Source organism: Desertivirga arenae (assembly GCF_017355785.1).
Taxonomy (GTDB): domain Bacteria; phylum Bacteroidota; class Bacteroidia; order Sphingobacteriales; family Sphingobacteriaceae; genus Desertivirga; species Desertivirga arenae.
This window is the reverse complement of sequence record NZ_JAFEWE010000004.1, coordinates 1-57,671: the sequence shown is the minus strand read 5'-3', so window position 1 is coordinate 57,671 and position 57,671 is coordinate 1. Positions and strand designations below refer to the sequence as shown.

Sequence of the window (57,671 nt, the reverse complement as noted above, 5' to 3'; positions counted from 1 at the left end):
CTTTCTCCGCTAACCCTTGAAGCAACTGTAACTGATAACGGTTTTTGTGTCCTGAATTGGAAAGAACCGTATATGGCTCGCGATAATGAAACTGCATACGGCTATGTAATTTATCGTTTTGGCGCAGGAGAACCAATAAATATTGAAGATGCAACAAAAATTTTAAAAGTCAGTTACGATAAAAACCTCACCTCTTTTACTGACTACACTTCACAACGGGGCCAACAATATCAGTACGTAGTAACCGCTCTTGACAGAGTGAAGAACGAAAGTCTTCCTTCTAATACGGCACTAGTGGGTTATTAATTTTAACAGTAAAGAAAAAAGAGATAAATTAATATTTATTTGTGTAAATATTAAAGAAAAAAAATATAAAAGATAGGATACTTGTAGAAATTTCGCCCTGATCTGCAAACGTTTCGGTTGTCATCTTGTTAAATCCTAACTAACAGACGAAACTATGAAACGTGTACCTGAAAACTTATTAGTATTTTCACACCTCCGCTGGGATTTTGTATTCCAGCGTCCACAACATTTGCTTACTCGTTTTGCACGCGAATTTAATGTATATTTTCTTGAAGAGCCTATTTGTGATGTTGCCGAAGATGGAGAAAGCTATCTTTCGATCAGCAAGCGCGAAGACAAATTGTGGGTATTAGTGCCTCACATTCAAAGCGGACTTGCAAAGAAAGAAGGTGTAAATCTTCAGAAGCTTATGCTAAAATCCTTTTTAAAGGATAAAAGCTTGTCTGACTTTATCTTCTGGTACTATACTCCAATGGCACTTGAATTCTCAAGAGAATATTTTCCTAACTTGACCATTTATGATTGTATGGATGAATTATCCGCCTTCAAAAATGCTCCAGTTGAGTTAACCTATCTTGAAAAGGAATTACTAACGCGTGCCGATGCGGTATTTACTGGTGGTCACTCTTTATATGAGGCAAAGAAACATCAGCACCAAAACATTCATCCTTTTCCAAGCAGCATTGATAAAAACCATTTTGCTCAGGCCAGGAAGAAAATGGAGCAACCTGTTGACCAAATAGGCATTACAGGGAAGAAGCTTGGATTTTACGGAGTTATCGACGAAAGGTTTGACTATAAACTTATCGGAGAAGCAGCTACTGCTCGTCCGGATTGGAATTTTATTCTTATTGGGCCTACCGTAAAAATCAACCCAGACATCCTGCCGAAGAACCAGAACATTCATTACTTAGGCGGCAAGTCTTATAATGAGTTGCCAGCTTACCTAGCTGGTTGGGACTTAGCTTTAATTCCATTCTTACTGAATGAATCTACACGTTATATTAGTCCTACTAAAACACCAGAATATCTTTCAGCTGGTATTCCGGTAGTTTCTACACCAATTCGTGACGTAGTAAAGCCTTATGGCAAACTGAACCTGGTAAGTATTGTAAGTAATTCTGCGGAATTTGTTGCAGCTGCTGAAGCAGAACTTAATAAGCCTAAAGAGGAGTGGCTAAATAGAGTTGATGATTTCCTTTCTACCAAATCATGGGATCAAACCTGGTCAGACATGATGGACATTATTCGCAATGCAATGGGCAGAAAGATTTCTGTACCACTAAGTGCTTAACAAAAACAAACATTATGGTTAAAAGTACAAGCCCAGTGGAAATTTGGGGGGGGATAGAATGCACAATTAACCGTGTAAAAAAAACATATTTTGACCAGCTTGATTTTGCTGGTCATTACTCCCGGGAAAAGGATATTGAGCTTCTTGCCGATCTAGGGATAAAAAAATTAAGGTATCCGGTTATTTGGGAAAAGCACCAGCCTCATCGAGATACAGAAATAGATTGGACTGCTACAGAAAAAAACTTAGCGCGATGTAAAGAATTAGGCATCAAGCCTATTGCAGGTCTTGTACACCATGGAAGCGGGCCTACATACGCTTCCATTGAAACAGATCTTTTTGCAACCGGATTAGCTGAATATGCGGAAAAAGTAGCCACAAAATTCCCTTGGATCGAATATTATACTCCCGTGAACGAGCCTTTAACCACTGCTCGATTCTGTGGATTATATGGGCACTGGTATCCTCATAGCAAAAATAACGCGGCCTTTCTAAGATTGCTTATTAATGAAAGCAAGGCTACCGTACTTGCCATGGAAGCAATTAGAAGGGTTAATCCAGATGCAAAATTAGTTCAGACAGAAGATCTTAGTAAAACTTACAGTACACCACTGTTAAAATATCAGGCTGATTTTGAGAATAAGAGACGTTGGCTAAGCTTTGATCTGATCATGGGCCGGGTTAATGAAAACCACAGCCTATGGAGTTATTTGATGTGGTCTGGAATTAAGCCGGAAGAGCTCGACTTTTTTCAGAAAAAAAACTGTAGCCCTGATATTATAGGCTTTAATTACTATCCAACCTCGGAAAGGTTCCTGGACGAGAATTTAGGAAAATATCCCGTAGAAAGCCATGGTGGAAACCATCAGCATAAATATGCGGATGTAGAGGCTGTAAGGGTAGATATGGAGGACGGAGAATATGGGGCAAAACTTCTTTTATCCGAGGCTTGGGACCGCTTTAAAATTCCAATTGCCATCACAGAGGTCCATCTAGGATGTACCCGGGACGAGCAATTACGCTGGTTGAACGAAATTCATACTACTGCAAATCAGTTAAAAGCGGAAGGTGCAGATATCGTAGCTATTACAGCCTGGGCGATGTTAGGTTCTTATGGATGGAATAAGCTCTTAACGAAAAAGGAAGAAGCCATATACGAGCCTGGAATATTCGATCTCAGATCTGAAATCCCCCGGCCAACCATACTTGCTAAGATGCTTAAAACATTCGCTAACGGAAAAGAGTTTATGCATCCGGTATTAGAGGAAAAGGGATGGTGGAAGCAAGACTTGAGAGTACTCTACTTCCAAAATAACATTAGGCGTATTAGCAAAGAAAATAAAACTTCACAACCCTTGTTGATCCTCGGTAAAACAGGAACATTGGGTAATGCTTTCGCTCGTCTTTGCCGCTTAAGAGGTATTCGTTATGAGTTGCTGGGCAGAGATCAACTAAATCTGGCTAACAAAGAGCAGATTGAGAAGTTGATTGCGGAAAAGCGACCTTGGGCTGTTGTGAATGCGGCAGGTTATGTAAGAGTTGACGAAGCTGAAACATGCTCCAACGATTGTTACCTCGCCAATACAGAAGGGCCCGGAAATTTAGCGTCTCTAGCCAAGAAATACAACTTTAAGTTTCTTACCTTCTCCTCTGATCTCGTGTTTGACGGATCAAAAAAATCCTCCTACACGGAAAGCGATAAAGTATCTCCCTTAAACATTTATGGGAGAAGTAAGGCATTAGCAGAGAAACTGGTTTTAGAAAGGGACCCAAATGCTTTAATAATAAGAACTAGTGCATTCTTCGGCCCCTGGGATCAGTACAACTTTATCTTCAATGTACTTACCACATTAAAAGGCAATAGTGCTTTTACAGCTATTTCTGATAACTACATATCTCCAACTTATATCCCAGACCTGGTCCATACCAGTCTTGATCTCATGCTGGATGATGAAAAAGGGATCTGGCATCTTGCTAATCAGGGTGAGACAACCTGGGCCGCACTAGCGACACTAGTAGCGAAACAAAGTGGGCAAGATCCATCTTTAATAATACCAGTATCATGCGACTCATTAAAACTTCCAGCATTAAGACCGGTCTATAGTGTTTTGCATTCAGAAAAAGGTCTACTATTACCAAATCTGGATGATGCTCTTGTGAGGTACTTCAAAGAACAGGAGCTAATAGACCTCAGCTTTCCCGCTGCAGAGACAGCTTAATAGTTCAAGGTAAGATTAAAGGACACTTTTTACAAAGGTGTCCTTTAATCATTCATTTGTAAAACCAGATTGTATGAAAAGCTAATGATCTGGAGTTTCTTAAATTCTGAATTCGAACAGCGCTAACAAAAAAAAGACCGCCTATTAAGCCGGTCTCCCTCCTATTTAATTAAAACACTAAGTATTATTAATCTACATTTTCGCAACGTCTCTGGTATCTTTAACAAGACCAATGCCGGTAAAGAAAAAGATTACTCCTAAGATTCCGAAAACTATCAGCTCTCGTGCAGATTCAGATCTTTGTGCAAATCCCACTGCCGCATATATTAAACCAACAATACCCAGTATTGTAAGAATGGTTCCAAAAGTTCTTTTTAAGTTCATAGTGCTTATATTGATACAGAATAGATTACAAAACTTTTGCCAATCTATTATACTACTGTAAACAACTGTTAAAAAAGAAAGACTGCCCTAATTAAAGAACAGTCTTCAGCAATATCATCATATTAAAAGCGCTAAACCTACCAGATCTTCACCCGATCGCTCTCATTCCTGTACATCTTGTCTCCAGGCTTAATGTTAAAAGCTTTATAAAACTCAGGCATATTGGAGAGTGGGCCATTCACCCGGAACTCCTCAGGAGAATGGGGGTCATTACTTATTCTCATTCTCAATCGTTCATCGCGGTTCTTTATTCGCCAAACTTGAGCAAAAGAAAGGAAAAAACGTTGGTCTGGTGTAAATCCATCTATTTTCTGAGTTCCCTTACCCTGTTCAGTTTTTTTGAAGGCTTCATAAGCAATGGCCAGCCCACCTATATCTGCTATATTTTCTCCCAGTGTAAGTTCTCCATTAACTTTCAAATCATTAAGAACTGTATACTTTGAATATTGATCAACTACTACTTTTGCCTTACCATTAAACTTGTCGGCATCAGCTTTAGTCCACCAATCTTTCAAATTACCATCTTTATCATACTGCCTTCCCTGGTCGTCAAATCCATGTGTCATCTCATGACCGATTACAGCTCCAATAGCTCCGTAATTGATGGCGTCATCAGCGTTAAAATCAAAGAAAGGGAATTGAAGAATCCCCGCGGGGAATACTATTTCATTAAAGGGAGGGTTATAATAAGCGTTAACGGTTGGTGGAGTCATCAACCATTCCATTTTATCAACAGGTTTACCCAGCTTATCAATCATCTCTTTATAATTATGTATCGACGCTGATTGTAAATTTTCATAATAAGTCCCACGACTCACTTCCACATCATCATAATTCTTCCACTTATCTGGGTAACCAATTTTCTTCACAAAAGTGTTTAACTTCTCCAGAGCTCTCTGTTTAGTCTCAGCACTCATCCAGTCTAATCCTTCAATCCGATTCTGGTAAACCCGCTGAAGGTTATCCACTAACTTTAACATTCTCTCCTTTGCCTCTGCAGGAAAATAACGTTCAGTATATAACTGGCCCACTAGTTCTCCCAAATTCTGATCTGTTTTACTTACCATTTGCTTCCACCTTGGCTGCTGCTGCTTTTGTCCGCTTAATACTTTGCCATAAAAATTAAATCTGGCGTCTCTGAAAGGGCGACTTAAAGCAGAGGCAGATGAAGAAAGCGTTTCAAACACTAACTTATCTTTCCATTGAGATAGAGGTTTCGTTTTTAATAAATTTGCCAAAGCTGTATAGTACTTAGGCTGACCAACAAGCACAGTGTCTGTTTCAAGATCAAGCTTATCTAAAATATCTTTCACATTCAGTCCGGGTAGAGCCTTTTGAAACTGCGATACAGCGTATTTATTATAATTTTTAACTGGGTCGCGAAGTTCTACAGGAGTAAGGTGAGATTTAGCAATTTCAGTCTCTAAAGCCATGACTGCCTGCGCTTTTTTTGTTGCTGTTGCCACATCAGTTCCTGTTAAAGTGAACAGCCTTGTAATATATTTAAGATATTCCTTCCGAATGTTCTGAGTAGCAGCATCCTGTTTGAAGTAATAATCGCGATTAGGCAAGCCTAAACCCGTCTGTTGAAAGTTGACCGCGTTCTTTGTGCTGATCTTATCATCAGGTCCTACGTAAAACTCGAACAAATAACCATCCCCCTGCTTAAAGCTCTTCGCAGCAAAATCTACCAGGTCTTTAGTTGTCTTTATTGCGTTGATTTTTGCAAGTTGGGACTTAACAGGAGTCCAACCTCGTTTATCTATTGCAACGGTATCCATTCCGCTGGCGAAGAAATCCCCTACCTTCTGTTCCTTGCTTCCTTTAGTATTTTGCTTTGCAGAGGTTTCCTGTAAGATACTCCGGAGATTGCTCAGGTTCTCGTCATTTAAAACATAGAAGGAGCCCCAGCCTGTTTCTGATGCTGGAATCTCTGTGTTCTTAATCCAGCGACCATTAGCATAGCGAAAAAAGTTCTCACCCGGGGCCACGGTTGTATCCATTCCTGATTTGTCAAAAAAAGTAGTCCGGGGAGGGTCAACACGCTTGCTCCCTGGTGTAAATGCAGCTATTAATAGTGCTGGTGCCGCAATAAAGGGAATAAAACCAATTCTTCTCATAAACTCAAAACGATTTTTATATGTAATTATGATCTTCAATTTGTTTACGCTAACAGGTATGGGCTAGATCAGAACTCTAGTATCCTGTAATATTTCAACGCAACCGACCAGTATATTAGTCGTGAAAAAGTATTAGATGTTACGTCTGTTATAGCTATTGTTTCAGTTTCTGCAGCACAATAACTCATATTATTTATAGATAAAATACTTAACGAAGTTAAAGATTCTGGCTTGAAATAATTAAACGCAAAAGTAAACTTTGAAAAAGGCTTCCTGAAGCTACCCCAAAAAACCTTGAAAGAAATAGCTACAGAAAAAATGAAAAATTAAGGATAGAAAGGCTAGGAAATTTAAGGCAATCAAAGCCACCTAGAGGGCAAGCTTCATTTTTGCAACTCGTTCCTCCAGTGTCTCTGTTGTGAGCTTCTCCCTAAGCCTGTCTACCATAATTGGGAACGCAAAAGGAGTTGGTTTATCGCTATTCGTAATTACAACTTTTAGAGTTTGCAATCGAAGCAATGCCTCTCTCAATCGAAATTCCTCCAACTGAAACTGAAGTGCTTCATTATATGCCTGTCTCACCAAAAAATTGTCTGGCTCGTACTCTCTGAAAACGTCGAAAATCAGAGAAGTGGAGGCCTGAAGGTGTTTGTTCTTCATGGTTTTCCCAGGGAAACCTGTAAATACCAGTCCCGCAATATGAGCAATATCCCGAAAACGACGACGCGCCATCTCATTGGCATTAAGACTATGCTGGATATCATCAATAAGATTATCAGTTGAAAATAAATTCTGTTTCAAGGCCTCCTCCAACAGGATCTCCTGATCAGAAAGCAGTTCAAAACCATAGTCATTCATAGCAATGGAAAAGCTGGCATTACGAAGCTTTGCAATCCTGTAGGCAAAAAGCGAGGCCATCCCCTCATGTACTAAGCGCCCCTCAAAAGGATAAAAAAATAAATGATAGCCATCTCTTGAGATAAATTTCTCTATCAGTAGCTCTGAATTCTGTGGTAGATGAGAAAGCTCTGCCTGCAGGTTAAATAAAGGACGCAAAGTCTTCACTTCGATATCCTTCTCCACGTGATGAGCTACTTCATCCAGCTTCAGTCTAAACATGGCTGAAAGCTGAGATGAGAGAGGTACGCGGCCACCCATCCAACTCGGAATCTTCCCACTTGACTTTGACGATTTTTTCACAAAGGCTGTCATCTCCTTAACCTTTACCAGTTCCAGACTTCTTCCGGCAAACCAGAAGTTATCCCCAACCTTCAGGCGTGCGATGAAATCCTCTTCAATCGTTCCTAAGTAACCGCCTGTTAAAAACTTAACCCGCATTGACACATCGCCCACAATAGTTCCCATGGTTAATCTATGGCGCATAGCAACCCTGCGGCTATTCACTTTATAGATGCTCTCCTCTACCTCTACCTTCAGGAACTCATCATAAGCAGATAAAGTCTTTCCTCCCTTTGTAATGAAGTCAAGCACCTGCCCGAACTCATCCTCCCTTAGGTCGGCGTAGGCATAACAGGTCTTTACCTCCCGAAAAATCTGATCAGGCTTAAAACCGTTTGAGAGCGCCAGAGTAACAAGGTACTGAGTAAGAACATCCATGGCAAGAAGAACAGGATCACGGCTTTCGTAAACTTCCTGCTTCATTGCCTCTTTGATGGCAGCGCCTTCAAGCAATTCTAAAGAGTGAGTAGGGACAAACCAGGCTCTTGAAGTAGCTCCCGGATGGTGTCCACTGCGACCGGCCCTTTGCATAAACCGGGCTACTCCCTTCGGACTTCCTATTTGAACCACGGTATCCACGGGCCTGAAATCTACTCCAAGATCTAAACTGGAGGTACAGACTACCAATTTCAACATTTCGTTATGCAACGCCTGCTCTACCCAGGTTCTTAATTCGTTATCAAGAGAACCATGATGCATGGCCATTATGCCAGCATATTGAGGATACTTATCCAAAATCGCCTGGTACCAGATTTCCGATTGAGAGCGGGTATTGGTAAAGATCAGTGTTGTTTTACTCTGTGCTACAATCTCCATTACTTTAGGGAGTAGTTTAATCCCTAAATGCCCCGCCCAGGAGAATTCTTCAATATTGTCTGGCAAAACGGATTGTATCTCTATCTTTTTATTCAGGTTAGCTCTAATAAGCATGACCTTATCAGGATCAATATCATTGCCTAACAGCACACTAGCTGCCTGGTCCAGGTTTCCAATGGTTGCCGAAATTCCCCATATCTTTAATTGAGAATGAATAACTTCCAGCGCCGCCCTACCTTCTACCCTCAACAGATGCGCATCATTACCCAGATTTCTTTTGAGCCCCTTTAATCGCGAAAGGCCCAACTCAAGCTGAACACCTCTCTTGGTTCCCAGTAATTCATGCCATTCATCCGCCACCACCACCTCGAGGTTTTCAAATATCTTAGGGTAATCTTTTTGAGTAAGCATTAAATGCAGACTCTCGGGTGTAGTTAAAAGTACTTCGGGAAGACGCTTCTTAAGCTCTGCCTTTTCTGCAGATGTGGTATCCCCTGTCCTTCTCCCGACATTCCAGGGGAGGCCAAGATCCTCTACTACAGTTTGCATAGCCTTACGTATATCATTTGTTAATGCACGCAGGGGAGTAATCCAAAGCATTCGAAGACCATTATTTTTACGCGTTTGATAGTCTTTTGGATACTTATTGATGTACTCTGCAAGGAATGGAAGAAAAAGGGCAAATGTTTTACCGCTTCCGGTAGGGGCGTTCAATAAGCCTGAATATCCTTTCAGATAGGCCTCCTGCATTTCCTTTTGAAAAGAGAATTGCTCCCAACTTTTTTGAACGAACCAGTCTGAAATAACTTGTTCCCCACGTGTCGCTTGAAAATCCTCAGCATTCTCCTTTTTTATTCTCCTCATAACTAAATTAAGACAAAAAAAGCCTTTTCTATCAATCTCCCAACATTGATTTTAAAACTTCAATGCTATCCGCCTCTTCAATTTTTTTATCCTGTCGCCAACGGAGGATTCTTGGAAAACGTAAAGCAACACCCGACTTATGTCTGGAAGATTTATTAATCCCCTCGAACCCTATTTCAAAAACTAATTCTGGCTTAACCGTTCTTACCGGTCCGAACTTTTCAAGAGTATTACGTTTAATAAAATAATCCACCTGCTTAATTTCCTTATCTGTTAAGCCCGAATAGGCCTTTGCGAAAGGCACAAGCTTATCCCCATCCCAAACAGCGAAGGTATAGTCTGTGTAAAGATCAGCTCTTCGCCCATGTCCTTTTTGTGCATAGATCATCACTGCGTCGACAGAAAGAGGATCCACCTTCCATTTCCACCAATCCCCTCTCTTCCGGCCTGTCTGATAGACGGAATTTAATCTCTTTAGCATAAATCCTTCGGCATAGTTGTCCCTGGATTTCAGCCTGAGATCATAGAGGTCTTTCCAATTTGAAAAATTTACAACCGGCGAGATTCGAAAGATATCTTTATGCTCAGTTAATATATGCAGCCGTTCCAATACAGAACGCCTGTGAGCAAGGGGCATAGATCGTATATCATCTCCAGCAAATTCAAGGCAATCGTAAGCAATAAAAGCCATAGGACTTTCTGCCAATATTTTCTTAGAGAGATTTTTACGCCCGATACGAGTTTGCAAAACATTAAAGGGCATTGGATGGCCATCAACGAAACAAATAGCTTCACCATCGAGAACTGTACCTGCAGGAAGATCATAAAGGAAAGGATGTAGCTCTGGGAACTTATCAGTTGCCAATTCTTCACCCCTGGACCATATAAAGATCTTCCCTTGCCTATGGATCGCCTGAGCGCGAATTCCATCCCACTTCCACTCTGCCTGCCATTCCCCTGGATCTCCCAGGTCTGCTTCTATTTCCTCTGCTGTCTTTTGCTTATCAGAGGTCTCTTGAATAGCGTAAGCCAAACAAAATGGATAGGGTCTGGAGAGATCATCAGAGGCATCCTGTTCTTGAATTAAATCATAAAAGCTAAAGGTATCTGGATTCCAGTTACCCATAATCCTGTGAGTAATAGTGGACGCTTGCAGTCCGGAGATTTCAGAGAGGGCCTTAACAATAAGGCTTTGAGAAACTCCAATTCTGAAACTCCCTGTGAGGATCTTATTAAAAACAAATCTTTCCTGTTGAGTCATAGAAGACCAGGAATCCAGCAACCATGTCTTTCGTTCTTCTTCTGTTAATGAGCCTAAACTATTTATCTCAGCAATCCACTCCGCAAGATCCTTTTCGTGACGACCCTTACTTTCGGGTAAAAGAAGAGCAATAGTTTCGCCCAAATCGCCAACCACCTGGTAACTCTCCTCGAATAACCACTGAGGGATATTAGCCATTTCCATTGCCCACTGCTTCACAAGTGTAGAATTGATCTGTCGTTTCGGCTTTCTCCCTGTGAACAAGGCAAGGGTATGTATCTTCTCTGAATCTGAAACGTTAGTAAAGTAATCTCTTAAAATGCTAACCTTTTCATTTGTCTTATTGGTCTCATCTAATGCCGCGAACAGTAATGCAAAGTCCTTCATAGCTCTTCTTCCTCCTGTGCATCTGAAACCTGTTTATCTGTTATTACATCCCCTTCTGAGTTTACAATATCTGTGGTAAGATGATCTTCTTCAGATGCTTCATCTCCGCCGTAATAAGTATGAGCTTCGTGAGCATCAAAACCAATCTCATTGAGGTAACGGGTAAAAGAAGCCGTATAGCCATGTGTTAAGCACACACAATCGCAATCTGTAGCATCGATAGCTTGAATTAACCCATCCCAATCTGCATGGTCAGACAATACAAATCCACGATCTGCAGCCATTCTACGCTTTGCCCCTCTTAAAGACATCCAGCCCGAGCAGTAACCGAAAGAATAAGGTTGAAATTTACGCATCCAGGGGGATCCTAAAGCGGATGGTGGACAAATGATCATTGCTCCCTTTATTTCCTCTTTACTCGTTTCCGATGTTATCCTGGTGGTTTCCTGAAGAGTTATTCCGTTTCTGGCAAGAGCTTCATTGGTATTGGCTATTACTCCATGCAGAAAAATCTTCCCTATAGAAAGGTCCAGGTGTTGCAGGATACGCTGGGCTTTACCTAAGGAGTAACCAGCAATCACCGAGTTTTTACCTTCCTCCTTATTTTTCCTCCACCAATTATTGATTTCGTCGTGAATTTCCTTTGGCGACTTCCATTTGTACACTGGCATTCCGAAAGTACATTCCGAGATAAACGTATTACACTTCACCGGTTCAAAGGGAGTGCAAACCCCATCGTCTTCCAGCTTATAATCACCCGAAACTACCCACACATTCCCCTTATGCTCGACTCTCACCTGAGCCGAACCAATTACATGACCTGCAGGGTGAAAAGAAATCTTTACTCCATTTTTATATAGCGTTTCTCCATAACCCATTGTTTCGAGAGTAATATCCCCCAACCTGTACTTCAGTACTTCCCTCGACAGATCGTGGGCTAGATAGCGCTTGCTTCCCCATCTGGCATGATCAGAATGAGCATGAGTCAGAACCGCATCATCAACGGGTCGCCAGGGATCAATATAGAAGTCGCCAGCTGCACAATAAATGCCATTCTCATTAAACTGAAGTAAGGGACGTGCCATAGGTAGAAGTAACAGTTAATGCGGGAAATAGTTGCAGATGCACTTTCTAGACAGGCAGGAATGGAAAGAATAAGAATGAAAAAACACGAATTACACTAATTAAACTAATCATAGTTCAAGAAGAAATCAGAAAAAATGCAAGTGCTGATGAATTGAAGAAAGCAAGAACATGAAGGAAACATGAATTACGCGAAGTGCATTAATCAAAGATTAAGAATGACTTAGAAAATGTCAAAAGGGGTAGCGAAACAAAATCTTCAATTGCAATCAGACTAATCGCTTTTCTCAGTTTCAATCAAAGCGGCATTGTGTTATTCGTGTAAATTAGAGTAATTCGTGTTTATAACAAAGCCCGGCATCTCTGCCAGGCTTCCATTAATATTTTTGACCTTCTTAATAAACCACACTAAACTGGCCATTTTCATTAAGCTTAATGAAATCCCCCATTATTTGAAGGCTTTCATCTTCGATAAAGTCATTATCTTCTTTAGGTTTTACCTGACCTGGTTTTAAAGCCGGTAAACCTTGAAGTGCCCTTCGTGCATTACTTCTTGCTAATGTACTAGCCTCCTGCTCTTCACGCTCTTTCTTCAACTGGACTTCGTTCAAGGTTACCGAAGTTTCAGACTCACGTTTCTTGAATAAACTGATATCATCCAGCAAATATTTATATTCCTGCGAATTTTTCATTCTGCCTTCGTGCTGCTGTATCAGCAAAGGCTTGATTGTTGATAAATTAGAAACAGCAGTATAAGTACTTGGCTTGATCATATCAAATGGAAGTGCTGCGGGCTCAGAGCTTTCACCATATTTGTCGGCAGGAAAGACCATCGGGAACTGAACATCAGGTATTACACCCTTATGCTGGGTACTACTACCGTTAATTCTGTAGAATTTGGCAATTGTTAAATTGATTTGGCCAAATCTTGGAGCAGCTGCCGGAGCAGAAGACTTGTCGCCTTTTGCTTTTAGTAATAGATCATCAAGAGGATTTATAAACCTCGACATATCTATAGCTGACTGTACTGTTCCTTTTCCATAGGTTTGCGTTCCCATAATTACACCACGGCCATAATCTTGAATAGCCGCAGCAAAGATTTCCGATGCGGAAGCACTAAACCTATCTACCATTACACCTAATGGACCAGTCCATGCAATGCCAGCATCTTCATCTTTATCAATTTCCAACTTGTTAGGGTATCGTACCTGTACTACTGGGCCTGTTTTGATAAATAGGCCTGTAAGTTCAATCGCTTCAGGTAAAGATCCACCGCCGTTACTTCTAAGGTCGATCACAATGCCATCAACCTTTTGTTGTTTTAAGGTGTCTATAAGCATTCTTACGTCACGCGTAGTACTTTTATAGTTTGGATCACCAGCCTGATAAGCTTTCCAATCCATATAGAACCCTGGGATATCTATCACCCCGATTTTATAAGTTTTATTACCCGACTGTATGGTTTTGATTGTCTTTTTTGCTGATTGCTCTTCCAGAACTATCTTATCCCTTACCAGCTCAATAACCTTAGGTTGAGCCGTAAGTTCCTGCCCTGCCGGGATAATTTTTAAGCGAACTATTGTTCCACGTGGACCTTTGATCTTCGATACGGTATTATCTAATCTCCAGCCTATTACGTCTGTAAATTCGCCACCCTTACCTTGTGCTACAGCTATAATTCTATCACCTGCTTGTAGTGTTTTAGCCTTAAATGCCGGACCTCCGGGAATTACCTCTGCAACTTTCACTACTTCATTTTCAAGTTGTAATCTTGCTCCAATTCCTTCAAACGTACGAGCCATCTCTTCATTAAACTCTTGTGCACGCTGAGGAACAAAATAATTTGTATGAGGGTCTATAGCTTCTGTAAATGAATCCATGATTACTTGAAAAGCATCCTGGTTATTTGTTTTGTTAGACTGCGCTAAAAGGTTCTCATAGCGCTTTTTCAACGTAATTTTGTTAGAGTCAAGACTCTTTCCCGTAATCTTTAAATTTAGCAGATCATATTTCACCCGTTTAGCCCATAGTTCATTAGCAGCAGTGGAAGAACTAAGCCATGGCATTTTCTCACGATTATAAGTGTAAGTTTCGTTCTTGACAAAATCATACGGCTTGTTTATCTGCGATATAGAATACTGAATTCTTTCCTGATATCTTTTCTGGTAAGTATTAAAGATCTGGAAAAATGGGTTCAAATTTCCATCCCTTAAGAAATCATCCATCTGATCTTTATATTTCTCGAACTCTTTAATATCGCTAGCAAGAAAATAAGTCCTTCCCTCGTCTAAACGCTTCAAGTAATTGTTCAAAATCACTCCGGAAATTGAATCATTGATTTTTACCTTTTTATAGTGAGCGTTTTCGATTACCCGAACTACTTCTTTTGCTACCAATTGTTGAGCAGGCTCAGGTTTTAAATTATTTGAGCCTTCTACGTCTGTATTTACTTGAGAGTTTGCCTGACATGCTATTGTTGCCGCCACGAACAAACACAGGAAGGTTTTTTTTAGCATTTCCTTAACCGAATTAAAATCCATTATAGTTATAACCTTATCTAATACTATACCACTTTAGATATTAAATAAAAAAGAGGCAGTGTTGTTACTGCCTCTTTAACAATATTAGGTCAAAAATAGTATTAATTTTAGTCTGCGAATAAAAATATTACAATGAATAAACCCAAATAAAGCCGTGCAAAAACTGCGCACATTTAAAGGCAAATTATAGTAAATGTAATACCGAACTAATTTTCGGCCACGATTATCTTATCTTCTTTTTCTTTCGCCAATTTTTCCCTCAAAAGCTGCTTGTCATCCTTTTTAACCAGGGTCTTCACAGAAGTATCGGCTTTAACTATTTGTTTTGACGTTTTTACCGGTGTTTTTACCGAAGCTTTAGTCGCAGATGAAGCCTTAATTACTTTTAAGGTGCTGTCTTTCTTTAATTCTGGCTTTTGTGCACTTACAATTTTGGAGTCTTTTACAGTAGCTATTTTTCCATCTACCTTAATTTCTGCTGCACCTTTAATCTTAGCTGTATCTGCTTTTACTAGTTTAGTTACCGTGCCCTTATTTACAGGTGCTTTAGTATCCTTTTGAGCTACTGCCTTTTTAACTGTTGTACTATCCTTTTTTAGAGTCGCGATAGGAGCCTGCTTTACCGCTGGCTTTGCACCTTTTGCGGCAGTGATCTTAACTGTCTTCACTGCTACGGAATCCTTCTTAACAACAGGTTTTACCCCTTTAGTGGATGCAACAGCCGTTTCCTTCTTTCCTACAACTTTTGGTTTTAACGCTATAGAATCCTTTGCTGCAGAAGGGGTCTCTGCTTTAGTCTGAGCGGCTACAACTTTTGAAAAAGGCTTGTTATAGTATTTAGCGTAAGCTACTTTAACATCCGCAGCCAGCGCTAGTTTCTTTCTTTTAACAGCCATTGCTTCTGCATCCTGGAAATCCTTCAAAGCTGATTTCTTATCGCCAAGGGCAGATTTTACTTTCGCAAGGTTCACGATTGATCGAACGTTCCCCTCAAAATCATCCTGGTTCTTATACATTGTCTGGGCCTGGATATAAAACCACTTAGCCTCAGACTGCCGATTTTGGATATAGTAGATGTCTCCCAACATGTTGAAGCAGGCTGTTTTAGCTTGAGGTTTTCCAACCGCGCTAAAAAAAGGCATAGCCCTTTTTAAAATAAGATGCTCAGCCTGAGCGTAATTTTTTTGTTTGATCTTAATATCTGCCAGTTGAACTAAAGCATCAGCCCTCCTATTTTTCTCATGATTCAATTCAAATTGATTCAATGCCAAGTTGTAGTATTTTTCCGCCTGTAAATACTCTTTGCGTTTATAATACCCATTAGCTAGAGCAAGTTGAGTGTAAGGCCTCTCAATATTTAATCCTACCGACTCCTGTAATTTTATGGCCATGAGATAGTATTTCTCTGCTTCCGTCCAATCACGACTATCTTCGTATATACCCGCTATATCCTGAATTATGGAAGCCTGACAAGAGACATTTCTGGATTGAGTATACAAGGATTGGGCAGTTAAAAGGTTAAGAAAACCCTCTTTGCTATTATTGGCCTTAAAATACATCTTCGCCATAGAAAGCCGGATGTCGGCAACCCAATTACTGTCTTGAGCCTTAGTCTTTGCTGCCAGGGCCTTCTTGTAAAAGGCAATTGCTTCTGCAGGCTTAGTTTGTTTCTCTGTTGCTTGCTTTACAAGCAATTCAAGTTTTGTAAGTTTTACTGTATCTTTTACAAACACCAACGTATCTGTAGCTGTTATCAGACTGTCTGGTTTAGTCGAATTTTGAGCTTTCTGGGCGAATGCAGCAGATGCCAAAAACACCATTAAAAATGGGTATACCAATTTCATTCTTTCTTTAATTAAGAGAATACCTCTGCTTTATCTATGTACGAAGCCCAGACCATATAAGGATGTGAATCAGTAAAATAAACCTCTCCCTTAGCCGATATGGCTATCACCCCCGCAAATCCATCATATGGTTTCAACTCATCCATCGATTTATCACAGGCGTCTTTCAGGCTAAATCCATCAGTTACGCGGGTCACTATCTTTGCTGCTAACGCAGCACTTACAATGTCTTCACCTACACCTGTGCAAGAAACAGCAGCAAAATCGTTGCCAAAATTTCCGGCAACAGTTGCGGAGTCACTTACGCGGCCCGGTAACTCAAAGCCTTTTCCGCCAGTAGAAGTGGCAACTGCCAGCTTACCCTGCCCGTCTAGTGCAACACAACCCACCGTTCCTTTACGAACTGATTCTGTCAGTTTTTCTAAATAACCTTCTCTACGATAGTGTGTTTCAGGATTATAGTAATTAAACCCATGTCTTCGGGCAAAACTCAGAGCTTCATCTCCGCTAAGTACACTGTCTTCAAACTCCAAAAGTTTCTCAGCCACAAATATTGGATTTTTTACCTCCTGAATGTTAATAACTCCTGAAAACTTTTTTGAGGCCCCATCCATTACTGAAGCGCTCATTCGGATTTTCCCATCACTTTGTATCTGAGAGCCTAAACCCGCATTAAACAATTCACAGTTTTCTAACAATGAAACAGCGTAAATCACCGACTCTAACGCACTATGGCTTACTAAATATTCATGTGCATTGGTTACTATATTCTTTAACGCCTGCTGTTTCTCCAATTTTACTTTCTCAGAATCAGACGCTTCGCTAAAAAACCCTCCATGTATTATGATCTTTGGTTCCATAGAATAAAAGTTAAACTTAGGAGAACAGCTAAGTATATCAATAGTTTAAAGGAGCATTCTAATCATAATCCTTTATCCTTAAATAAACGTCTTCTTCTACCTTTATTGCTTTGTTTATCTTAAGCTCGTGTTTGTGCAGATCGTACTTATCAAAGATTGACATCACATGCACTTTCAAATTATCAATTGAAACCGGAGATCCGATCTCAACATCGTAGATACTTGTTTCACTAATATATCTTCCGTCTACTAAAATAGTCAGTCCCGAACCAATTGCCTCCAGGCACCTACCCTCTGTTATCAATAATCCCGCATCTTCACCTAAACCAATACCTAACATTCCCGGATTACTTGCCACAGCATAAAACAGCCGGCCAATCCTTCCTCGTTGAACAAAATGTGTATCAATAATAACGTCATCTATAAAACCGAGGCCTCCAGTAATCTGAACTTCACCCTTTATTAAAGCCTCACTACTACTGCCTCTATAGATCATATTAACAGAAGCCGCAGCAGCTCCGGCAGAAGTACCGGCAATCATAAAATCCTCCTGTTCATAGCGCCTCTTAAGTATCTCCAGGAATTCTGTTCCTCCAAAAATCGAGCTTAGCCTGAGTTGATCCCCCCCGGAGAACATTACAATATCCGCATTTTTTGCCCGCTCTATCGATTCCTCTGTAAGTGCATCCTCCCGAGTACGAATGTCGAGCACATGAACTTTACCTACCTGAAGCTGATTAAATGACTTGATGTACTCTGCACCAACTATCTCTGGAATTTTCGATGCAGTAGTTATAACTTCAATCACCGACTCTTCCTTTTTAGGTGACTCTGTAATCATCCTTCTAAGAATACCTCTCTCGAAGAATTTAATATAATGGGGGTGATTGATATTTTCATTGTAGCTTAAAGAACTGCCCAAATCAACAGCACCTCCTATTATGACAAGTTTCCCTTTTGGAACCATAAAGAATCAATTATCTGCCTTCTACTAAATAAAATTCAGAATAATAAGTTTTTCTAGCTCAACCAAAAACCATATAAAAGGTGCTTGGTTATCTATTTTCAATTATAAAACAAGCCAAATCAGACGTATAAGTAGATATACGCGGGTATAAAAATCATCAAAGAGTTACTCCACAAAAAGAATTAGAATATGAAAATTTTGAATATACAGGTTCTTCGTGGACCAAATATTTGGTCGGTAAAAAAAACGAAGCTTATTCAAATGCGATTAGATCTGGAAGACCTGGAGTATAGACCCAGCAATGAAATTCCGGGATTTAAACAAAGACTAGAACAACTGATACCCAGTTTGTACACTCACTTTTGTTCTCCGGGTCATGAAGGCGGCTTTTTCGAGCGGGTGGAAGAAGGTACCTGGATGGGCCATATCATTGAACACATCGCTCTTGAAATTCAAACTCTTGCAGGGATGGATCGCGGGTTTGGACGGACCCGGATGACAAAAACCACCGGAGTATATAATGTGGTTTTTGAATATATAGAGGAGAATGTAGGTATTTATGCAGCAAAGGCTGCAGTTCAAATAGCAGAAGCCTTAATAGAAGGAAAAGATTATGATCTGAATACAGACCTAATTAAAATGCGGAAGCTGCGAGACAAAGAACGTTTCGGCCCAAGTACCGGCGCCATTGTTGATGAGGCTGTTTCCAGAGGAATACCTTATATCCGTATGAATAACTCATCTTTAGTTCAGCTGGGTTATGGCAAGAACCAAATGCGGTTTATGGCTACTTTAACTGATAAAACCAGCAGTATTGCAGTAGACATCGCCGGAGACAAGGAAGAAACTAAAAGAATATTAAAAGAGCAGGCTATTCCTGTTCCAGAAGGCACAACAGTAACAGACGAGCAAGAACTGAGAGAAGCAATCAGCGAAATAGGTTTTCCCCTTGTAATAAAACCGTTAGACGGGAACCATGGCAACGGTGCTACTATAAATATCAAAACTCCGGAAGAAGCTTTAGAGGCACTTAAACATGCTCAGCAATTTTCTGAACGTGTAATTGTAGAGCGATTTATAAAGGGGCACGACTTTAGGGTTCTGGTGATTAATAATAAAATGGTAGCAGCAGCACTACGAACCCCTGCTCATATAACAGGCGACGGGGAACATACTATTCAGCAGCTTATTGACATAGAGAACAAAGATCCTAGGCGCGGTTATGGTCATGAAAATGTTCTTACACTCATTTCTGTTGATCGCGACACTGAAGATATGTTGAGGAAATCGGGCTACTCGTTAGATACAGTGCCCACGGCGAATGAGGTGGTATATTTAAAATCAACGGCGAATTTAAGCACAGGCGGAACTTCTCTGGATGTAACAGATATGGTCCATCCACACAATGTCTTTGTATGTGAACGTATTGCAAAAGTAGTAGGCCTTGACATTTGTGGTATTGATATCATGTCTGAAAATCTTTATCAACCACTAAACGAAACCGGGGGTGTAGTACTTGAGGTAAATGCAGCGCCTGGTTTTAGAATGCATCTGGCTCCTAGTGAAGGATTACCAAGAAACGTTGCTGCACCGGTACTCGACATGCTTTTCCCTCCAGGAAAATCGGCGATAATCCCAATAATCGCCATTACCGGCACAAACGGAAAAACGACTACTACGCGCCTTATCGCGCATATAATCAAAAATAATGGTTACAGGGTAGGATACACAACATCAGATGGAATATATATACAAAATACCCTTATGGTTAAAGGTGACACTACCGGACCAGCAAGCGCTGAATTCGTACTAAAAGATCCTACAGTAGAATTTGCAGTGTTAGAAAGTGCCAGAGGCGGAATACTAAGATCGGGATTAGGATTTAGTCGCAGCGATATTGCGGTAATCACCAATATTCAGGAAGACCATCTGGGTATATCTGATATTCATACACTCGAAGATCTTGCAAGGGTAAAACAAGTACTGGTAGAATCGGTAAAACCAGATGGCTGGGCAGTATTAAATGCAGACAATTCGTACTGCGTTCAAATCGGAGAGGAAACCCAACATTGTAATGTTGCCTACTTCAGCATGGAGGACAACAACCACGTTATAGAAAAACATTGCAAATCGGGAGGAGTGGCTGCTATATGCGACGACGGGTTTTTAACGATCCGCAAAGGAGACTGGAAAATAAGGATTGCAAAAATTAGTCATATTCCAATTACATTTAATGGAACAGTTGCATTCATGGCTCAAAACGCTATGGCTGCCTGCCTTGCAGCTTTCCTGTGGGGATTTAAGATTGAAGATATCAGAACGTCTTTGGAGACTTTTGTTCCGTCGACGGCTCATACTCCGGGAAGGATGAATCTATTTGAATTTAAAGATTTCAAAGTCCTTGTCGACTATGCGCACAACGCTGATGGATTAAAGGGCTTGAAAGGTTTTATAACCCATTCGGATGCGACCTTCCATACAGGAGTAATTTCAGGAACAGGCGACAGAAGAGACGAAGACATAAAAGATGTGGGGCGAATAGCAGCATCAATGTTTAACGAAATCGTTATCTGCCAGGAAAGCTATTTGAGGGATCGCAGCTACGAAGAAATTATCAGGCTTCTTGAGGAAGGCATCCGGGAGGTGGCTCCATTGATGGAATATAAGATCATCCCTAAAAGCGAAGAAGCCTGGAACTATATTATAAATAAGGCAAAACCCGGAGAGTTGATTACGATAATTAGCGATTCAATCAAAGATTCTTATGAGACTGTAAAAAAATACCAGGACGAGCAGATGAGCTTTACCTACACTCCAGTTGAAAGTAATCAGCATATGAGTGATTAAGAATTTAAAATTTGTTAATACAAACAAAACAAACCTGAAATACAGTCGTTATTGATATATAACCAGCGAGAGTTGGTTTAATTGTGATAAGGTTTAGGTTGAACCCTGACGCTGTGAAGTGTCAGGGTTTATTTTTTTAAGAGCTGATCCTACTCAACTTCGGACCAGGTTCGATACAGGTTCGGAGATTCCGCGAAGATTTGCGAACATGTTTCGAACCTGGTACACTAAGTATATGAACAAAAATGTACCAAGGCCCGTTAAAGCGTTCAGTGGCGCTATCATGTTTAAAACATCAACGTTATTGTACTTGAAAATATCAGAAAAGATATTGGGATCTATTGCGGATCGTAAAGAGCTTATTCGGAACCTGTTCGGAAAAATTTTCAAACGATCCGCAAATAGTTTACTTAGTGTACTTGCTTGAGGCAACTTTTGCCTCTAAGGGAAATAAATTAGAACAAATAATTCTCATAGTCAGGTAAGACTATGAGAATTTATGTTGAATAACTAATCCGGAAAAGATCAGTTGAACCTTATTAAGTGTAGACAGAATGTTAGTACGTTCTGTCTTTTACGAGAGCATTAACAAAGAAAGAAGCAAATACAGCTCCTATTATTGCACCTAAAATCGCCCATAGTACTACTTCAGCAATAGCATAACCGGTTAAAGCGCCGAAGATTGCTCCTAAAACGAAGAATAAATTATAATCCTTATTTTCTTTCTCTTGTGCCATTTTCCAAAATTTTCAACAAAGGTAAATTATTCAGAAAAATGTCATAAACAAATCGAAGAATTTATTTGTATAAAATTAATCAATCGATTGATTAATTTTGCTTCCATGAAAGAAGAAAAGAAAGATCAGATATTGATCGCTGCTGAAAAGCTCTTTTCCCAAAGTGGATTTGATGGAACCTCTACAAGAGCAATAGCTAATGAAGCAGGAGTTAATCTCGCAATGCTTAATTACTATTTCGGATCAAAAGACGGAGTTTATAACGCTGTTGTGGAAAAGAGATTGGGCGACTTTCGCCAAATTTTAAGCAGTATATCAGAAGAAAATATTTCCTCCTGGGATAAATTAAAAAAGTGCGTAGATGTTTATGCTGATCGCATATTTAATAATAATTGCTGGCATAAAATCATTCAACGAGAGCTTTCCCTTGAGAGCAGGACAGAAAAGTCTGATTTTATCATAGATCAGTTGATGAAAAACGTTAACGAAATACAGAAAGTTATTCAAGAAGGAGTAACCAATGGAACTTTCCGGGAAGTAGATACAGAATTAACTGTTGCCACGATCTTTGGAACAAAGTATTATCTCCTTAATGCATCAGTACTTGCCTCAAAATTATTAAACGCGGATCTAAAGGACCACCAAGTATTGGAAGAACAGGTAAAACCTAGATTGAAAAGACATTTACTCGATTTACTAAGCGCCCATTTAAGAAGACTATGACAACTCAACTACATAAACTAAAATCACCCAACTTGTTAAGAGCAAGTTTGAAGCTTGGTGCTGCATGCCTGACCGCTGTTGCTTTAAGCTTCGCGCCTTCAATAGGCTTTGCTCAAAAAAAAGTTTTAAGTGTTGACGAGGCTGTTGAACTTGGTATTCAGAACAGTAATGCTCTTAAACTTTCGCAAGCTAGGATCAATGAGGCCGTTGAACGTTTTAATCAGGCAAAAGAAGGTCGATTGCCGAAAGCCTCAGCGAGTCTGATGTTTAATCATGCTGAAATTCTTACAAATGAATTTCGACTCCCAGGAAGTGCAGAACCCATCAGACTTCCAAGTCGAGCGAATGCTTATATAGGCAGTGCCAGCATTGAACAGTTGATATTTGCGGGCAACAAGTTGAAATACGCAACAGAGTCGACCTCTTTGCTCACTCAAATTTCAAAACTTGATGCAGATAAACAGAAGGAAGATATTGTGTATGGCATTGTTAATTCCTGTTACAATCTATACCGCATTCAGCAGAGTCAAAAGGTGATCCAACAGAATCTTCAAGCTGTAGATAAGCAACTTCAACAGGCTCAGCAATTTTTCAGCCAGGGAATAGTCACTAAAAACGACGTATTAAGATTCCAATTACAGAGAAATAATATTGAACTTACGGCAATAGATCTCGAGTCGAATAGGAATATTGTAAATTTTAATCTAGATATTCTTTTAGGTCTGCCACAAACTACTGAGCTGGAGATTACCTCGTTTAGAAATGTTACTGAAGGCAATCAATCATTCTCAACTATGGTTGACACGGCGGTAACACGGAGGGTCGAGTTAAGAGAGACAGAAATTCAGTCCAAGCTTGCTGATAATGCCATAAAGGATCTGAAAGCTGATTACTTGCCTACACTTGGCGTCGGAGCAAACCTTTATTATATCGACCCATCATCAAACCCCTTCCCTTCTAACAAATCGGTATTGGCACCAGCATCTGTCGCAGCTTCATTAAGTTGGAGTATTGATAAGTTCTGGACCAACAAAAGCCGGATAGCGGAAGCAAAAATCAAAAAAGACGAAGTAGATATCAGCAGAAGATTGACAGAAGACAATATTAGAACAGAGGTCAACCGCGACTATCAAAACTATATTAAATCCTTAAATCGCATCAAAATTCTGGAAAGCTCTATCGCCCAGGCACAGGAGAATGATAGGATCCTCGAATCAAAATACAGGAATAATATTGCCTCTGTTACTGACCGCATCGATGCAGAAACTCAATTATATCAATCTTTAATAAATCTTGAACTGGCTAAAGCTGATGCAGGCTTGGCTTACTATACATTATTAAAATCAACCGGAACGCTTACCTCAAAGTAATTAACAATGGAACATAACGAGAAAAAAAAGAGAAATATAGTACCTATCATCCTTGGACTTGTATTAGTAATTGGAGCCTTTTTTGGGATAAGGGAATATTTATACCTGCAAAATCATGAGGATACCGATGACGCTCAAATCGATGGGGACATAAGTCCGGTCGTCGCGAGAGTTGGAGGTTATGTGGATAGTATTCTTTTTGAAGAAAACCAGCATGTGGAGCAAGGACAAGTACTAGTAAAACTAGATAGCCGCGACTATGAAATACGTTTGGAGCAGGCATTAGCGGCCCAAAGAGGAGCCTCAGCAACAGTAGGAGTATCACAATCACAAATAAGCAGTACTTCTGCCAGTTCATCTACAGCTAAAGCTAATGTCGAAGCGGCAAGAGTTCGTTTCTGGAAGGCTGATAAAGATTATTCAAGATATGCCAACCTGATTAAAGAAGGAGCTATTACCCAGCAGCAATTCGACCAGGTAAAAGCCGAGAGGGACGCTTCAAGGGCAGCTCTCGAAGCAGCACAGGATCAATATAAAGCTGCATCAGCGCAGGTAGGAACAACCCGCTCACAACTTCAAGTTAGTAGCACAGGGGTTGACCAGAAACAAGCAGATGTAGACTTTGCTAAACTACAGTTATCCTACACTACTATTAAAGCACCCGTGAGTGGGATCGTCTCTCGTAAAAGCATTCAGAAGGGTCAATTGATCCAGGCTGGTCAAAGCTTGTTCTCAATAGTGAATGATAACAGTATTTATGTAACTGCAAATTTCAAAGAAACGCAACTTGAAAAACTTCATACCGGAGAAAAGGTAGATATTATAGTAGATGCTTACCCTGACGATAAAATAGAAGGCGAAATTTATAATTTCTCTCCAGCAACAGGAGCTAAGTTTTCCTTATTACCTCCGGATAACGCGAGTGGAAACTACGTTAAAGTAGTACAACGTGTACCTGTAAAGATTAAAATCAAAGCAAATAAAGACCTTACAGCAAAGCTTCGCCCAGGAATGAGTGTAAAAGCTTCTGTTAGAATTAACGATTAATTATGGCTGAACACGGTTTAAAGAAGTGGGTAATTACGATAACAGTAATTACTGCTTCTCTGCTGGAACTTATAGATACCACAATTGTCAACGTATCCCTTCCCCAAATTATGGGGAACCTGGGAGCAACACTTGAGGATGTAGCTTGGATAACTACCGGCTATGCTGTTGCCAACGTGATCATCCTTCCCATGTCTGGTTGGTTAGGCAGTCAGTTCGGGAGAAAAAATTACTTTCTTACCTCCATTATCGTTTTTACAATAGCTTCATTCCTTTGTGGAAATTCGAATACCTTAGAAGAACTTATTGCATTTAGAATTTTGCAGGGACTTGCCGGAGGTGGCTTGATTTCTACAGCACAGGCAATTTTGCTGGAAACCTGGCCTAAAGACCAAGTAGGGACGGCTACTGCTCTATTTGGACTGGGAGCGGTGGTAGGACCCACAGTAGGACCCACCATAGGTGGATACATTACTGATCACCTTGCTTGGCCATGGATTTTTTATGTGAACATTCCGGTGGGAATATTAGCTGCATACTTCACCTACACGTTTGTAAAATCGACACCTAAAGAGAATAAAGGAGCTGTAGATTGGTGGGGAATTCTGTTGCTGGCTCTATCGGTAGGAAGCTTACAAACAGTACTCGAAAAAGGGGAGGGAGACGATTGGTTTGCTGCAACTTATATTGTAGTGCTGTCTGCAGTAGCTTTTATTTCATTCCTCCTGTTCATCTGGCGTGAAACATCAATTGATCATCCGGTTGTGAACTTCAAGATCCTGAGACATCGAAGTTTTTCCATTGGGATGTTTACCTCATTTATACTTGGGTTTGGCCTGTATGGATCTATGTTTGTATTCCCCGTATTCTGTCAGAACCTGCTGGGCTTCTCCGCTCAACAAACAGGAGAACTGCTTTTTCCCGGAGGATTAGTCACGATTGCCATGATGCCATTCATAGGAAAAATGCTCCAAAAAGGCATTCCAGCCCAATTTATGGCAACGGTAGGAATGTTCCTATTCTATGTATTCTCCCATATGCTTAGCAAGTCGACATTAGCATCAGGAACGGAACAGTTTTTCTGGCCTTTAGTGATACGAGGAGCAGGTATGGCCCTACTGTTCGTTCCGCTTACAACTCTTGCTATACAAGACTTGAAAGGTGCAGAAATGGGTCAGGGAACAGGTTTAAATAACATGAGTAGACAACTTGGTGGTTCCTTTGGAATCGCAGCATTAACAACGTTTATTCATGTGAGGCAAAGTTACCACAGAACTACACTCGTAGAACATGTTAACAACTCAAACCCTGCTTTTATTGAGCGATTTAATGGAATGGTTCATACGTTTGTTGCCAAGGGATATACTTTTCTTGATGCACAGAAAGTAGCAATGAAAGCAATGGATGGAACTGTTACTAAACAATCCCTGCTATTAACTTATACTGACGCTTATTGGGTTGTTGGTATTATAATGCTATGCTGCATTCCTCTACTTTATCTGCAAAAGTTCAAGAAGAATGTAGCAATGCCGGTAGATGCACACTAAATAAAAAACCCTCGTACGACTCATCGTACGAGGGCAATCCCAAAATTTACAATTAAAAACCTTGCCGTTAAAAGTCCTTTCTTATCACTGAAGAAATGTGGGGTAAATCTTCAGGACTCACACGGTTAACCTTTAGACTAAAATAAAAAATTATTTCTAGTTTAATAAACTGTTAAGGCTCAAAGTTTTCCACAACCAGTGTTTGTGGAAAACTTTGAGCCTTAAATTATGGTCAACCTTAAAAACCTGTTAGAAAATTACTTTTCCGGTAGCAGTAATCAAAGAGGCGATTCTTACGGTATCAAAAATACGCTCTTCAGTAGTTCCTAACTTAATCAGAGAGTCCTCATGCGCATTCACACACATCTCGCAGCCATTTACTGCAGATACAGCTAAACTCATTAACTCGAAGAACTCTTTACCTGTAACGGGCTTCATCATTAGCTGCATTCTTATACGAGCAGGGATCTGAGTATACTTTTCTTTTTGCGTGAAGTGCCTGAATCGGTAGAAAACGTTGTTTGAAGCTAATAAAGACGCACAAGCTACAGCCTCTCCTACTTCTTCTGCAGTAGCGCCATTCTTCTCGGCAAAATCTGTGTAAAAAGCCAGTAGAGGTTTGTTGTGATTATTAGCAGTTATTGTTACTCCTATAAGACCTATTTCTTTTGCATTTAAATGCTCAGAAGTTAAAGTGCTGTTAAAATTAACTTTAAAGTCTCGTAAGTATCTTGATTCGCCTTTTTCTAATAATTCAAGGGTATTTGTTCTGTATGATGGGTCTACAGCAATACTTGTTAAAAATTCATTTATTACTTCTGTTGTTTCGCTCATAGTATTAATAATGATTTAAGGGACATTACCTAAGACAGTCGCTGAGTGTTCTTATCGACCTACTGAAGCAACTTTATATTAAGCGATAATGTCGATAAAGTGAATTAGATATGAAGAAGAGCCTTCTAGTTCAAACTAGGCAAACAGGGACGAATGCTGTTTGAAGGCCAACCTTCGAACTTGGAAAAAATAGACTTACAGTAAAAATCCCCGATTTACGGGGATTTTACTTGTAGTTCTTTTAAAAATTAAGCGTTCAAAGTAGCTTGTCCTTTTTCCCAGTTACATGGGCAAAGTTCATCGGTTTGTAAGCCATCTAAAACTCTTAAAACTTCTTTTACATTACGGCCAACATTTAAATCATTAACCGAAACCCAACGAACGATACCTTGAGGGTCGATGATAAAAGTAGCACGATAAGCAATTTTCTCAGTTGGTTCTAAAATTCCTAAGTCCTCAGCTAATGATTTAGAAGTATCCGCTAACATAGGGAATTTAAGATCGCGTAAATCTTCATGATCTTTTCTCCAGGCTAAGTGAACAAACTCAGAATCGGTAGAAGCTCCTATTAAACGGGCATCTCTATCACGGAATTCACCGTAAGCTTTATTAAATTCAGCAATTTCAGTAGGACAAACGAATGTAAAATCTTTTGGCCACCAGAACATTACAGTCCAAACGTTATCTTCATTAGTAAGGTACTCAGAAGAAAGATTATCAAATTCTTTTCCTTTTTCAGTACTTACTACCGCTTTTTTGTCGAATGAAGGGAATTTCTGACCTATAGTAATCATAAATATTTCTTTTAAGTTTGGCACAAAGATAAGGCAGAACGATAGGACAAACAATGCACATTCCATCGTTTTTCTCAATACCCCATAGAGGATCTCTATTGCGTTAAAAAACTAATAAATAATTTCTTTAGGAAATACAAGGGTGAAAGTTGTTCCTCTGGAAACTGCAGAACTCACATCCACATTAATCCTATGATAATTGGCGATGCTTTTTACAATAGATAAACCCAGTCCATACCCTCCTGCCTCTGACAGATTAGATTTCTTGAAGCGATTGAAAATAGTAGGAATGTCTTCTGCAGGAATACCTATTCCCGTGTCTTCGATAAAGATTTGATAGAAACTTCCGGCATGGTAGGAATCTTGAATCGTTATATCTCCATTCGGCTTATTATATTTTATAGCATTATTGATGAGATTATAAAAAAGTTGATATAGAAGATCTCTGTTACAGTTCTTTAAAGTGATATTTTCCTTTAAAGACAAGCGGAAACCAATCTCCTTTTCCTCTAATCTATGACTTATGTCGTCCATTACGTCCTCCAGCAAAACTTTGAGTGAGACTACCTCTGAACGGGAGAACTGTTCATTGTCGATCCTGGAGATGAGCAGCAATGAGTTCACGATCTTCTTGAGCCGGTTTAGGGTGCGATGCATTTCAATCAATTTTCGCTGAATAAGGTCTGAAACCTCAGTTTCTCCCAACAAATTCTCTATTTTATTCTGAAGGATACTGATTGGAGTCATTAGCTCATGAGAGGCATTTGCAGTGAACTCCCTCTCCTTTTCAAACGCCTCATGAATCTGAGTCATGAGAGTCATGAGAGAGCTATCAAGGTATCTGAAATCAGAGGTTGAGGTTATAACAGGATGAGGATCGTCATTAAAAGGAAAACGTCTGTTCACTAACTTGCTTTTGATAATTTTACCCAATGGCGCCAGCAGGAAGCGGGTATAAATCAAATCAGCAACTAAAGTAAATAGAGTAAGAGCGATCAACACCCACAAAGCAATTTTCTGAAGAGGCCGGTTGTATTGACTTATAGTGGCCGTAGTTTTTCCTATCTCAAGCAGGTAGCGCTTGTTATCCGCTTTAAAATTATAAGTAAGGAGCCGGTAATTTAAAGTATCACTTTCAACAATGCGTTCAGAAGTTTCTATAGTATCCGGATAAAATGCGGTCTCGCTGGGAGCCAAAGAAATGTACTCCTCCTTAAGCATGGTGTAACTTCCCATGCTTTCCTCTCCCTGCAAGTAGTAATTAATCCCATTCTTAGAGATAATAGTCATTACCTTCTTCTTCTGTTCCCGGAGATAATCATCAGTATATTTTGAAGCTATCCTCTCAATGAGATTGGGCAAAAGAAACACGAAAAGCATTACAATCGCAAGCTTCGATAACGTAATAAAGAGTGTAAGCTTTGTTAGTAACTTCAATCCTGCTTTCTGATTTTGTATCCTACTCCTCTGACTGTTTCCAACCATTCAACATTTCCATAAGCACCTAGTTTCTTCCTGATATTCTTAATATGTACATCAATATAATTCGAGTCGTAATCATCGTCCACAAAACTCCCCCAAATATGTTCACTCAATTGGATTCTTGTAAGAACACGATTTTTATGCAATAGCATATAACTCAACAAGTCAAATTCCTTCCTCGTAATTTCTATCTCAATAGAGTTATGGGAAACTGTTCGTTTTTGAAGGTCAATCTCGAACTCTCCTAATTGTAGTGCTTGATTTTTAACTCCAAATTTCCTTCTTGAGATCGCCTGCATTCTGGATTGAAGTTCCAGCAAAGAAAAAGGTTTGGGAAGATAGTCATCTGCACCTAAATCTAAACCTTTTATCCGGTCTTCTATGTTACCTCTGGCTGTCAAAATTATAAATGCTGCTTCAGAATTATGCTTCTTGGCATGCTCTAGTACGATCAAACCATCTTTATCCGGCAACCCCAGATCCAGTAGCACAAAGTCGTATTGATTCATTTCTATCTTCTCTAAAGCCTGCCGGGCATTATGGGCCAGATCAACAAGGTAGAATGCTTTCTTAAGAAACGCCTCTACCTCATAGGCTAAAGTTTTCTCGTCTTCAACAATGAGTACTTTCAAAGCTATTTATCTTTATAAAACAGGTAAGTGAAACTAAGTGTAAAAAAAGACTGGTTTTCGTGAACTATACCTTCGAAATTCTTATTAGGAATAGATAATTGATAAGCTGCCTCAACGGTATAATGTGCTCGATTATAAGCGAGCGGAAGTCTTATATTTGACGTAATTAAAGCAAAATTCGTAGACTGAACAGAAGTAGAGGAAGACTGAGTATTATTACGACCAGGCTTACCTACCGGCAAGCGAACTTTATCTTTTCCTTTTCCAAGTCCAGGTACAGGAATCCCGCCTGGTTCAGGATTTTGTGTTATAATCTGCTCACCTCCTACAAGCTGTGTTCCTCCAATGAAAGATAAAGAAGGGGATAAAGTGATAAAATCTCTATCTTTCACAATACTTCCTAAATCAATTTCTTTAGAATTATTTAAACTTAAATACAGGTCATTCATGCTCCTGCCCTGATCATCCTTCACATTTCCAAACACGTAGTCTGCATTAAGAGCGGAATTAAACCACTTGAGATCATACGTAAGACCGAGACTAGCGGTATTAGGGTTAACCGACTGAGGCAACGGAGAATCCTTCGCAAAAAAGAAACGAGTGTAGCTGGCGCTCGCACCTAATCTCCTGGTAATATCTTTGCTATATCCTACAGCAAAATCTACTTCTGAAACGGCAGGTCCCAGATCTACTAATTTAATAGCTGATCCTGCCACATAGAATCCCACTTTAGATTGATAAGATAAGTCAGTTGACACATAAGGAAGTTTTAGCGCCGTTGTTTGTCCGTAGTAGTTTGCAGTATTACCATAACTCGCACCCGCTGAAAAGACTGAAATTTTATCATTATTTACAGTGTCTGTCTTAGTCTTCTGAGTAGTTTGAGCAACAACACTTAGACTTGACGCTAGCACAAATAAACTTGCGCAAATAAATTTCATATACTTCTGATTAGTTCACACACTTATTAATGAAGCCCCATACGTTTCTTGATCCCACCAGGACGCACAACAGGAGGACGTTTAATTCTAACCCGGTCTATTACAGCCTTTGGTTTCGGCAACTTTCTTGATCTTGGAACTTCCTTAATTACATCAGGGCGCTCATTCTCGGATTTCTCTGGCTTCTTATCCTGGGGCTTTTTAGCAGGCTGTTTTCCTGTTGAATCTGCTAATACAAGTTCTTCTCCTCCTGACTCATAAAAAAGCTCTCTCTTTTTTGACGCTAAGCTTAACAAGGGCAACGCCAACACAAGGCATACAAGCACAAATCTATAGAATACAGGCGTCTTCATTAAAAGTATAAAAATAAAAAGTTTGCCCCAATTTAAGAGACAAACTTACATAAGTGTGTGTATTATATATGGAAGCCTCTTAAAGACGTAACCCGGCAGCAGTCCCCACTCTGCCTGTTACGCCAGAACGGCGTAGTTGCACTTTAGTTGCTGAACCAACTGACCCTTCAGCTCGCACTGCTCTCGCCTTATTTGCAGTTGCTCTTACCGCTTTAGATGTTTCAACAGCCGCGTCTTTACTTACATCAACTGCAGCATTCGCTCTTGCTCCTGCATTCGCCCTTGCCTCAACTGCATGCTCTGCAACTACAGCTTTTTTTTCAGATACTGCTTCTGCTGTTTGTTCCTTCCGGGCAGCTAGCTGGTCTCCTTTTGCTTCAATTGTAGCTCGTAGTTCTGATTTGGCCTCTGCTTTCATGGCAGAAGTTTCCTCTTTAGTGCTCTCTAAGGCCTTTTTCTTCGCCTCCAAACTAGCTTGTAATTCAGCCTTCCCCTCGGCCTTTTTCGCTGCAGCAGCTTCCTTTCTCGCATTCTTCTCTTCTGTCTTATCTGTGTGTTTAGCGGAGTGAATAGAAGACTGAGATTTTAAAGAAGCTGAACTGCTAACTACTTCCCCTTTATTAGAACCAAATGTGGTCTCAGATTTTGCTGTTGTACTTACTGTTACTCCCTGCATGTTATTGGAAGTTTGAGCGAGAACAGAACTAGAAATTATTAATACTGTTGCTACTATTCCTAAAGTTTTCATAGTCGTTTATCTAAGTGTGTGTTGTATCAATTTCTTATTCAAAACAACACCAGCAAAATGAAGGGAAAATGAAAAAATAAATTTATTTTAAAAAAGCAGAATTGCCTTGTGAACAATTTATCCTATAGGCAGGCCAAACGACAAGCTACATGAGAAACTGGTGATAAGATACAAAGACCAAAATCTCCTGTGATTATAGAGGATATTCAAATTTTCCCTGCTTAATACTTTTTAATTAAATTATTCAAGATCATTTTAGTACTATCGTCCAGGTAAGAATCATTGTTTTTCTGAAGGAAGTGTAACTTGAAGGCTTTTATCGCTGCTAAAGAATCTTTTGTATCGTAACCAATAATACGAAGTGCCTGAACAGAATTAAAGTTATCAGGAACTGAATCCAGTATAGCATCTGGCCAGTTCCCAAAGCCATATTCTGAAAGCTTCTTCCACGGAAAAAAAGCGTTAGGATCAACTTTTCTTAATGGTGCAATATCAGAATGGCCAATAAAATTGGAACTAGGTATATTGTAATCCTTCTTTAATTTTGATAACAATAAGGTGAGGCTCTTAATCTGTTCCTCTGGAAACTCTTCATTCCCATTATTATCCAGTTCAATGCCAATTGAAACTGAATTAATATCTGATAAGGTTCCCCATTTAGCTACCCCACCATGCCATGCTCGCAAATAATCATTCAGCATGTGATGTACAGTGCCATCTTTACAAACAACATAATGAGCGCTAACCTGGCTTTTCTTATTGATGAATGTGCTTAAGGTTTTTTCACAGGCTCCCTGAGCGGTATGATGAATAATAACATAATTCGGTTTTCTTAAATTGAAATTAACAGTACCAACCGGATATTGAGCAGGCTTCCCTATCTCAGATACAGGAGGAATATCAGTTAGAGATTTTACAAAAACCTTGGCCTGCTTTTTATATTCCTTATTGGTGGGGGCATAAGGGTTGCTTGAGCAGCTATATATAATGGCGAATGCAGATAAAATGGGTACAAATTGTTTTCTCATTAATTTTACGTCAATACCTTTGGTCAAAAGTAATATCTTTAATCCCTATAATTAAAGATTGAATTTTCCTTCTTATGGTTACCTTAGAAAATGCTATCCTAAAAGCCTCTGTAAGCCCAAAAGGTGCAGAATTACAAAGCCTCTTCCATAAAGAAAACTTTGTCGAATACTTATGGAACGGCGATCCGGCATTTTGGAATAGACATTCACCCGTTCTTTTTCCTATTGTTGGTGGATTAAAAGACGACACCTATTTTTACAATAACAATAAATATAAATTGCCTCGTCATGGTTTTGCCAGAGATATGGAATTTGCGAAAGAACGAACTTTCGGAGATTCTTGCTCCTTTATTTTGAAAGACACCGCAAATACACACGAGGTTTATCCCTTCGAATTCTTACTCAGAATTAAATACCAGCTTAATGCTAACTCTATAACTATCTCTTACGAAGTAGAAAATCCTGGGGATAAACCGCTTCTGTTTTCTATTGGCACTCATCCGGCATTTCAGGTTCCTCTTGTAAAAGGGACAAGTTACGAGGACTACTATTTCCATTTCAGTGAGTCAGAAAACTCAAACCGGTGGACTTTAAAAAATAATCTGATAGATCAACCGACGTACTATTTTAAAAACCAGAATAAACTTTCGCTTAAGCACAGCTTATTTTATGATGACGCACTGGTATTCAAGGACTTGAAATCAACCAGAATCTCGATTTGCAGTGACAAGACAACCCATGGCCTACACTGTAACTTTGAGGCTTTTCCTTATATGGGATTATGGGCAGCTAAAGATGCTCCTTTTGTATGTATTGAGCCATGGTGTGGCATTGCCGACTCGACAAATCATAATCAGGAACTGGAGGACAAAGAGGGCATTATAAAACTTGGGTGCGGTGAGACTTGGAATGTCAAATGGAGTATTTCCTGCTTCTAAGGAGCCGCGCAGATTGCAAAGCGAATAGATTTACAGGAAATTCCTGGTAAAACTTATTGCGGTTAAGTCATTAAAATTTTAAGGAGCATTCACAAGAATACCAACGGTATACCAAAAGGATACCAACGGTACAGACGCCTAGTATCGCCTGATTCTCTTGGTAGTATCCTCTTGGTTCTTTATTACTGAAATCAGCAACCAGATAGCTAGCAGATAGTAAGGAAAAAGCATGGAGATATACCCTGGGTATCCTTCTTGTTTTTCTAATGTACGATGTTGTTATCCAGAATTGAACTTCAAAAAAATGCCCCTGGAAATGTTCAATTCCAGGGACATTAGTAACTTCGAATTTAATTAAAATCTATCTGAAAGCTTCTAAAGCTTTTTGAATCCGGGATATAGTTTCTTCTTTACCAACTAAAGACGCTATGTCAAAAACCGCAGGTCCAAACTTTCCTCCAACAAGCATAACGCGAAATGGCAGCATTACATCTCCGATCTTTAATCCTTTGTCTGCAACTAACTTTTTAAATAGACCCTCAATTTCTTCTGTAGCAAAATGTTCCAATTGCTCCAGTTCAGAAATGAACACAGTGAAAAAGTCTTCTTTTTGCACATTCCATTTAGGTTTGACCGCATCCAGATCATAACTTACTGGTCCTTTAAAGAAATATCCTGCTTGTAAAATAAAATCTGTAAGTAAGGTACAGCGGTCTTTTACAAGCCCAATTATCTTAACTAGTTTAGTAGAGTCAGAAACTTTAATATTATTGGCAGTAAGCAAGGTTAGCACATCTTCTTGTAAAGCCTCGGCATTAACTTTCTTAATCCATTCAGCATTAAACCACTTAGCTTTTTCAAAATCAAACTTGGCTCCTGAATGATTCACTCGTTCCAATGAGAACTTTTCAACTAGCTCTGCAATTGAAAAGATCTCCTGATCTGTACCATCATTCCAGCCTAGCATTGCAAGAAGATTTATAAAAGCTTCCGGAAGAAAACCCATTTCTCTGAAACCAGGTGTTACTTCACCTCCAGAAGGGTCAGCCCAATTCATGGCATAAACCGGAAATCCTAACCTTGCACCATCACGCTTACTCAACTTTCCATTGCCATCCGGCTTCAATATTAGCGGGAGGTGAGCCCATTGAGGCATAGCATCCTCCCAACCTAAATATTTCCAAAGCATCAGATGCACTGGTGCAGAAGGCAACCACTCTTCCCCGCGGAAAGCATGAGTGATCTTCATTAAAAAATCATCTACAACAACCGCCAAATGATAAGTAGGCATACCATCTGCTTTTAGTAACACCTTATCATCTACAAGCGTAGTATCAAAACTTACAAAACCTCTGATTAAATCCGTGAAAGAAATGGTTTCATTAGACGGCATATTAATACGGATAACGTATGGGGTTCCTTCATCAAGCAGTCTTTGAACTTCATCCTTTGGCAAAGTCAGAGAGTTCCTTAATTGATGACGGAAAGAATGACCATATTGGAAATTAGGAATTTCAGCACGTTTTTCTTCAAGCTCTTCAGGAGTATCAAAGGCATAATATGCTTTACCTTCCGAGACGAGCTGGTTTGCAAACTTCCTATAAATATCTTTTCGTTCACTTTGGCGGTAAGGACCATACTCTCCTCCTGCTTCTGTCCCCTCGTCCGGCGTCAGGCCGCACCACTTCAAGCATTCAATAATATATTCTTCCGCTCCAGGCACGAACCGGGTTTGATCAGTATCTTCAATACGTAAAATAAAGTCTCCCCCATGCTTTTTAGCAAAAAGGTAGTTAAATAAAACCGTTCTAACTCCACCTAAATGCAGTCCACCGGTAGGACTGGGAGCAAAGCGTACCCGAACTTTATTAGTCATAAGTTTAAAATATGAGTCGCAAAGATAGAGTTTTAAGCAGGTTTAGCCGAAAATTACCTCTTAATGATCCAATTTCTAAAATCATGCTTCATAAGTGCTTAATTCTATGTATTTTTGCCTACTTTTTCTATAGGCTTTACTTAAGCCTTAGTCATTCATCTGGCTAATCATAACTCGGTGAGTGTTAAATGAATATAAATTGACTTTATAAAAATGTCAGGCACTTTAGAAAATAAAACAGCAGAGCTTTCTGCGGCTATAAGCGGTTTATCACCAGAACAAGCTTTAGCTTACCTTGCTGATAAGTTTGAAGGAAAAATTATCTGTTCTTCGAGTTTTAGCTGGGAAGATCAGGTAATATCCCACATGATTTTATCTCAAAAGCTCCCTGTTAAGATTTTCACTTTGGATACAGGGCGCTTGTTTAGCGAAACGTATTATGTGTGGAGTCGTACTAATGAAATGTATCAGACTAACATAGAGGCTTATTACCCGAATGCATCGCTTATTGAAGAATTCGTGACCGCTAAGGGTCCTAATTCCTTCTATGATTCAGTAGAGAATCGTAAGAGTTGCTGCTATATACGTAAGGTAGAGCCACTTCAAAGAGCTCTTAAGGGTAATGAGCTTTGGATTACCGGCCTTCGGGCAGAACATTCTCCGGAGAGAGGTGACTTGCCTCAAATAGAATTCGATCCTACAAACAATATCATAAAATTCCATCCTCTTCTTCATTGGTCTACCGATGAATTAAGGACAATTATCAATCAAAATGGAATTCCATATAATACTTTACATGATAAAGGATTTGTAAGTATTGGCTGCCAGCCTTGTACCAGAGCAATTATGCCTGGCGACGATTTCAGGGCCGGCCGCTGGTGGTGGGAAGATAAAACAAGTAAAGAGTGCGGATTACACGCACATTCATAACAATTGGATAAAATAACTATGCCATCTAAATTAGATTACCTGGATTTGCTTGAATCAGAGTCTATCCACATTATGCGTGAGGTAGCAGGTCAATTCGAGCGTCCGGCACTTTTATTTTCCGGAGGGAAAGACTCAATTACTCTTGTTCAATTAGCATTAAAAGCTTTTAAACCTGGAAAGATCCCTTTTCCGCTTGTACATATTGATACAGGCCATAACTTTCCTGAAGCATTGGAATATCGTGACAGATTAGCGGATGAACTTGGAGCTAAACTTATTGTGCGTAAAGTTGAAGATACAATCAAAGCCCGAGGCTTGAAAGAGCCTGTAGGTAAATTTGCTTCAAGAAACGCGCTTCAATCTTATACGTTATTGGATACGATAGAAGAGTTTGGGTTTGACGCTTGTATCGGAGGAGCTCGACGTGACGAAGAGAAAGCTCGTGCTAAAGAGCGGATTTTCTCGGTGAGGGATGAATTCGGCCAGTGGGACCCTAAAAAGCAACGCCCCGAACTATGGAACCTTTACAATGGTAAGATTGCCAAAGGTGAGAATGTTCGGGTGTTCCCGATATCAAACTGGGTAGAATTGGATGTATGGAACTACATCAAGCGAGAAGGCATTGAACTTCCTTCAATCTACTTTACTCATGAAAGAGAAGTCCTGGTGCATGGTGAATTCCTGGTTGCAATGTCTGAATTTATCCGTGTTGATGAAGGTGACGTAATTGAGAAACGTAAGGTTCGCTATAGAACAGTGGGAGATATGACTTGTACAGCTGCCGTTGAATCTACTGCTAACAATATAGATGATATCATTGGCGAAATCAACAGAACCAATATCAGTGAACGCGGTGAAACTCGTATAGATGACCAGGTTTCAGAGGCGGCAATGGAAGACAGAAAAAAGAACGGATACTTCTAAGTATTCCGAGCTTTGATTTGCCGCTAGAAAGGTTAACAGATTTAGAAATTTAGATATTTTGAGCTTATGCTCATATCTTTTAATAAATAAAATCAGATTAGGATAACTATGGTGCCTGTGGTTCTCATTCATCTTATCCTATATCTCATACTTAATAGAAATGGATTTACTTCGATTTATAACTGCAGGTAGTGTTGATGACGGTAAGAGTACTTTAATCGGTCGTTTATTATATGACACCGACTCTATCAAAGTTGATCAGCTTGCAACTATACAGAAACAAAGTAAAAATAAAGGTGAGGGCGAAATAGACCTTGCCTTATTTACCGATGGTCTCCGAGCAGAACGTGAGCAGGGAATCACGATAGATGTAGCATACAAATATTTTAATACAGAGAAACGTAAGTTCATTATAGCTGATGCTCCCGGGCATATTCAGTATACTCGTAACATGGTTACTGGTGCCTCAAACTCTGATTTGATTATCATCCTTATTGATGCTCGATTAGGAGTAATAGAACAAACCAGAAGACATAGTATTATCGCTTCTCTTTTGCAAATTCCTCACGTTGTAGTTACAATCAATAAAATGGATATGGTTGATTTCTCTGAGGAGGTATACAACAACATTGTTATTGAGTACTCTAAGATAGCGAAACAGCTGAACATTAAAGATGTTAAATTTATTCCAATTAGTGCTTTATTAGGCGATAATATTGTTAATGCTTCTGATAACACACCATGGTATAAAGGTGACACTCTCCTCCATCTATTAGAAAATATCAATTTAAGCCACGATATTAATTATACTGAGCCTCGCTTTCCAGTTCAATATGTTATTCGTCCCCAAACAGATGATCTTCACGATTATCGTGGGTATGCGGGTAAGGTAATTAGTGGTACTTATAGAAAAGGAGATTTAGTAACTGTTCTTCCTGACGGTATAGATTCTATAGTAGAAGCTGTAGAAATTAACGGGGAAGAGGTTGATGAGGTTTTTGCACCTCAAAGCGCAGTGATCCGTTTAAAAGATGATATTGACATTAACCGGGGTGACATAATAGTCAATAAATCTAACCTTCCAAATGTTTCTCAGGATATTGAAACAACTCTGTGTTGGATGGATACCCGTCCGATGGTTACAGGAAATAAATACTTATTACAAGTACAAAGTAAGCGAGTTCGCTGTATTATCAAGGAAATTAATTATAAACTTGATGTTAACACGTTGGAGAAGATCGAAAATGTTGATCAGGTAGGCTTAAATGACGTAGTTCATGTAACTCTAAAAACAGCTTCTTCTGTAGTTTTCGACAGCTATAACAGCTTAAGAGCCAATGGTGGGGCTATTTTAATAGACGAAACTGCTCACACCACTGTTGCGGGCTGTATGTTGCAATAGAAGGTATAAAGTTTCAAAAGGTTTTATTATTAGTAGGTATAAAGTTCGGAGGATTCTTCGAACTTTTTTGTTTATCTCAAGTTAGCCTAGCCACTGGGTTAAGTAATGCATAGCAGTTAATGTCTAATCATATTGCACTAAACTGCTTAAACTTTAAAAAAGGCCACCTTATAACATAATATTAGAAAATTCCGTTAATTTGTTATTTATAGTTCAAGAGATTAATGGATGCCTCTACCAGCAATTACTCCTATCTCATTCTAAAAATAGAAGAGTTTATAAGGAAATATTACTTAAATCAGGTAGTACGAGGCTCTCTATATTTATCTGCATCCCTAATCGCCTCCTATATTCTTATCGCCCTTGCGGAATACTTTGGAAACTTTTCTCCTCTTGTGAGAACTCTTTTATTTTATAGCTTTTTAACTTTTAACGGGTTTGTTTCTATAAAATGGATTGCTATTCCACTACTGCAGTATTATAAGCTTGGAAAAACCCTCACGCATGAGAAAGCGTCGGAGATAATTGGACAACATTTCTCACATATTAAAGATAAGCTATTGAATACTTTACAGCTGAAAAAGCTCGCGAACGAGAATTTAAGCCATAAAGAATTAGTAGAAGCAAGCATAGATCAAAAGATTGCAGAGCTAAAGCCCATTCCTTTTACCACAGCTATTAAGATTAAAGACAACAAGAGATATCTGAAATACGTCCTTTTTCCCCTTGTTATTCTTGTTTTTATTGGGGCTACAGCTCCTTCTATTTTGAAAGAGAGTACAGAACGTTTGATAAAGCATAACAAAAAGTTTATAAGAGAAGCACCTTTTAAATTTTTGATTCTAAATAAGGATTTAAGCGTAGTAAAAGGGGAAGATTTCATATTGAGTGTGAAGATAATCGGGCAAGAAATTCCCCAGGATATTTACCTAGAAGATGGTGCCAATCTGTTCAAATTAAATAAAGAAAATATTTTAAACTTCAACTATACGTTTAGAAACGTCCAGGACGAGAAGAAAATAGTCTTAAAAGCAGGAGAATTCAAGTCAACAAGTTATACTATTCAAGTAAAAAAGAATCCTTCTCTTTTGAACTTTGATGTTTATCTTGAATATCCTGAGTATATTAATAAGAGGAACGAAAATTTTAGTAATTCAGGAGATCTATCAGTTCCTGCAGGAACAAAGGTCTCCTGGAAATTCAAGACGGAAAACACCAGTCAGATTAGATTGACGTCAAAAGATCAGAAAATAGATTTAGGGCCCCAGTCAAAGGATATTTTCATTTATACCTTTCGGGCTTTAGAAAGTGCTGTTTTCTCAGTAAAGGCATCAGCAGGATCTATCTTATCTAAAGAAGAAACACATTACAACCTTAATGTAATCCCCGATTTATCACCGCAAATCCAGATTAATGAACGAAAAGATTCATTAAACTCTAAGGTCCTATATTTTGTCGGGCAGGTGAATGATGATTATGGTTTCTCCAAATTGGACTTCATCTATAAAGTATCCGATGAGCATAATAAGGGTAGAATTTTTAGACGAGCGGTTTCATTTAATAAAAATGTACTTCAGAGTAATTTTTTTTATGCTTTTGACGTAAGTACTATTAAGATTAAAGCAGGTGACAGGCTGGAATACTATTTTGAAGTTTTTGATAATGACGCTGTTAATGGACCAAAGTCGACCAGATCTTCTTTAAAATCGCTTAAACTGCCTACCAATGCCGAGACACAAAAGCAACTAGAGCAAACGGCTAAGATAGTTGAGAAAAAAATGGAGCAAGCTATTAAGCAAGCCTCCGCGATAGAGCGGGAGGCAAAGAGGCTTAATCAGGACTTGTTTAATAAGAAGAGTTTGTCTTTTGAGGAGAAGAAACAAATTGAACAACTGCTTGACAAACAGAGAGATTTGCAAAAATTAGTGGATGAGATTAAAAATGATAACAAGAAAAATCTTTATCAAAGGCAGGAACTGGGGGACGAGACGGAGCAATTATTAGAAAAACAAAAGCAGATTGAGAACTTGTTCGAGAATGTATTGGACGAGAAAACTAAAGAACTCTTAAAAAACATAGAACAGTTGCTTGACCAAAATAACAAAGGGCAAACGCAACAGGAATTATCAAAAATGCAAACAGACAATAAGGTATTGCAGAAAGAATTGGATAGAATACTGGAGCTTTATAAACAATTGGAGTTCGATCAAAAACTTAACGAGGTGACTAAGAAGATTGACAAATTGGCGGAAAAGCAGCAACAATTAAAAGAAAAAACACAAAAAAACGACTCCTCTAAGGATCTTCAAAGACAACAGGAACAACTCAATAAGGAATTCAATGAAGTGAAGACTGACATGAAAGATCTTGAAAGGAAAAATGAGGAGTTAGATAAAAAGAACGAATTACAGAATACCAGCAAAGAACAAGAGCAAATAGAAGAAAATCTTGAAGAAAGTAGTAAAAATCTTGAAAATAAAAACAATAAAAAAGCAGCTGAGAAACAAGAACAGGCTGCTCAGCAGATGAAGCAATTGTCGCAGAAACTCTCTGATAATCAAAAGGAAAACGAATTAGAAGAAAATCAATTGAATCTTCAAAACCTGCGTCAAATTTTAAAAAATCTACTTTCTGCATCCTTCAACCAGGAGAAGATTATGCAGACGTTGAGGTCTACCTCCTCCACTGATCCTAATTATTTGAGATTAACTCAGAAACAAAAGGAAATTAAAGATGATCTAAAGGGAGTTCAGGACAGCTTATTCGAACTTAGCAAAAAAGCTCCACAGATCGAATCCCTTGTTAACAAAGAAATCCAGGAGATAAACAAAAACATAGAAAGTGCGCTTAATCATCTTTCTGAACGAAGAACTCCCGAAGCAAATAGAAATCAACAGTACGCCATGACAGCCATCAATAATTTGGCATTAATGTTGAGTGAAGTTGAGGATGCTCTTCAACGGATGATGAAGAACGCACAGCAAGGTGGCAAAGGCAAGCAAAAAAGCTTGTCTCAACTGCGTCAAATGCAGGAACAGTTGAATCAGAATATGCAAAAGGCACGTCAGCAGATGCAGCAGCAAGGCATTCAAGCGGCCAAAGGCTTTCAGAGCAAGGGGCAGATGAGCGAACAACTGGCACGAATGGCCAGGGAACAGCAGATGATCCGTCAGTCTTTGCAAGAAATTAACAGAGATCTAAACAAAGATGGCAAAGGTGGGTTAGGTAATTTAGACAAGCTAGCAAAGGAGATGGAACAAAGTGAGACGGATCTCGTAAACAAGAAGATTCAGCAGGAAACGCTAATCAGGCAACAAGAAATTCTATCCAAGCTTTTAAATGCTGAAAAAGCTGAAAGAGAGCGCGAACAAGATAATAAGAGAGAAAGTAAGCAGGGAAAAGAATATTCACCTAGTTACAAATTCGTTCTGGACGAATTCAAGAAAATTAAACAGAACGAAGTGGAATTATTAAAAACTGTGCCTCCTGATTTAAATTCATTTTATAAATTGAAGGTAGGCGATTATTTTAGGCTTTTAAATAGTAACCAATAGTATGACAACAAACCGGGTAGACATTTCAGACGATACTGTTTTATATACCTTACAACTGCCTTCTAGAGTTGATAGCATTACCACGGTTGAAAACTTTATAGACAAGTTAAAAGAGGAATATAACCTAGGGGATGATACTTATGCAAATATGCTTACTTGCCTTAGCGAGGCAACGATAAATGCTATTGTTCATGGAAATAAACAGGATGATAGTAAAAAAGTATATATCAACCTGGAGGTTCACAATGGTAAGAGAATGCAATTTACTGTTGCTGACGAAGGAGACGGTTTTGATTATAACAGATTGCCTGACCCTACTGCTCCTGAAAACCTTGAAAACCTTACAGGACGAGGTGTATTTATTATAAAGCATCTGGCAGATCAATGTATATTCAATCTTAAAGGAAATGAAATAGAATTGCACTTTAAGGTTTAATGGCTACTATTAATTTTTTTCAGGAAGAGATTACTTTCATATTAAAGGATAAAATTAAGCTCAGAGAGTGGATAAAACAAACTATCCTTAAGGAGGGATGTAAGTTGAACGAGCTTAATTTTATTTTCTGTAATGATACTTATTTGCTCAATATTAATCGTGAATACCTAAATCATGATACTTATACAGATATAATAACTTTTGACAATTCGGACGAGGAAGGAGTTATTACAGGAGACATTTTTATAAGTTATGAAAGAGTTTGTGAGAATGCTGAAAAGTTTTCAGTATCTGTAAAGGACGAACTACATCGGATAATAATTCATGGAACCCTCCATTTACTAGGTTATAAAGATAAATCAAAGGGAGATAAGGACTTGATGACTCAGAAAGAAAATGAACATTTAGAATTGAGAAAATTTTAATTCTAAAAGGTCAAGACTAAGCCTTCATTAATAATCAGTATAAGTTTCTCATTCCTTTATCATTAATTCATTAAATTTTCAAGCATAAGCTGACCGATCTATTATTTACGTATTTTTGTATAGATTAAGATAGGTGTGCATTGAAAAAAGCAGTTATAACTGGAGCAACAGGTTTAGTAGGATCATTACTACTACAGCTATTATTAGATACTGACGCTTTTGAAGAAGTTCTGGTTTTAACGAGAAGACCAGCAGCCTTTAAACACCCTAAACTAAGACAAGTAGTCATTAACTTTGATGATTTAGAACAACATAGAGAGGAAATAAAGGGAGACGTTTTGTATTTCTGCCTGGGAACAACTAAACGCAAAACACCAAACAGGGAGGATTATAAAAAGATCGAGCATTCTTATTGTCTGAAACTATCACGTATAGCTAAGGATAATAACATTGCCCAATTCCATTATATTTCAGCCTTAGGAGCAGATAGCAGATCAAGATTATTCTATTCAAAACTAAAAGGTAAGACAGAAGAAGATCTTAAAAAATATATTGTTAGATCTTTACATATTTACCGACCCTCGCTCCTGCGGGGAAAAAGAAATGAATTTAGAATACTAGAAAAGTTATTTACAGGATTCATGGTAACAATAGATCCATTACTAATTGGCGATTTAAAAAAATATCAAAGTATAGAAGCAATAATAGTTGCAAAGGCAATGTTAAATCAAACACTTAAAGAACTTGAAGGGATACACATCTACCCTTCTGATAAAATAAAGGAACTAGCATGAGTATTTTATCAGGAGAACAATTAGGCCATGCATTTAATGACAACTGGCTATTTAAAGACATTACATTTGGAATAGCCAAGGGACAGCGGGTAGCTCTGGTCGGCATTAACGGTTCGGGAAAATCTACCTTAATGAAAATCCTTTGCGAAAAGTTAAATCCGACTAATGGTAAAGTTGTAAAAGAAAAAGGATTAAACATAGGTTATCTTGAACAAGACCCCTATTTCGGAGAACTAAAAACAGTATCTGACTATATTTATAGTTTAGAAAATAAACAACAACAAGTTATTCGGAAATACGAGGAATTATTGAGCCAATTAAACCCGAATGAAGACATGCTGGCTGATTTAATGAACGAAATCAGCGAGCTGAATGCCTGGGAATATGAGCATGAGATAAAAACAATTTTACAGCGCTTATCTATTCACCATCTTGATAAGGAGATTAAAACCTTATCTGGAGGCCAAAAGAAACGTTTGGCACTCGCTAAACTTCTTATAGACAATCCTGATGTTTATGTACTCGATGAACCAACCAATCATTTAGATATTGAAATGATAGAGTGGCTGGAGAGCTATTTAACAAGCGGACAAAAGACTTTAATCATGGTTACTCATGACAGGTACTTTCTAGACAATATCTGTAATCATATTCTTGAGTTAGAAAATAAAAAGCTTTACACCTACCAAGGGAACTATAGCTACTTCCTTGAAAAGAAAGCAGAAAGAGAAGAACTCGAAGCCTCAACTTTGCAGAAAAACAGGAACCTTCTAAAAAAAGAACTAGAATGGATGCGTAGAATGCCAAAGGCTCGTACTACTAAGTCTAAATCAAGGATCGATTCCTTCTATGATCTTGAAGAAAGAACAAAGGGAAAAAACGTTCAGCAAAAAATTGAATTAAGCACTAAAGTTTCCAGGCAGGGAAATAAAATACTGGAACTCGAACATATTGGGCAAGAATTTGGAGATCATATAGTAATTGATAACTTCAGCTATACATTTAAAAAAGGAGACAAGATTGGATTAGCGGGAAAAAATGGAAGTGGAAAATCAACCTTGCTAAATATAATATCAGGTGATACTCTTCCTAAGCGTGGTAAGGTTTTAATAGGAGAAACCACTGTTTACGGGTACTATAGACAGTCAGGACTCGATATAAAAGAAGATGAGCGAGTTATAGATGTAGTGAAAAGCGTGGCAGAATTTATAACAATGGCCGATGGAAAAACACTAACAGCTTCCCAACTCCTTACTCATTTCCTATTTCCTCCAGCCAAACAACATACCTATGTAAACAAACTTAGTGGAGGTGAAAAGAAGCGACTGCAATTAATGCGAGTATTAATGAAGAATCCTAATTTCTTAATACTTGATGAGCCTACCAACGATCTTGATATAGACACGCTAAACGTACTAGAAGATTTCCTCGAAAACTACTCTGGCGTACTACTTCTAGTTTCGCACGATAGATATTTGATGGACAAACTTACTGAACAGCTTTTTATTCTTGAAGGCGATTCAACAGTTAAAATATACAACGGGAATTATACTGAATACCGACTGGAGAAAGAAGAAGAGATAAAAAACAAAAGCATATTAAAGAAAGCAAACGATTCCTCCCCTGGTAAAAACTCCTCAATAAAAACAAAATTAACATTCAAGGAGGAAAAAGAACTAGATGAAATTGAGAAGGACATCTTTGAATTAGAAGCAAAAATAAACGATCTTACTATTGAGTTAAATTCTGGCATATCAGACCATACCATTCTCAATAATATTTCAACTGAAATTGAAACAAAGAAAAGTTCATTAGATAAACTCACAAATCGCTGGGTAGAACTTTCTGAATTAAAAAATAACTAATCACTTTGTCTTTTTTTGTTCCACGTGGAACAAAAAAAGACAAAGTTCCACGTGGAACAAAAGATGTTTAAAAAATACGACATAATAGTTGTTGGTGCTGGGCACGCGGGATGTGAAGCGGCTGCAGCGGCTGCTAATTTAGGTTCTTCCGTGCTGCTTATAACAATGAATATGGAAACTATAGCTCAAATGAGCTGTAATCCTGCAATGGGTGGAGTAGCGAAAGGACAAATAGTAAGAGAAATAGACGCAATGGGTGGATATAGCGGAATTGTCACAGACAAAACCTCGATCCAATTCAGAATGCTCAACCTCTCAAAAGGACCCGCAATGTGGAGTCCCAGAGCACAAAGTGATAGAAAGAGATTTTCCGAAGAATGGAGATTAATGCTAGAACAGACTTCCAATATAGACTTCTGGCAGGACACTGTAAAATCCATTTTGACAAAAGGAGATAAAGTATCAGGTGTGGTAACATCCCTTGGTATTGAAATAGAAGCGAATGCTGTTATACTAACAAATGGAACATTTCTAAATGGAATAATACATATAGGAGAGAAAAAGTTTGGAGGGGGAAGAACAGCAGAAAAATCAGCAACAGGCCTAACTGAAAAACTTATCGAATTAGGATTTGAGTCAGGTCGAATGAAAACAGGGACTCCTCCAAGGGTAGATGGAAGAAGTTTGGATTATTCTAAGATGGAGGAACAATGGGGAGATAAAAAAAGAGGGAGATTCTCCTATACTGCTGTTCCATTGTCAACGGAACAGAGATGTTGTTGGATAACCTATACTAATGAGAAGGTACACGATACGCTTAAGGAAGGATTTGAAAAGTCCCCAATGTTCACTGGAAGAATAAAAGGTCTTGGCCCTAGATACTGCCCTTCAATTGAAGACAAAATAAATCGATTTGCCGAAAGAGAGCGCCATCAAATTTTTGTAGAACCAGAGGGCTGGAACACAGTAGAAATTTACGTAAACGGTTTTTCAACCTCCCTACCTGAAGAAGTACAGTACAAAGCCCTTACACAAATTCCAGGATTTGAAAATGCCAAGATGTTTAGACCAGGATATGCAATAGAATATGACTACTTCCCTCCTACCCAACTTAATCTTACCCTTGAAACAAAGCTTTTAAAAAATCTATTCTTTGCAGGTCAGATCAATGGAACCACAGGATATGAAGAAGCAGCGAGTCAAGGTTTCATCGCTGGTATTAATGCTCATCAAAAAATCAACGATCTTCATGAATTGATAATGAAGCGATCAGAATCCTATATAGGAGTTTTAATAGATGACCTTGTAACAAAAGGTACAGAAGAACCTTATAGGATGTTTACTTCAAGGGCAGAACATAGACTATTACTGCGTCAGGATAATGCTGATATTCGGCTTACTCCAATTGCTCATAAGCTTGGCCTCGTTTCTGACAATCGTCTTAATTTAGTAAATGAGAAGATAAGAGATTCGGATTCTATTGTTCGGTTTCTTAAAACAACATCAATTGCTCCATCCGAAGTTAATTCGCTACTTGAAAGCTTGGGAACGACTCCTCTAACTCAGAATGTAAAAATGTTCTCATTGCTATCACGCCCTCAGGTTTCTATAGAAGATCTAAGAAAAGCACACTTATCATTTGATACAGAACTAAATCAATTTAATTCAGACACGATAGAACAAGCTGAAATTAAAGTGAAATACGAAAGCTATTTCGAGAAAGAGATGGAGATAGTAGATAAAATGAAGAAAATGGAAGATCAGGAAATAAATCCTGGTTTCAATTACCAGTCTCTGGTATCCCTATCTAAAGAGGCAAGAGAAAAATTGATGAAGATAAAACCAAGAACATTAGGGCAAGCATCACGCATCTCAGGCGTTTCGCCTGCGGACATATCTGTCTTAATGATTCATATGCGATGAAATTATAACTGATTGAAAATCAGTTAATTAAATAAACAGCGTAAAATAGCTTAAACGCTCTTATTTTGAAGTACTAATATAAAAGTTCCAGAAAAAGGAAAAATTGCTTAAAACGCCTCTAAATGTGTTTAAATCAAAATCAGTATTTTAGGTTAATATTAATCACTTTCATTTTATCTTATGCACTGCTGCAAGGCTGTGCCAGCATTCAGCAACCAACAGGCGGACCGAAAGACACTATTGCACCGAGGATATTAAAAGAAACTCCGAAAAACTTCACGAAAAATTTTAGTTCTCCTCATATTGCAATAGAGTTAGATGAGTACTTTAAATTGAATAATATATCAAAGGAGGTAAGTCTGTCCCCCGACCTCAATAAGCAACCGGATTATAAGATTAAAAAAAAGACCCTCAATATTAGATTTCAAGATACTTTAGAAGCCAACACCACCTATACGATAAACTTTGGCAATGCTATAGCTGACTTTAACGAAGGAAACATTCTAAAAAATTATGTCTATGTTTTCTCTACTGGCAACAAAATTGATTCCCTTTCCATATCTGGAACAGTTATAAATTCCCTAAGCAAAAAGCCTCAATTGGATGCAACTGTATTCTTACTACCGCTTGATAGAGATACTTTATTTGGGAAGAAAAAAGCGCATATTTATACTACAACAGACTCAAGCGGAAATTTTAAATTAAAATACCTAAAAGAAGGAACATACAAAATCTATTCTGTCTACGAAAAAGAAGGAGGGGATAAAATTTATAACTCTACAAATGAGGAAATAGCCTTTCTTAACAAACCTATTGAGCTTAAATCAGATACTTCTGGAATTCAGCTTCAACTTTTCAAAGAAGAACCAACAGTTTTTCGTGTTACTGATCGGAAGATAGAAAATTCAGGGCGAATTTTAATGGCTTATAATCAAAAATTACCTAATCCTTCCCTAAAAATACTTGGTTCAGAAGAACTAAACAGAAACAGTACCAAAGAATTTTCGGCAACAGGTGACACTGCACTTCTATGGATGAAAGATATGACATTTGATTCATTGCAAGTTGTAATAAGTAATAATACAACACCGCTTGATACAGTAGTATTAAGACGGGGGAAACGGGACGATTATAAACAAGATATCACAATAATCGATAATGCCTCTAATAGCAGAATTAAGCCAGGTAATGATTATTCACTCACATTCTCCGCACCAGTAGCAACTATAGATTCAAAGAACATAGTATTGCTGCAGGATTCTGTTCCCGTTAGAAATTTCAAATTTCAAAAAGATACAAGCTCAACTCGAAGATATACATTACAATACTCCTGGAAAGCGGAAAAAAATTATGATCTCACTATCCCAGAGGGAGCAGCAAAAGGGCTATATGGGGGAAAATCAAAGATATTCAAGAGAACCTTTCAACGTGATGTAGAAGAAAATTATGGTAATTTAAGCATAAGATTTACAGTAACAGATACAGCACACAATTATGTTGTCCAACTCCTTAACGAGCAGGAGGAGATAATAAATGCAAGAAGTATAAAGAAAAGTGCTATTTTAAATTATACTACTTATCCAGTTGGAAAATATTCATTCCGTATTGTTTATGATGTAAACAATAATGATAAATGGGACACTGGAAATGTTAAAAAGGCAATTCAGCCTGAGAGAACCTGGAACGCGCCAACCGAAATCACTTTGCGTGCTAACTGGGATCTGGAAGAGAAGATAACTATTCCTCCTCCGCAGTAAACCAACTTGAATACATTATATAATTTTTAGGTAACTGCTGCAGCAATGATCTTTGCTCATCTGTAATCGGCTTGATCTTCTTTGCTGGAGCACCGGCGTATATAAAGCCAGATTCACAAACTGTATTTTCAAGAACTATAGCCCCAGCTGCAATAATTGTATATTCCTCTACAACAACATTATCCATTACAATTGCACCCATACCTATCAATGTGTTACTATTTAAAGTACATCCGTGAACAAGCGCATTATGACCAATGGAAACATTGTCATGAATAGTAGTACCACTTCTCTGATAGGTACAATGAATGACAACGCCATCCTGAATATTGACATTATTACCAATCTTAATATAGTTAACATCTCCCCTTATAACAGCATTGAACCAAACAGAACAATGATCACCCATTATAACGTCTCCCACAACAGTACTGTTCTCAGCAATAAAACAATTATTACCCCATTTCGGGGCAACTCCCCTTACTGGCAAAATTAACGGCATCTATACACAAATAATTTAAACTCTAAAATAACGCCTAATGTTACTCCTTAAAATAGAGTATCATTCAGCTCTCGTGATTTCTCTGGATAATCAGTGGTATAATGCAGACCCCTGCTTTCTTTCCTTAAGATAGCCGACTTAATTACAATAAAAGCACATTGAATTACATTTCTCAATTCACATAGTTTTACAGAAACCTTAGTACGTTTATAAAACTCCTCCGTTTCCTCATACAATAATCCTAATCGTCTTAAAGCACGTTCTAACCGAAAATCCGAACGAACAATCCCAACGTAATCACTCATGATCTTTTGCGTTTCACGCAAATTATGGGTCACCAGGATATCCTCATTAGACAGCTTCGTACTAGAATCATCCCATTCGGGGATATTGTCCGGCAAAACAACATTTTTATACTGTTCCACAGCATCCCTATAAATACGATGCGCAAATACGGTAGCCTCTAAAAGAGAATTACTAGCAAGCCTATTAGCACCGTGCAATCCAGTAGAAGAACATTCACCACATGCATATAGGCGGCCTATTGTAGATCTTCCTCTTTCATCTACATATATCCCACCACACATATAATGGCAGGCGGGTGTTACTGGGATAAGATCCTTAGTCATATCTAAGCCAATGCTTAAACACTTTGCGTAAATATTAGGAAAATGCGATAAAATCTCATCTTTAGACCTATGCCTTATATCAAGATAAACAAAATCATCCCCGGATTTCTTCATCTCGCTGTCTATTGCCCTTGCCACAATATCCCGCGGGGCTAAAGATTTACGTTTGTCATAATTATGCATGAACTCATTTCCGTTCCTATCTTTCAAAACACCACCAAAACCTCTAACAGCTTCGGAAATAAGAAATGACGGATACTCTCCAGGATTGTATAAAGCAGTAGGATGAAACTGTATAAATTCCATATTTCTTACTTTACCCTTTGCTCTATAAACCATTGCAATCCCATCTCCTGTAGCAATAGTAGGATTTGTCGTATTAGAATAAATATGACCAGCACCTCCCGTGGCAATAACTGTTACTTTAGATAATATCTTCTCAACCTTATTAGTATGAGTATTGAACGCATAAATACCATAGCATTCTATATTATTAGATTTTTTATCAACAAACTGACCCAAATGGTGCTGAGTAATTATTTCGACCGCAAAATAATGCGTTAAAATCTCAATGTTGGGATTCTGATGAATTTGTTCAAGCAGAGCTCTCTCAATCTCAAAACCTGTAATATCCTTATAATGAAGGATTCTATGTTCAGAATGACCACCTTCCTTCGCCAAATCATATATCCCTTGTTTGTTCTGATCGAAGTTTGTTCCGTAATCAATAATCTCCTGGATTCTCTCAGGTCCCTCTCTAACTACAACTTCAACAATATGTTTATCACATAATCCGTCCCCTGCAATAAGAGTATCTTCTATGTGTTTGTCGAAAGAATCTGACTTATCCACAACTACAGCTACACCGCCCTGGGCATACTTAGTGTTAGATTCATCTTCATTTGCCTTCGTAACTATCAGTACCTTACCATGCTTGGCCGCCTTAAGGGCGAAACTTAAACCGGCGATACCTGAACCTACAACTAAGAAATCAACATTCTTCATTGAAAAATATTTAGTGAATTGTAATCTTATGGTGTTAATGTGGATAAACCACTGTAAAGATGTTAATTTTGTATAAAACCACGTTTAATAATTTGCAATAACAAATTTTGGAATGTGAATAACAAGAGAAACGAGCCAATTTTAAGAAAGTTTTCAGCATGGAAGAGGTCAGTTATCAACGTTTTCAGCAATTCAAAGAATTCACAGGAAAACTAAACAGAATAAAACTTGCGAAATAAAAAGTACTATGTTTCAGTTATCTATATTACAAATCTTGTTAATAACATGTTGAAAAGTGGTAGAAAACAAAAAATTCAAATTCTAGTTTAGCGGGTTCTTAACATTACCAACACCCTAATAAACAATAAGAAGATTATTTAAATAAAATCATTGTATTTTATTGTAGCGTTGAAAATGGATACTTTTGAAGAAATAAATGTGAAGGGTTTCGTTGATGAACCCATCGATCCTACTCTCGATTTATTCGACGAGATAGAAAAGCTTAAAAAAGAGAAGAATGCCGTCATTCTTGCACACTATTATCAGGAACCGGATATTCAAGATATCGCTGACTATATTGGAGATAGCTTGGGTTTGTCGCAGGAAGCTGCTAAGACTGATGCTGAAATTATTGTTTTCGCAGGTGTGCATTTTATGGCCGAGACTGCAAAGATTTTGTCACCCAGCAAGAAGGTACTTTTGCCTGACCTGAAAGCAGGATGCTCATTATCTGACAGTTGTCCGCCGCATCTCTTTGCAAAATTTAAAGAGAAATATCCAGATCACCTAGTTATAACATATGTAAATTGTTCAGCAGAGTTGAAAGCGTTAAGTGATATTGTCTGTACTTCCTCAAATGCTGTTCAAATTGTTGAAAGCTTGCCAAAGGATCAAAAGATAATATTTGGTCCAGATAGGAATTTAGGTACGTATGTTGCAAAGAAGACCGGGCGTGATTTAGTATTATGGAACGGCGCCTGTATGGTACATGAAATATTTTCAGTTCAAAGGATTAATAAACTTAAAGAAAAACATCCTGAAGCTAAATTTATAGCTCATCCTGAATGTGAGGATATTTTGCTAAGCATGGCCGATTATATTGGGTCTACTACAGGCTTGTTGAAATACACAATGAACAGTGACGCAAAGGAGTTTATTGTTGCTACTGAGAGTGGAATTATTCACCAGATGGAGAAGGCTAATCCAGGGAAAGTTTTTATTCCAGCTCCTCCAAATAACTCATGTGCCTGCAACGATTGTCCGCATATGAAGCGTAATACTCTGGAGAAGTTATATTTGTGTTTGAAGAACGAATTACCTGAAGTCGACGTCCCAATGCATGTGGTGGAAAAGGCCAGACTTCCAATTGAAAGAATGCTAGAGATATCGGAGAGACTAGGACTTTAGTTCAGTATTTATCCACACTGTCTGAATGTTACTAGGTATAGCATTGAATGAATAAGCTAGAGCAAAAACAGGTATTGTTTATAATAATTTGATTCTAAAATTGTGTTTGAAAATAAAGAGAGAACTGATATTAGTAATTTGGGTGAGTTTGGTCTTATCGATCATCTTGTGAAAAATATTGAACTCAGTAATTCGACTACCGTGAGAGGTGCCGGTGATGATGCTGCTGTACTTGACTTTGCAGGTAAAAAGATGTTGGTGTCGACAGATCTTCTTTTAGAGGGCATACATTTCGATCTTAGCTATACTCCGCTTAAACATTTAGGATATAAGGCAATACAAGTTAACATCAGCGATATCTATGCAATGAATAGTATCGCTAGCCAGGTTACAGTCTCTCTAGGACTATCAAGTAAATTTCCTTTGGAAGCAGTTGAAGAGCTATATGAAGGTATGCTGATAGCCTGTAAAAAATATAACGTTGATATTGTTGGTGGAGATACCTCTGCATCTAAACAAGGCCTTGTGATTAGTGTAACAAGCATTGGGTATGCTGAAGATAAGGATATAACTTTTAGAAATACCGCCGAGGAGGGTGATTTAATCTGTGTATCCGGGGATCTTGGGGCTGCCTATATGGGATTGCAATTACTTGAAAGAGAAAAAAGAGTATTTCTAGAAAACCCTAATATTCAACCTGATCTTGAAGGAAAAGATTATATTGTTGAAAGGCAACTTAAGCCAGAAGCAAGAAAGGATATAATTGAGACTTTGAAAGCGGCTGGCATTAAGCCAACTTCGATGATTGACATATCTGATGGCCTTTCTTCTGAAATCATACATATCTGCACTAAATCAGAGAAAGGTTGTAATTTATTTGAGGAAAAAATTCCTATTGATCCAATGACTTATGATACAGCCCGTCAATTTAACCTGGATCCTACTGTATGTGCTTTGAGTGGCGGAGAGGACTATGAACTGCTTTTCACTATCAATCAAGCCGATTACGATAAGATTAAGAATAATCCAGATATTAGTATTATAGGCCATATAACAGAAAAGTCTGCTGGAATGCACCTTGTTTCGAAATCAGGTAAGGTACATCCTCTGAAAGCGCAGGGTTGGAACTCATTTGGATAACACGATCCCGACCTTAAGAGTAGCTCTGGCATCTATATTTGATGCTTAAATTGCCTTTAAATGTCGGGATCCTTCTTTAATCTTTTAATAAATACTTTTCTTCCAGCTGCTTATTTGTTTTAGCTCCTAATTTCCTTAAATTTTCAACTCGGCTTACCAGATTTCCATTTCCTGAACTTAGCTTGCCAAAAGCATCAGAATAACTCTCTCTTGCTTTGTCAAGGCTCTCCCCTACCCTTTTCAAATCAGTTATGAAACCTACGAATTTATCATAGAGTGCCCCGGCTTTAGTAGCAATCTCAATGGCGTTCTGAGTTTGCTGCTCCTGCTTCCATATAGATGCGATAGTTTTCAAGGTAGCAAGAAGTGTTGAAGGTGTTACCATTACCACTCGCTTGCTCCACGCAAATTCAAATAATTCTATATCATGTTGAATTGCAATAGCAAAAGAGGATTCAATTGGAATAAAAAGTAAGACGAAATCAGGCGAATTAATTGTATTCAAATGGTTATAGTTTTTGCTACTTAAGTTTTTAATATGAGATTTAATAGAATGAATGTGATCATTCAAATGTTGATCCTTCTCAAATTCATCATCGCAATTCATTAACCTTTCATAAGCTAGTAAAGAAACTTTAGAATCTATAATCAAATGTTTTTTGTCTGGGAGGTTGATTATTACATCAGGTAATTGTCTTCCTCCATCTTCATCTCTAAATACAGATTGTTTAATGAAATTTTCTCCTTTTACTAATCCGGAGGCTTCTAACACACGGTCAAGTATTAATTCTCCCCAGTTCCCTTGTTTTTTAGTATCAGATCTAAGGGCTTTAGTAAGGTTATGAGCCTCTTGACTGATTTGCTTATTCAGCTCCATCAATTTGGTTATCTCGCCCTTTAAAACATTTCGCTCATCTGATTCAGTTTTGTATACTTTCTCCACCTTGTCTTCAAATGCCTTTATATTTTCCTTTAGTGGATTTAATAATTGGTCCAGATTCAACTTATTAGTCTCTGTAAATCGCTTTGATTTTTCTTCCAGAATTTTGCTTGCTATGAACTCAAAGTCCTTGGTAAACTTGTCCTGAAGTTTCTCAATATCAGCTTTTTGCTCGGCTATCTTTTGTTGTTGTGCCACGTAGAACGTCTTTGTACTCTCATATGACTGATTTATGTCTGATAACTTCTGACGTTCCTCTTGGAGTTCTTGGTAAAGCCGATCCTTCTCTTCTTTTAGTAAAAAGGCCCTTTCTTCTGTTTTAGCCAGACTAATTTGGAGTCCTTGTATTTCCTTTTCAATATGATTTCCCGATTTAATCAGATTCTGTCTAATTACTAATAATATGAGTATAATGACAAGTATGATTAGTATGTAAGGTGTATAGTTCTGCATTTGCTAATATTTTTATCAAAAGTAAAACAAATTGGATGATATATTAGCAGGGAGAGGAATTTTTGGCAGTTCTTCTATATTAGGTTATGAAAAAAATTCGTTCTATAATAAGTTTCGTGAAGTAATCTCGAGAGGGAATGCTTTTTGATAGCTAATAATAAATTTCTAAAATGAATATAGGTTTCATCTTATTTATAGTAATAGCGATAATCAGTATGATTATCCAGTACCGCTTTAAAAGTAAATTCAATCATTATGCTGAGTCGCCACTTGGGTCCGGATTAACTGGCCGTGATGTAGCGGAGAGAATGCTCAGAGATAATGGCATATTTGATGTTCAGATAAGAGCTGTAGAGGGATCTTTAAGCGATCATTATAATCCAGCTGACCGAACCGTTAACTTAAGTCCGGAAGTGTATCATGGAAGAAGTATTGCAGCAGCAGCAGTAGCAGCACATGAATGTGGTCATGCCGTTCAACACGCAAAGTCTTACAATTGGTTGAATCTGAGGTCGGCTATGGTACCGATGGTAAACATTGCGTCTAATTTATTACAATGGGTATTTATGCTTGGATTTATCCTGCTAGCTTCAGGCATAGGCTATCATTTATTGCTTGTAGCTTTTGGAGCTATGGTAGTAGTTACTCTTTTTAGTGTGGTTACATTACCTGTTGAATTTGATGCAAGTAACAGAGCTTTAGCCTGGTTAAATGTTAACAAAGGTATAATGCAGACGAGTGCGGAGCATAACCAGGCAAAAGATGCATTATGGTGGGCTGCTATGACTTATGTTGTTGCTGCATTAGGATCAGTTGCTCAATTGGTTTATTTAGGCTTAATGCTCTTTGGCGGAAGAAGGAACGACTAATAAATATCTATTGTAACGTCCTAAAATAGGTTGACTATTTTGTGAATACTAAATTGGCGTAAAAACCTCAAACATCCTCAAAAATGTTTGAGGTTTTTTTATAGGTTTTAACTTCCCTATTTTGTTGACTGTGCATTTTTCGTGGAGTGAGCATTTGACAGCTTAAATGCGGACGCAGGCAGTTATAAATATCAATGCTTTCTATAGCAAGATACTGCGCTTCTTCCAGGCTATTTAGCCGCTGGCCTAAACCAAATTCTTCTTTAAGAATTCCGTTTAATCGCTCTGCCACAGCATTATCATATGGACTTCCGCTCTCAGTCATACTGATTTGTATATTATTGTCAAGCAGATGATCAACATATAGCTTGCTGCAATATTGCAAGCCTCTGTCAGAGTGGTGAATTAGTTCTGCCTGAGGGTACTTTCGCTTCGAAATAGCCATATCAAGTGCTTTTAACGTAGAAGATGCTTCCATATTTGAACATAATTCGTACCCCATTATTTGCTTGGAATAAGCATCCGTAATTAAGTGTAGATAAGCATTACCTTCGATCGTCTCAATGTAAGTGATG

45 protein-coding genes (1 of these 45 running past the window's edge) are annotated in these 57,671 nt (G+C 38.5%); 22 read left to right on the top strand and 23 right to left on the bottom strand.

What is annotated here, in order from left to right:
• The 3 genes from J4N24_RS09880 to J4N24_RS09870 form a co-directional block, all read left to right on the top strand.
• Positions 1-306, top strand: partial view of a glycoside hydrolase family 10-like protein gene (locus tag J4N24_RS09880; protein WP_207533525.1) — the end only. The gene continues 1,227 nt to the left of window position 1, outside the view; the window shows 306 of its 1,533 coding nt (coding positions 1,228-1,533); its start codon lies beyond the left edge, outside the window; it ends in the stop codon at positions 304-306.
• 154 nt (positions 307-460) lie between these two features.
• The gene (locus J4N24_RS09875) at positions 461-1,600 is read left to right on the top strand and encodes a glycosyltransferase (RefSeq protein ID WP_207533524.1); all 1,140 of its coding nucleotides are present in this window, start codon (positions 461-463) and stop codon (positions 1,598-1,600) included.
• A 14-nt stretch (positions 1,601-1,614) separates the two neighbouring features.
• The gene (locus tag J4N24_RS09870; protein WP_207533523.1) at positions 1,615-3,819 is read left to right on the top strand and encodes a family 1 glycosylhydrolase; all 2,205 of its coding nucleotides are present in this window, start codon (positions 1,615-1,617) and stop codon (positions 3,817-3,819) included.
• Between the two features lie 192 nt (positions 3,820-4,011).
• Here the strand turns inward: J4N24_RS09870 and J4N24_RS09865 are convergent, their stop codons facing one another.
• The 9 genes from J4N24_RS09865 to J4N24_RS09825 form a co-directional block, all read right to left on the bottom strand.
• Positions 4,012-4,203 (bottom strand): hypothetical protein, encoded by a 192-nt coding sequence (locus J4N24_RS09865; RefSeq protein WP_207421742.1) that lies wholly within the window; start codon positions 4,201-4,203, stop codon positions 4,012-4,014.
• A gap of 137 nt (positions 4,204-4,340) precedes the next feature.
• Positions 4,341-6,383, bottom strand: a complete 2,043-nt coding sequence (locus J4N24_RS09860) for a M13 family metallopeptidase (RefSeq protein WP_207533522.1) — start codon at positions 6,381-6,383, stop codon at positions 4,341-4,343.
• A 369-nt stretch (positions 6,384-6,752) separates the two neighbouring features.
• Positions 6,753-9,302, bottom strand: coding sequence for a ligase-associated DNA damage response DEXH box helicase (locus J4N24_RS09855; protein ID WP_207533521.1), 2,550 nt, complete (start codon positions 9,300-9,302; stop codon positions 6,753-6,755).
• 31 nt (positions 9,303-9,333) lie between these two features.
• Complete coding sequence (locus J4N24_RS09850; protein ID WP_207533520.1) at positions 9,334-10,950, bottom strand: ATP-dependent DNA ligase; 1,617 nt, start codon at positions 10,948-10,950, stop codon at positions 9,334-9,336.
• On the bottom strand, positions 10,947-12,035 hold the full coding sequence (locus J4N24_RS09845) for a ligase-associated DNA damage response exonuclease (RefSeq protein WP_207533519.1): 1,089 nt from the start codon (positions 12,033-12,035) through the stop codon (positions 10,947-10,949). Before J4N24_RS09845 ends, J4N24_RS09850 begins: the two co-directional genes overlap by 4 nt.
• Positions 12,036-12,428: 393 nt before the next feature.
• Positions 12,429-14,573: a carboxy terminal-processing peptidase gene (locus J4N24_RS09840; protein WP_207533518.1), complete on the bottom strand. Its 2,145-nt coding sequence runs from the start codon at positions 14,571-14,573 to the stop codon at positions 12,429-12,431.
• A gap of 206 nt (positions 14,574-14,779) precedes the next feature.
• Entirely contained in the window at positions 14,780-16,417 is a 1,638-nt protein-coding gene (locus tag J4N24_RS09835; RefSeq protein WP_207533517.1) for a hypothetical protein, read from the bottom strand.
• Between the two features lie 11 nt (positions 16,418-16,428).
• Positions 16,429-17,277, bottom strand: coding sequence for an isoaspartyl peptidase/L-asparaginase (locus J4N24_RS09830; RefSeq protein ID WP_207533516.1), 849 nt, complete (start codon positions 17,275-17,277; stop codon positions 16,429-16,431).
• 58 nt (positions 17,278-17,335) lie between these two features.
• The gene (locus tag J4N24_RS09825; protein WP_207533515.1) at positions 17,336-18,244 is read right to left on the bottom strand and encodes a cyanophycinase; all 909 of its coding nucleotides are present in this window, start codon (positions 18,242-18,244) and stop codon (positions 17,336-17,338) included.
• 189 nt (positions 18,245-18,433) lie between these two features.
• Here J4N24_RS09825 and cphA point away from each other — a divergent pair, with 189 nt between their 5' ends.
• On the top strand, positions 18,434-21,091 hold the full coding sequence (gene cphA, locus J4N24_RS09820; protein ID WP_207533514.1) for a cyanophycin synthetase: 2,658 nt from the start codon (positions 18,434-18,436) through the stop codon (positions 21,089-21,091).
• A 557-nt stretch (positions 21,092-21,648) separates the two neighbouring features.
• On the opposite strand, the gene J4N24_RS09815 is transcribed toward cphA, so the two are convergent.
• Complete coding sequence (locus J4N24_RS09815) at positions 21,649-21,828, bottom strand: hypothetical protein (protein WP_207533513.1); 180 nt, start codon at positions 21,826-21,828, stop codon at positions 21,649-21,651.
• A 105-nt stretch (positions 21,829-21,933) separates the two neighbouring features.
• On the opposite strand from J4N24_RS09815, the gene J4N24_RS09810 reads away from it, so the two are divergent.
• Genes J4N24_RS09810 through J4N24_RS09795 form a run of 4 tightly spaced genes read left to right on the top strand, consistent with a single transcriptional unit; the run spans position 21,934 to position 26,515 of the window.
• Positions 21,934-22,551, top strand: coding sequence for a TetR/AcrR family transcriptional regulator (locus tag J4N24_RS09810; protein WP_207533512.1), 618 nt, complete (start codon positions 21,934-21,936; stop codon positions 22,549-22,551).
• The gene (locus J4N24_RS09805) at positions 22,548-23,921 is read left to right on the top strand and encodes a TolC family protein (protein ID WP_207533511.1); all 1,374 of its coding nucleotides are present in this window, start codon (positions 22,548-22,550) and stop codon (positions 23,919-23,921) included. The genes J4N24_RS09810 and J4N24_RS09805 overlap by 4 nt, the downstream gene beginning before the upstream one ends.
• Positions 23,922-23,927: 6 nt before the next feature.
• Positions 23,928-24,968, top strand: coding sequence for an HlyD family secretion protein (locus J4N24_RS09800; protein ID WP_207533510.1), 1,041 nt, complete (start codon positions 23,928-23,930; stop codon positions 24,966-24,968).
• Between the two features lie 2 nt (positions 24,969-24,970).
• Complete coding sequence (locus J4N24_RS09795) at positions 24,971-26,515, top strand: MDR family MFS transporter (RefSeq protein WP_207533509.1); 1,545 nt, start codon at positions 24,971-24,973, stop codon at positions 26,513-26,515.
• A 249-nt stretch (positions 26,516-26,764) separates the two neighbouring features.
• On the opposite strand, the gene J4N24_RS09790 is transcribed toward J4N24_RS09795, so the two are convergent.
• The 8 genes from J4N24_RS09790 to J4N24_RS09755 all read right to left on the bottom strand — a co-directional run bounded on the left by J4N24_RS09790 (position 26,765) and on the right by J4N24_RS09755 (position 33,327).
• Positions 26,765-27,349, bottom strand: coding sequence for a carboxymuconolactone decarboxylase family protein (locus J4N24_RS09790; RefSeq protein WP_207533508.1), 585 nt, complete (start codon positions 27,347-27,349; stop codon positions 26,765-26,767).
• A gap of 248 nt (positions 27,350-27,597) precedes the next feature.
• Positions 27,598-28,143, bottom strand: a complete 546-nt coding sequence (locus J4N24_RS09785; protein WP_207533507.1) for a peroxiredoxin — start codon at positions 28,141-28,143, stop codon at positions 27,598-27,600.
• Positions 28,144-28,254: 111 nt separating this feature from the next.
• Positions 28,255-29,580 carry a sensor histidine kinase gene (locus J4N24_RS09780; RefSeq protein ID WP_207533506.1) on the bottom strand — a complete coding sequence of 442 codons (1,326 nt, stop codon included), beginning with the start codon at positions 29,578-29,580 and terminating at the stop codon, positions 28,255-28,257.
• On the bottom strand, positions 29,577-30,257 hold the full coding sequence (locus J4N24_RS09775) for a response regulator transcription factor (protein ID WP_207533505.1): 681 nt from the start codon (positions 30,255-30,257) through the stop codon (positions 29,577-29,579). Before J4N24_RS09775 ends, J4N24_RS09780 begins: the two co-directional genes overlap by 4 nt.
• Positions 30,258-30,259: 2 nt before the next feature.
• A complete protein-coding gene (locus tag J4N24_RS09770; RefSeq protein ID WP_207533504.1) occupies positions 30,260-31,198 on the bottom strand; it encodes a porin family protein in 939 nt (312 codons plus the stop codon).
• Positions 31,199-31,224: 26 nt separating this feature from the next.
• Complete coding sequence (locus J4N24_RS09765; RefSeq protein ID WP_207533503.1) at positions 31,225-31,551, bottom strand: hypothetical protein; 327 nt, start codon at positions 31,549-31,551, stop codon at positions 31,225-31,227.
• A 79-nt stretch (positions 31,552-31,630) separates the two neighbouring features.
• Positions 31,631-32,299 carry a hypothetical protein gene (locus J4N24_RS09760; protein ID WP_207533502.1) on the bottom strand — a complete coding sequence of 223 codons (669 nt, stop codon included), beginning with the start codon at positions 32,297-32,299 and terminating at the stop codon, positions 31,631-31,633.
• Between the two features lie 221 nt (positions 32,300-32,520).
• Complete coding sequence (locus tag J4N24_RS09755) at positions 32,521-33,327, bottom strand: N-acetylmuramoyl-L-alanine amidase (protein WP_207533501.1); 807 nt, start codon at positions 33,325-33,327, stop codon at positions 32,521-32,523.
• Between the two features lie 74 nt (positions 33,328-33,401).
• Between J4N24_RS09755 and J4N24_RS09750 the strand changes: the two genes are divergently transcribed.
• Positions 33,402-34,265, top strand: a complete 864-nt coding sequence (locus J4N24_RS09750) for an aldose 1-epimerase family protein (RefSeq protein WP_207533500.1) — start codon at positions 33,402-33,404, stop codon at positions 34,263-34,265.
• Between the two features lie 361 nt (positions 34,266-34,626).
• Here the strand turns inward: J4N24_RS09750 and gltX are convergent, their stop codons facing one another.
• Entirely contained in the window at positions 34,627-36,141 is a 1,515-nt protein-coding gene (gene gltX, locus J4N24_RS09745; protein ID WP_207533499.1) for a glutamate--tRNA ligase, read from the bottom strand.
• Between the two features lie 213 nt (positions 36,142-36,354).
• On the opposite strand from gltX, the gene J4N24_RS09740 reads away from it, so the two are divergent.
• From J4N24_RS09740 to J4N24_RS09695, 10 genes are all read left to right on the top strand, one after another.
• Positions 36,355-37,071, top strand: coding sequence for a phosphoadenylyl-sulfate reductase (locus J4N24_RS09740; RefSeq protein ID WP_207533498.1), 717 nt, complete (start codon positions 36,355-36,357; stop codon positions 37,069-37,071).
• Between the two features lie 18 nt (positions 37,072-37,089).
• Complete coding sequence (gene cysD, locus J4N24_RS09735; RefSeq protein ID WP_207421719.1) at positions 37,090-37,995, top strand: sulfate adenylyltransferase subunit CysD; 906 nt, start codon at positions 37,090-37,092, stop codon at positions 37,993-37,995.
• A 160-nt stretch (positions 37,996-38,155) separates the two neighbouring features.
• Complete coding sequence (locus J4N24_RS09730) at positions 38,156-39,397, top strand: sulfate adenylyltransferase subunit 1 (protein WP_207533497.1); 1,242 nt, start codon at positions 38,156-38,158, stop codon at positions 39,395-39,397.
• Between the two features lie 224 nt (positions 39,398-39,621).
• Positions 39,622-42,951 (top strand): coiled-coil domain-containing protein, encoded by a 3,330-nt coding sequence (locus J4N24_RS09725; RefSeq protein WP_207533496.1) that lies wholly within the window; start codon positions 39,622-39,624, stop codon positions 42,949-42,951.
• A gap of 1 nt (position 42,952) precedes the next feature.
• Positions 42,953-43,387 (top strand): ATP-binding protein, encoded by a 435-nt coding sequence (locus tag J4N24_RS09720; RefSeq protein ID WP_207533495.1) that lies wholly within the window; start codon positions 42,953-42,955, stop codon positions 43,385-43,387.
• A complete protein-coding gene (gene ybeY / locus J4N24_RS09715) occupies positions 43,387-43,812 on the top strand; it encodes an rRNA maturation RNase YbeY (protein ID WP_207533494.1) in 426 nt (141 codons plus the stop codon). The genes J4N24_RS09720 and ybeY overlap by 1 nt, the downstream gene beginning before the upstream one ends.
• 140 nt (positions 43,813-43,952) lie before the next feature.
• On the top strand, positions 43,953-44,606 hold the full coding sequence (locus J4N24_RS09710; RefSeq protein ID WP_207533493.1) for an NAD(P)H-binding protein: 654 nt from the start codon (positions 43,953-43,955) through the stop codon (positions 44,604-44,606).
• Positions 44,603-46,471: an ABC-F family ATP-binding cassette domain-containing protein gene (locus J4N24_RS09705; RefSeq protein WP_207533492.1), complete on the top strand. Its 1,869-nt coding sequence runs from the start codon at positions 44,603-44,605 to the stop codon at positions 46,469-46,471. The genes J4N24_RS09710 and J4N24_RS09705 overlap by 4 nt, the downstream gene beginning before the upstream one ends.
• Before the next feature lie 63 nt (positions 46,472-46,534).
• Entirely contained in the window at positions 46,535-48,394 is a 1,860-nt protein-coding gene (gene mnmG, locus J4N24_RS09700; RefSeq protein WP_207533491.1) for a tRNA uridine-5-carboxymethylaminomethyl(34) synthesis enzyme MnmG, read from the top strand.
• A gap of 122 nt (positions 48,395-48,516) precedes the next feature.
• On the top strand, positions 48,517-50,151 hold the full coding sequence (locus J4N24_RS09695; protein WP_207533490.1) for an Ig-like domain-containing domain: 1,635 nt from the start codon (positions 48,517-48,519) through the stop codon (positions 50,149-50,151).
• Here the strand turns inward: J4N24_RS09695 and J4N24_RS09690 are convergent.
• The gene (locus J4N24_RS09690) at positions 50,132-50,653 is read right to left on the bottom strand and encodes a gamma carbonic anhydrase family protein (protein ID WP_207533489.1); all 522 of its coding nucleotides are present in this window, start codon (positions 50,651-50,653) and stop codon (positions 50,132-50,134) included. The genes J4N24_RS09695 and J4N24_RS09690 overlap by 20 nt on opposite strands.
• 47 nt (positions 50,654-50,700) lie before the next feature.
• Positions 50,701-52,287: an L-aspartate oxidase gene (gene nadB / locus J4N24_RS09685; RefSeq protein ID WP_207533488.1), complete on the bottom strand. Its 1,587-nt coding sequence runs from the start codon at positions 52,285-52,287 to the stop codon at positions 50,701-50,703.
• Positions 52,288-52,701: 414 nt separating this feature from the next.
• Here nadB and nadA point away from each other — a divergent pair, with 414 nt between their 5' ends.
• Positions 52,702-53,694, top strand: coding sequence for a quinolinate synthase NadA (gene nadA / locus J4N24_RS09680; RefSeq protein ID WP_207533487.1), 993 nt, complete (start codon positions 52,702-52,704; stop codon positions 53,692-53,694).
• A 102-nt stretch (positions 53,695-53,796) separates the two neighbouring features.
• The gene (gene thiL, locus J4N24_RS09675; RefSeq protein ID WP_207533486.1) at positions 53,797-54,834 is read left to right on the top strand and encodes a thiamine-phosphate kinase; all 1,038 of its coding nucleotides are present in this window, start codon (positions 53,797-53,799) and stop codon (positions 54,832-54,834) included.
• A gap of 76 nt (positions 54,835-54,910) precedes the next feature.
• On the opposite strand, the gene J4N24_RS09670 is transcribed toward thiL, so the two are convergent.
• On the bottom strand, positions 54,911-56,227 hold the full coding sequence (locus J4N24_RS09670) for a DNA recombination protein RmuC (protein WP_207533485.1): 1,317 nt from the start codon (positions 56,225-56,227) through the stop codon (positions 54,911-54,913).
• 170 nt (positions 56,228-56,397) lie between these two features.
• Here J4N24_RS09670 and J4N24_RS09665 point away from each other — a divergent pair, with 170 nt between their 5' ends.
• Positions 56,398-57,096 (top strand): zinc metallopeptidase, encoded by a 699-nt coding sequence (locus tag J4N24_RS09665; protein WP_207533484.1) that lies wholly within the window; start codon positions 56,398-56,400, stop codon positions 57,094-57,096.
• A 67-nt stretch (positions 57,097-57,163) separates the two neighbouring features.
• Here J4N24_RS09665 and J4N24_RS09660 read toward each other — a convergent pair.
• The coding region (locus J4N24_RS09660; RefSeq protein ID WP_207533483.1) for an IS3 family transposase at positions 57,164-57,671 on the bottom strand (508 nt) is incomplete at its 5' end.

Bases quoted from the DNA above. Each gene is read 5' to 3' on its own strand.
- J4N24_RS09875 (WP_207533524.1), top strand. From the start codon at position 461: ATGAAACGTGTACCTGAAAACTTATTAGTATTTTCACACCTCCGCTGG.
- J4N24_RS09870 (WP_207533523.1), top strand. From the start codon at position 1,615: ATGGTTAAAAGTACAAGCCCAGTGGAAATTTGGGGGGGGATAGAATGC.
- J4N24_RS09865 (WP_207421742.1), bottom strand. From the start codon at position 4,203: ATGAACTTAAAAAGAACTTTTGGAACCATTCTTACAATACTGGGTATT.
- J4N24_RS09860 (WP_207533522.1), bottom strand. From the start codon at position 6,383: ATGAGAAGAATTGGTTTTATTCCCTTTATTGCGGCACCAGCACTATTA.
- J4N24_RS09855 (WP_207533521.1), bottom strand. From the start codon at position 9,302: ATGAGGAGAATAAAAAAGGAGAATGCTGAGGATTTTCAAGCGACACGT.
- J4N24_RS09850 (WP_207533520.1), bottom strand. From the start codon at position 10,950: ATGAAGGACTTTGCATTACTGTTCGCGGCATTAGATGAGACCAATAAG.
- J4N24_RS09845 (WP_207533519.1), bottom strand. From the start codon at position 12,035: ATGGCACGTCCCTTACTTCAGTTTAATGAGAATGGCATTTATTGTGCA.
- J4N24_RS09840 (WP_207533518.1), bottom strand. From the start codon at position 14,573: ATGGATTTTAATTCGGTTAAGGAAATGCTAAAAAAAACCTTCCTGTGT.
- J4N24_RS09835 (WP_207533517.1), bottom strand. From the start codon at position 16,417: ATGAAATTGGTATACCCATTTTTAATGGTGTTTTTGGCATCTGCTGCA.
- J4N24_RS09830 (WP_207533516.1), bottom strand. From the start codon at position 17,277: ATGGAACCAAAGATCATAATACATGGAGGGTTTTTTAGCGAAGCGTCT.
- J4N24_RS09825 (WP_207533515.1), bottom strand. From the start codon at position 18,244: ATGGTTCCAAAAGGGAAACTTGTCATAATAGGAGGTGCTGTTGATTTG.
- cphA (WP_207533514.1), top strand. From the start codon at position 18,434: ATGAAAATTTTGAATATACAGGTTCTTCGTGGACCAAATATTTGGTCG.
- J4N24_RS09815 (WP_207533513.1), bottom strand. From the start codon at position 21,828: ATGGCACAAGAGAAAGAAAATAAGGATTATAATTTATTCTTCGTTTTA.
- J4N24_RS09810 (WP_207533512.1), top strand. From the start codon at position 21,934: ATGAAAGAAGAAAAGAAAGATCAGATATTGATCGCTGCTGAAAAGCTC.
- J4N24_RS09805 (WP_207533511.1), top strand. From the start codon at position 22,548: ATGACAACTCAACTACATAAACTAAAATCACCCAACTTGTTAAGAGCA.
- J4N24_RS09800 (WP_207533510.1), top strand. From the start codon at position 23,928: ATGGAACATAACGAGAAAAAAAAGAGAAATATAGTACCTATCATCCTT.
- J4N24_RS09795 (WP_207533509.1), top strand. From the start codon at position 24,971: ATGGCTGAACACGGTTTAAAGAAGTGGGTAATTACGATAACAGTAATT.
- J4N24_RS09790 (WP_207533508.1), bottom strand. From the start codon at position 27,349: ATGAGCGAAACAACAGAAGTAATAAATGAATTTTTAACAAGTATTGCT.
- J4N24_RS09785 (WP_207533507.1), bottom strand. From the start codon at position 28,143: ATGATTACTATAGGTCAGAAATTCCCTTCATTCGACAAAAAAGCGGTA.
- J4N24_RS09770 (WP_207533504.1), bottom strand. From the start codon at position 31,198: ATGAAATTTATTTGCGCAAGTTTATTTGTGCTAGCGTCAAGTCTAAGT.
- J4N24_RS09765 (WP_207533503.1), bottom strand. From the start codon at position 31,551: ATGAAGACGCCTGTATTCTATAGATTTGTGCTTGTATGCCTTGTGTTG.
- J4N24_RS09760 (WP_207533502.1), bottom strand. From the start codon at position 32,299: ATGAAAACTTTAGGAATAGTAGCAACAGTATTAATAATTTCTAGTTCT.
- J4N24_RS09755 (WP_207533501.1), bottom strand. From the start codon at position 33,327: ATGAGAAAACAATTTGTACCCATTTTATCTGCATTCGCCATTATATAT.
- J4N24_RS09750 (WP_207533500.1), top strand. From the start codon at position 33,402: ATGGTTACCTTAGAAAATGCTATCCTAAAAGCCTCTGTAAGCCCAAAA.
- gltX (WP_207533499.1), bottom strand. From the start codon at position 36,141: ATGACTAATAAAGTTCGGGTACGCTTTGCTCCCAGTCCTACCGGTGGA.
- J4N24_RS09740 (WP_207533498.1), top strand. From the start codon at position 36,355: ATGTCAGGCACTTTAGAAAATAAAACAGCAGAGCTTTCTGCGGCTATA.
- cysD (WP_207421719.1), top strand. From the start codon at position 37,090: ATGCCATCTAAATTAGATTACCTGGATTTGCTTGAATCAGAGTCTATC.
- J4N24_RS09730 (WP_207533497.1), top strand. From the start codon at position 38,156: ATGGATTTACTTCGATTTATAACTGCAGGTAGTGTTGATGACGGTAAG.
- J4N24_RS09725 (WP_207533496.1), top strand. From the start codon at position 39,622: ATGGATGCCTCTACCAGCAATTACTCCTATCTCATTCTAAAAATAGAA.
- J4N24_RS09720 (WP_207533495.1), top strand. From the start codon at position 42,953: ATGACAACAAACCGGGTAGACATTTCAGACGATACTGTTTTATATACC.
- ybeY (WP_207533494.1), top strand. From the start codon at position 43,387: ATGGCTACTATTAATTTTTTTCAGGAAGAGATTACTTTCATATTAAAG.
- J4N24_RS09705 (WP_207533492.1), top strand. From the start codon at position 44,603: ATGAGTATTTTATCAGGAGAACAATTAGGCCATGCATTTAATGACAAC.
- mnmG (WP_207533491.1), top strand. From the start codon at position 46,535: ATGTTTAAAAAATACGACATAATAGTTGTTGGTGCTGGGCACGCGGGA.
- J4N24_RS09695 (WP_207533490.1), top strand. From the start codon at position 48,517: ATGTGTTTAAATCAAAATCAGTATTTTAGGTTAATATTAATCACTTTC.
- J4N24_RS09690 (WP_207533489.1), bottom strand. From the start codon at position 50,653: ATGCCGTTAATTTTGCCAGTAAGGGGAGTTGCCCCGAAATGGGGTAAT.
- nadB (WP_207533488.1), bottom strand. From the start codon at position 52,287: ATGAAGAATGTTGATTTCTTAGTTGTAGGTTCAGGTATCGCCGGTTTA.
- nadA (WP_207533487.1), top strand. From the start codon at position 52,702: ATGGATACTTTTGAAGAAATAAATGTGAAGGGTTTCGTTGATGAACCC.
- J4N24_RS09670 (WP_207533485.1), bottom strand. From the start codon at position 56,227: ATGCAGAACTATACACCTTACATACTAATCATACTTGTCATTATACTC.
- J4N24_RS09665 (WP_207533484.1), top strand. From the start codon at position 56,398: ATGAATATAGGTTTCATCTTATTTATAGTAATAGCGATAATCAGTATG.